A 47036-nucleotide genomic window follows, 5' to 3' on the forward strand; every position below is an offset into this window, starting at 1 on the left:
CTGATTCATATCCACAGGAATTACATGTAAATTTTGTTTTCTTTTTTGCCATGATGCCTCCGATGTTTTTTATTTTATTATAGCAAAGTTTAATCGCTACATGAAAAACACCTAATGCCTAACGCATTAAGTGCTGTTTATTTTATATATTTGGCAATTCTCTCTCCCTAGCTTCAATCAATGCTGATACTTCATCAAAATCCATTTGAAACATTGTACTATCCTTTGTAATCACATGGAAATAATAGTGAACTTTGCGCTCACCAAACTGCCGTTCTAGCTCATTCCATTGTGCTGTTGGAAGAAGTACAAAGGCTAGAGTATCTCCACCTAACGATTCTATAAACCAACGAATCTGATAGTGAGGAGCAATCATTTCCTGCATTGCTCGAATAGCACTATCTCGATCTGTCACATCATCAGCGAAAGGAATCGTGAGCTTTTTTTCTTTGAGAGATAAGGTAATATCTACCCCTCTAGGCTTGTCTATTTCGATGATTTCACAATCAATTCGATCTGACATAGGTAACTGCTCGTTAAAGTAATCAATTAAATCCTCTTCCGCCTCTCGCCAATCTATCCAAATCAGCACATTCTCTTCATCATATATATCTTCAGCTACTTGATGTGTTAAAAAATGCGCAATTTTTTGTTGCTTCATCATATCTCTCCTCACTATCAATGTTTTGATGTATGATAATGCTTCACTTGCTCTACTGCCTCAAGTAATTTTCTTGTTACGATTTCAGATTCATCGATATGATTTGTTAGTACACGATTCGTGTCATCAAATAAAGTTGTTGTCATTTTAAACTTATTCATCACATCTTCATTCGATACTTTTTGATCTTTAATATAGCCTAATAGTTCATTAATTCCTGTTTGTACATTCGTAATAATTTGTAATAGCTGATCAATTTGGGTCGATGTAGCTGCACTTTTTTCGATGCCTGCTGTTACTAATTGCATATTATTTTTATTATTCTCATAAGCTTGTGCAATTTGCTCTTCAATTTGCTTTGTTAATTTTGCGATGTCCTCAGTACTTGTTTTTGTACTTTCTGCTAAGTTGCGCACTTCCTCTGCAACGACCGAGAAGCCTTTACCATGCTCACCTGCTCTTGCTGCCTCAATGGATGCGTTCAAAGCAAGTAAATTGGTCTGGTTAGAGATTTCACCAATCACGTTAACGATTTCTGCAATTTGCTTAGAGCGTTCGCTTAAATCACTCATACTTGCAGATGTTTTTTGCGATTGCTCGCCTAAAGAATCAATTACTTGCTCAACTTCATGTACAGCCTGCTTGCTTTCAGCTGATAATGTAACCATTTGATTGGAGGAAGAAATTAATGTATTGCCCTTGCTTAAAGCATCCTCAGCAATATGGTTAGATTGAATCGTGCTATTTTCTACTTTATTAAATTCCTCTAAAATTCGGCCAACCATTTGACCTAACACAACATGCTGGTTATTTACTTTATCATGCTGCTCAATTGTTGAAATCATTTCTTTATGTAATTCATTTAAAAAAATTTGAAACTCGTGATCCTTTTTATCGAGCTGCGCATTTAATTCGTCAATCTTTGCTTTAAATTGCTCAATATCTTCTTTTTTTGATTGAAACATTGTGAACATCGTCCTATCACCCCAAGTAAAATTTTCCTTCTTTTTTATTTTACTGACTTTTGGGATTTTTATAAACCAAAATAAGCGTATCTTGAGAAAATAGTTCAAGATACGCTTATAGCTTTATTTGTTTTGAATTAAGCCTCTACAGCATTTTCCTTTGCACGTACAACAAACTCATTATCAACATAGTCGAAAATAATTGTGCCACCTGTTAATACTGTGCCCTTTAATAGCTCCTCGGATAAACGATCCTCCACATGCTTTTGCAGTGCACGACGCAATGGACGGGCGCCATATTGTGGATCGTAGCCTTCCTCTGCAATTTTCGCAAGTGCTGCCTCCGTTAGCTCTAGCTCGATGTTTTGTTCTTGTAGACGCTTCGTTAAAGAAGCAGCCATTAAGGAAATGATTTCTTTTAAGTGTTCTTTTTCTAATGAATGGAACACAATCATTTCATCAATACGGTTTAAAAACTCTGGGCGGAATGCTTTTTTCAGCTCTTCTAACATTGTGTTCTTCATATCTTTATGCTTCGATTCTGAATTGCCCATGTTGAAGCCTAAGTTCTTTTGATATTTCAATGCATCCGCACCTACGTTGGATGTCATAATGACAACTGTGTTACGGAAATCAACTAAACGACCTTTCGAGTCTGTTAAACGACCATCCTCTAATACTTGTAATAAAATATTGAATACGTCTGGATGCGCCTTTTCAATTTCATCAAGTAATACTACTGAATATGGTTTGCGTCGTACCTTCTCCGTCAACTGACCACCTTCATCAAAGCCTACATAACCTGGAGGTGCGCCTACTAAACGAGAAGTTGAGTGTTTTTCCATATATTCGGACATATCAACGCGAATCATCGCATCCTCGTCACCAAACATCACCTCTGCTAATGCGCGCGCTAGCTCTGTTTTACCTACACCTGTAGGACCTAAGAAAATAAATGAGCCGATTGGACGTTTTGGGTCTTTTAAGCCAGCACGTGCGCGACGGATTGCACGAGAAATAGCTTCAACTGCCTCACCTTGCCCAACTACTCGCTTATGCAGCTCCTCCTCTAAATTTAACAGCTTCGCAGATTCTTCCTGTGCAATTTTATTAACTGGAATTCCAGTCCACATTGACACAACTGCCGCAATATCATCGACTGTTACTTGCGATTCTGCTTTGCCTTGTGATTCCTTCCACTCTTTCGTCGTTTGCTCCACTTCTTCTTTTAGCTTTTGCTCCGAATCACGTAAAGCTGCTGCCTTTTCAAACTCTTGACTTGATACAGCCGCATTTTTCTCAGAGCGGACACTTTCTAAGCGCTCCTCAAGCTCTTTTAAATTTGGTGGAACAATAAATGAGCGTAAGCGCACTTTCGATCCAGCTTCGTCAATTAAATCAATCGCTTTATCTGGTAAGAAACGATCTGAAATATAACGGTCTGATAATTTTGCTGCTGCCTCTACTGCCTCATCCGTAATTTTCACACGGTGATGCGCCTCATAACGGTCACGTAAGCCATAAATAATTTGCACTGTTTCTTCAACAGATGGCTCATCAACTTGAATGGGTTGGAAGCGTCGCTCTAAAGCGGCATCCTTTTCAATATATTTGCGGTACTCATCTAACGTTGTTGCACCGATACATTGTAATTCACCGCGTGCTAAGGACGGTTTCAAAATATTTGAAGCATCAATTGCTCCTTCTGCTCCACCAGCACCGATTAATGTATGCAATTCATCGATGAATAAAATGATATTGCCTGCTTGGCGAATTTCATCCATTACTTTTTTCAAACGGTCTTCGAATTCACCACGATATTTCGTACCAGCTACAACTGTTCCCATATCAAGTGTCATGACGCGCTTATCACGTAAAATTTCCGGCACCTCATTGTTGACGATTTGCTGTGCTAAGCCTTCCGCAATCGCTGTTTTACCTACACCTGGCTCACCAATTAACACAGGATTGTTTTTTGTACGACGTGATAATACTTCCACCACACGTGTAATTTCTTTCGAGCGACCAATTACTGGGTCTAGCGAGCCTTCACGCGCGATAGCAGTTAAATCGCGTGCTAAGCCGTCTAATGTTGGTGTGCTTGCTGTTGGGCTTGCCGCACCACCACCTGGTTGTGCTGTGTCGTTATTACCTAACAATAACAGGACTTGCTGACGCGCCTTATTTAGGCTTACATCTGCATTGGCTAAAACGCGCGCTGCTACCCCTTCACCCTCACGAATTAATGCTAATAAAATATGCTCTGTTCCAATGTAGGAATGACCTAATTTACGTGATTCATCAACGGATAATTCAATTACTTTTTTGGCACGTGGTGTATAGCTTACTGTTAAGCCCACTTTTTCAGTGCCTTTGCCAACTAGCTCCTCAATACCTGCCTCAATCGTTTGTGGGCTGACACCGATTGCCTCTAATGCTTTTGCAGCGATGCCGCCACCTTCACGAACAAGACCTAGTAAAATATGCTCCGTCCCAATTGCATCATGATTTAAACGGATGGCTTCTTCCTGTGCTAGTTGTAAAACCTTTTGTGCGCGTTGTGTAAAACGATTAAACATCATATGTTTCCTCTCCTTTTTCACCTGTAGTTAAACGATCTTCACCCAATTTTTCTTGGACATATTTTGCCCGATATATATCGCGGTCTACCGCATCGAGCACAGTACCTGCATATTGCTGAACAAAGCCTGGCTGAATAAACATGACGCATTCATTTAAACTGCTCGGCGAGATTCCTTGAATAAGCTTCAAATCGACACCTAATCGAACATTCGATAAACATGTCGCAGCTTCCTCACTCGTTAATACACGCGCATAGCGCAGTGTTCCAAGTGCTCGATTGACACGGTCATCCAATGTGACATGTGCACGCTCTAGCAATTTTTTGCGTGCATTGCGTTCCTTCTCAATAATTTGTTCAACAACCTTTTGCAGTTCATCTAAAATTTCACGCTCAGATTTCCCTAACGTTACTTGATTTGAGATTTGATAAATATTGCCTAAATTTTCACTGCCCTCTCCATATATACCACGCACGACCATACCTAAACGTGTCATCATTTGGATAAGGACATTCATTTGCTTCGACATTGTCAGCGCTGGTAAATGCATCATAATCGATGCTCGCAACCCTGTACCGACATTTGTCGGGCAGCTCGTTAAATAGCCGAATTGCTCATCGTATGCATAGCTTACTTGCTTCCCTAAGCGATCATCTAGCTCACTTGCTCGCTCATATGTTTCCATTAGCTGTAAGCCTGCGCTTAATACTTGAATACGTACGTGATCCTCTTCGTTGACCATGACACTTGTCGATTCGTCCCCCGATAAAAAGACGGCGGCTACCTCTCTATGCTTTGCTAAATAGGGGCTAATTAAATGTTTCTCTACTAACAATTGGCGCTCCAATGGTGATAAATCAGCCATTCGGAAATAAGAAAAATTTAATTGCTCCTGCGGCATCAAGAGCGCTTTCATAAGCTTCTCTTGTACTTCGTTTGCTTCTTGCTGTGAGAAGCTGAGCGGAAAGCGTGTATTCGCCATGTTTCTAGCAAGCCGAATACGTGTTGTCATGACGATATCGGAATCTTCGCCATTTCCCATCATGCATTTAGGCGCTTTCTTTAAAAAATGCTCGATATTCATACATCTACACCTCCAGCATCAAGCTTATGCTGAATTGATTTTATTTCATCCCTCATTTTTGCGGCGTCCTCAAAGCGTTCTTCTTCAATGGCATGCTGCATTTGCTGACGGATTTCCTCTATTTTTTGTTTTAGCTGCTCCACGCTAACCGCTACAGATTTACCTGTATGCTTAGTCCCTGCCTGTAAGCGACTAAGCACTGGTGGCAATTGCTCTCGGAATGTACTGTAGCACTCTGCACAGCCGAATTTCCCTTGCTTTAAAAATTGGCGGTATGTGAAGCCGCATGATGGGCATGCGTTTTGTGTCGTCTTTTTCTCTTCCGTCTGTGCATTTTTCCACATCGGTACACCAAACCAGTTTGAAATAAGCTGGTGTAACGCTACAGGCTCTTCCTGTATTTCTGTTTGAAATGGATGGAATTTCGAGGCACAATGGTCGCAATAATGCTTTTCGACTGTTTGCCCATTTTGTACTGTTGTCACTGTGACAGAGGCGTGTCTCTGTTTACAATGCTCACAAATCATGCTAATCACCTACCTTATTTATTGTCGTATTTCAACGTAATAAACATCGCCTTTACTATATATGCACGAACTTGGTCACGTAGTGGTAACGGTAATGCTAATGTTGAACGATCAATCGCAGCTAATATAAGCTTTGCCTCTCGCTTTGTAATGATTTCCTCATCTATTAAACGATATACCATATGCTCAACAGCCTGCTGTGTCACGGCATCACCAACCTGTGCCATCATATCGTCGATCAGCGCTGCCTTCGAATGAATTTCAACACGTAAAATGCGAATATAGCCACCGCCACCACGCTTACTTTCTACTAAATAACCTCTTTCTGCTGTAAACCTTGTATTAATAACGTAATTGATTTGAGACGGAACGCATTGAAATTTATCTGCAAGCTCGCTACGTTTAATTTCAATATGCTCCTGCTCACTTAATTCGAGAACTTGTTTCAAATAACCTTCTATAATATCAGATATATTCCGCACGATTGTCTCTCACCTCAATTCCACAACTGACTTTGACTATCTTTGACTTAATTATAAAAACAGCGAAATCGAAATGCAATTAAAAGCTCTCACGTAAATCGAAATTGTGTGAGAATTGTGTGTGTGCCTGGCACTCATACAATTACAAAAAAAGCAAAACCTCATAATTGAAGTTTTGCCCTTTTTCTTCTTTTTCAAACTATACCCAGTTACCAACAATCGGATAGCTCCAAGGTGTTTCATTAATTGCTTTCACAATACCGATTATCGGCACAACAATTAGCATAATGGAGAAAATAATTACAAATGGAATACCGATTAAAATGAACGATAAAAATCCGGAAATTGTAACTAACACCCACATCACGCCTTGGAACAATAGTGCTTGTATCGATAAACGTTTTACGACCTCATCTGAACTAATTAAGAAAAACAAAATTGGCACTAATACTGGTGCAAAAAATGCGCTTGCATGAATAATTACTTTTGACCATTTATCTTCCATTATAAATCAACCTCTCTTTTATATGTGTACTTTATATACGGTAGTAGGTTCTTGAAAGATTCACTTTTCACATAAAAAATTAATAATTAGTATGGACCTCTATCGTCTGGATTATCACCAGCTTGCGAGAATAGAAAATAAGAAATAATTGCCGAAAAAACAACAGCCCCTACAATAATTAAAAACTTATGTAATGAGGGTACATCTTCATATCTATTAAACACCATCATTGTTGATGAAACACCTACAACTGCCGAGAGTGGAATAACATATTTTAAACGTCCTTTATAAAATTTCATTAGTCGCTACTCCTTCATCATTTAATCACTTTCATTCTACCTTTTCATCTCCAAAAAGACAAACTTAGGCTTTAAACAAAATATTGCAAAACTATTATCTTAAATAGTAGAATAGGAATGTTATACTTTCTATTCTTTAAGGATAGATAGACTATACCTACTATATAATGAGATGGAGAAAATAATGGCGAATTGGTTTACAAAAAAGACTACTGAACAAACAACTTTTTTTGAAACATCAAAATATGTACAACAAGTTCAACTAGATGTTCATAATTACCCTGATTTAGTGAAACAACTACAATTGCTTAATTTGACAACAGAGGACTTGGCTATTTTGAAGCAATTGCAGCCACTTGCTAAAGATTTAGTTCCTACAATGGTTGAGCAATTTTATAGTGCAATTAGCTTACAATCGAATTTAGTATCGATTATACAAGCAAATTCACAAATCGACCGTTTAAAGAAAACTTTAATAAAGCATTTAAATGATATTTTTGACAGTCAAATTAACACTGCCTATATAGAGGAGCGCAAAGTTATCGCACATATTCATGTACGAATTGGCTTGAAATCAAAATGGTATATCGCTTCATTCCAATCATTAATGTCGACTTTTATCGCATTTATTAATGACTTAAACATGTCTAAAAATGACTGCATTCGAGCTATCAATGCATTCTCCAAAATAATTAATTTTGAACAGCAGCTTGTTATCGAAGCTTATGAAAATGAGGAAGAACGCATCCGCCTAGAGCTGGAAGCATCAAAGCACGCTCTAATCAACACGCTACAAGGGACTTCCGAAGAGCTTAGTGCGACAAGTGATGAAACATCAGCATCATTACAAACTATTTCTCATCAAGCAGAAGGAATTAGCTCCGCTACTGAGCAAGGCTTAGCCTTCGTGGCAGAAACTGAGGAGAAATCAAATTTAGGAAAAAGTCATCTTGAAACGCAAACTCGTTTAATGAATACCATTTTAACAGGTGTGGAAACATTAGAGGCATCAATGGCAGCTTTACGTACATCTTCTCAAAAAATTTCAGAAATCGTTGGACTTGTAACAGCCATTGCAGATCAAACGAATTTACTAGCATTGAACGCATCCATCGAGGCAGCACGTGCAGGTGAGCATGGTAAAGGCTTTGCTGTTGTAGCAGATGAAGTAAGAAAATTGGCAGAAGAAACAAAAACAGCCGTTCAAAATGTAGCACACCTAATAAAAGAAACAGAAAACAATATTTTAACAATGGCTAGCTCAGTACAAGGCGTTGACTCGCAAGTACAGCAAACAGTGGAAACACAGCAAAATCTTGCCGCATCATTTACGTCTATTACTGAGGCGGTATCAGGCATTAAACAGCAATATATGAACACAAACAATGATATCCGCACAATTTCAAATTTAATCGCAGAGTTAACAGAGGCATCAGCAACTGTTGCTGCTTTCTCCGATGAATTATTGCAAATTGTAACGAAAATTAACGTGTTAGAAGACTAAAAAAGAGCTATATAGGAAGCAGGTTCACTGCTCCTATATAGCTCTTTAAGCTTTTTAATACTGTAATGCACGCTTGGCTTTACGATATTCTCTACGCTTCGGTGCAGTTTCGAATAGGCGTTTCTCCGCCTCCGTTTCTGGGTACACACCTACAACCTCTCTCGGCTTCCCTTCTGCATCTACCGCTACCATCGTAACGAAGGATTCCGTTGTTAAACGCTCCTCACGTGTTTTTAAATTGCGTGTCACAACGCGCACATAAATTTCCATTGATGTACGTCCTGTTGATGTGACAATGCCTTCTAGCTCTAAAACATCTCCTACATAAGCTGGGGAAACAAAATCAACTGAATCAATCGAAGCTGTAACAACATCTCCCTTTGCATGCTTCATTGATGCAATAGCAGCAATTTCATCAATATAAGCTAACACACGACCACCAAAAATGGAGCCATGATGGTTTGTATCGGGTGGTAGCACAAGTCGTGTTTGAATTGTACGTGAATAACTCATCGGTACGGCATTTCCCATATTTATCTCTCCTTCAAGAGCAATCTTCCTTTTATGTTACATGCCTGTACGTGGAAATTCAAATGTTTTGCGATGAATAAGACCGATTCACGTACGTGAATCGGTCCATCCATTATTGCTCCATATTCAATTGCTGCTGTTCCTCCTGTGTAAATACACGCGACCTTGTCAAAAAGCGTTTACCTTCCACACCTTCTAACGAAAACATCCCCCCACGTCCTTCTACCACATCAATAATGAGCTGTGTATGCTTCCAATACTCAAATTGATTTTTGTGTATATAAAACGGTGCGCCGCCAATCTCACCAAGCAATATATCTTGGTCACCTAAAAATAAATCGCCTTGCGGATAACACATCGGGGAAGAGCCATCACAGCATCCTCCTGATTGATGGAACATAATAGGGCCATGACGCTCCGTTAATAAGTGGATTAGCTCAAGTGCTAACTCTGTCGCTGTTACACGTTCAACCATTTCATCAGCACCTCCTTAGAAGAAGCCTGCTCGATTCGGGTCATAGCTCACTAATAAGTTTTTCGTTTGCTGGTAGTGACTTAACATCATTTTATGGTTTTCTCGTCCAATACCTGACATTTTATAACCACCAAATGCCGCATGTGCTGGATATTGGTGATAGCAGTTCGTCCAAACACGCCCCGCTTGGATGCCACGACCGAAACGATATGCCGTATTCATATCACGTGTCCAAATACCTGAGCCTAAACCATATAATGTGTCATTGGCTATTTCTAGCGCCTCTTCCTTCGTTTTAAATGTCGTAACAGCTACAACCGGTCCGAAAATCTCCTCTTGGAAAATGCGCATTTTGTTATCGCCTTTAAACACAGTTGGCTGAATATAATAGCCATCTGTAAAGTCAGCGTCTAACTCATTACGTTCGCCACCAATTAGACATTCCGCACCTTCTTGCTTCCCAATATCTAAGTAAGAAAGGATTTTTTCCATCTGCTCTATAGAGGCTTGTGCGCCCATCATCGTATTCGGGTCGAGCGGATTACCTGTTTTAATCGCCTCTACACGCTTCAATACACGCTCCATAAATGGCTCATAAATCGACTCCTGAATTAAGGCACGTGATGGACATGTACATACTTCGCCTTGGTTTAATGCGAACATAACAAAGCCTTCAACTGCCTTATCTAAAAATTCATCATCCTGCGCCATAATATCCTCGAAGAAAATATTCGGTGATTTTCCACCCAATTCAAGCGTTACAGGAATAATATTTTGCGATGCATATTGCATAATTAAACGTCCCGTTGTCGTTTCACCTGTAAAGGCAATTTTGCCAATGCGTGTGCTTGATGCAAGTGGCTTCCCTGCTTCTAAGCCGAAACCGTTTACAATATTCACTACGCCTGGTGGTAATAAGTCTTCAATCAATTCCATCACTACTAAAATGGATACTGGCGTTTGCTCCGCTGGCTTTAATACAACACAGTTCCCAGCTGCAAGTGCAGGCGCAAGCTTCCATGTCGCCATTAAAATTGGGAAATTCCAAGGGATAATTTGTCCTACTACACCTATTGGCTCATGGAAATGATAAGCGACTGTATTGTTATCAATTTGGCTTAATGAGCCTTCCTGTGCCCGAATAACGCCTGCAAAATAACGGAAATGGTCAATTGCTAACGGAATATCTGCATTTAACGTTTCACGTACAGCTTTCCCATTCTCCCAAGTCTCAGCTACTGCCAGCATTTCAAGATTTGCTTCCATACGGTCAGCTATTTTCAATAAAATATTGCTGCGCTCTGTTGGCGATGTGCTTCCCCATGCATCTTTTGCCGCATGTGCTGCATCAAGCGCTAGCTCAATATCCTCTTCTGTAGAACGTGCCACCTGTGTGAATACCTTGCCTGTTACAGGTGTTGGATTATCGAAATATTGCCCTTTCGTAGGTGGTGTCCATTTGCCTCCAATATAGTTGTCATAACGTTCTTTAAAATGAATTAATGCCCCTTCTGTGTTCGGAAATGCATATACCATTACATTCTCTCTCCTTCGTTATGAATATTAGAACATACCCTAAATGTTATGCTGTAGCGAGCGCTAGTAGAAAGGTAGTCTTATATTTTATTTTGTCAGAAAAACTAGAATATTTCAATTTTTATCACTTAAATAAATTTGATTTCATTCCCTACATTTCCAATAGAAAATGTTTATATTAAGCTACTCTATTCCTTATTTTCATTCGGATATTGTATACTTACATTATTCAAATTAAAGGATGAGAAACGATGCGTATTAATAAATTTTTAGCAGAAACAGGTACAGTATCGCGACGCGGTGCAGATAAATGGATTGAAGAAGGACGAATTACAATTAACGGAGAGCTTGCTACGATTGGTAGCCAAGTACAGGATGGTGATATTGTTTGCGTAGATGGCAAGCCCGTTGCCAAGGAAGAGCAGCTTGTTTACATTGCGCTCAACAAGCCCGTTGGCATTACAAGCACAACCGAAAAGCATATTAAAGGCAATGTTGTTGATTTTGTTAATCACCCATTGCGCATTTTCCATATCGGCCGTTTAGATAAAGATTCAGAAGGTTTGTTATTATTAACAAATGATGGCGATATCGTCAACGAGATTTTGCGTGCTGAACACCATCACGAAAAGGAATACGTTGTGCAAGTAGATAAACCAATTACAGATAAATTTTTGCAGCAGATGGCAGCAGGTGTCGATATTTTAGATACGACAACTTTACCTTGTCGTGTTGAAAAAATATCAAGCAATGTATTCAAAATTATTTTAGAGCAAGGCTTAAATCGCCAAATTCGCCGCATGTGCTCAGCGCTTGGCTATTCTGTTAAGCGACTACAGCGTATTCGCATTATGAATATTCACTTAGGCAACTTAAAGGTTGGACAGTGGCGTGATTTAACAGAGCAGGAGCGAAAGGAATTATTCAAGCATCTAAATTACAAAAAGTCGTAGCACAAGTCTAGGAGGGTGAGAATATGCTCACAATTCAACCAACACCATTACTAACAGGCGCTCGTATTAGCGGCGATTACTGGGATATTGACCAGCTCATAAATGCTATTTACCACATTACAGGCGATGCCAAGCGCTATTACGACTATCAAGGCGCTCGAGGTCGCATTTTAAACGTCTGCTATAAACTTCGGCAAGCGACAAAAGGTGAGCACCATATTGAATATATTGCAAACGGTATTAATCGCGGCATACAAATAAAGCAAAAAAAGATGATTCCTGAAAAAAATATTTATTTCAGTGTCGATATTTTATGGCCAGAACTACTTTTCACAGCAATCACCTTAAATGACTTTATCCGTTTACACCAGGAGCTAATTGATGATGCTCAGTGGAATCAGCATATTGCAGCAGTACGCCATTTCCAAGCGCTCGTTGCAGATAATTTGCATGAATTGATTGGTGAGGAGCATTACGCAATTTTTCTACATGTGTTAAATGACAAGACAGCATGCTATTTCCGCTATGCTACACAGTATGTAGATGTGCTCAACCTTGAATATTTAGCTTTGTCACAGGAGGAACGGGCAGCCCATCTTTCTGCCTTTGCGATTCGTTTAGTCGTGGAGGGTGAGGACTATCAAATATTGTTAGCTCAGCTTATGCAAGCCGCAAAGGAAACAAAGCTTGCGCTACATGAGCTACAGATCTCGTTGAAATATCCAGAATTTATTGATTGGTAGCTACGTCTTTCAAACATAAAAAGGGTGTCTGATCTTATCAGACACCCTCCATTCACTATAATCCACCGAGATAAGCTGCTTTTACCTCTTCGCTCTCCTGCAACTCTTTTGCCGAGCCAGATAATACGATTTTTCCTGTTTCTAATACATATGCTCGATGTGCTACAGACAATGCCATATGTGCGTTTTGCTCAACTAATAACACCGTCACACCTTCTTTATTTACCATCTCAATAATATTGAAAATGTTTTTTACCATTAAAGGTGCGAGCCCCATCGATGGCTCATCCATTAAAATAAGCTTTGGCTTTGCCATTAAGGCGCGTCCCATCGCGAGCATTTGCTGTTCGCCGCCTGACAGCGTGCCCGACAGCTGCTTATGACGCTCGAAAAGGCGTGGGAACAGCTCATATACGTGCTCCATGTCTTTTTTAATGCCATCTCGATCTTTACGTAAATAAGCGCCTAGCTCTAAGTTTTCCTCTACTGTCATATTTGCGAATACGCGTCGTCCCTCTGGAACATGCGAAATACCCGCCTTTACAATTGATTGTGCTGCTTTTCCATCAATTGCTGATCCTAAGTATTCAATAGAGCCTTTTTTTGGTTTAAGCAAGCCTGATATTGTTTTTAATAGCGTGCTTTTGCCTGCACCGTTTGCTCCAATTAACGTTACAATCTCACCTTCATTTACTTCTAAGGAGATGCCCTTTAATGCTTGAATATTACCATAGTATACGTCGATATCATTGATTTTCAGCATTATTCCGTTACCTCCTCTCCTAAATATGCCTCTATTACCTTTGGATTTGAACGAATTTCTGCTGGTGGCCCTTCCGCAATAAGCTGACCATGGTCTAGCACATAAATGCGTTCGCAAATGCCCATAACTAAGCTCATATCGTGTTCAATTAATAAAATCGTTAAATTAAATTCTTTTCGGATAAAGGCAATGAGATCCATTAATTCCTTCGTTTCTTGCGGGTTCATCCCTGCTGCTGGCTCATCCAGTAGCAAAAGTTTTGGACCCGCCGCTAATGCACGTGCAATTTCTAAGCGACGTTGCATCCCATATGGCAAGTTTTTCGATAGCTCATCCTTATATACGTCTAAGCCGAAAATCTTTAAAAAGGCTAGCGACTCCTGCTCCATTTTTGCCTCACCTGAAAAATGCTTTGGTAGACGGAAAATAGAGGACAAAATATTGTGATTTGCTAAAGAGTGGTTCGCTACTTTTACATTGTCTAATACTGAGAGCTCTTTAAATAAACGAATATTTTGGAATGTACGACTAATCCCACCGCGCGTTACTTTATATGGGTCTAGCCCTTGAATTTGCTTACCGTCAAACGTAATTGTACCTTCTGTCGGCGCATACACACCTGTTAACATATTAAATGTCGTTGTTTTTCCCGCTCCATTCGGTCCAATTAAACCAATAAGCTCACCCTGATCCATGTACATATTAACGTTCTGTACAGCCTTTAAACCACCAAATTGAATACCTAAACCATCTACTTTAAGAAGTGTACTCATACTTTCGTACCTCCTCTTTTACCAAACTTAAATAAATCTGTAATTTCCTTCGTTCCTAATAACCCTGTTGGTCGGTAAAGCATCACTAAAATTAAAACAAGTGAATAAATAATCATTCGTGTTTCAGGGAAAGCCTGTAAATATGTTGAAATGAATGTTAAGAAAATGGCTGCTATCACCGCACCTGATAGACTACCTAACCCCCCAAGTACAACTAAAATTAAAATATCAAATGACTTTAAAAAGCCAAATGCTGTTGGTTGAATAATATAAAAGTTATGTGCATAAATTGCACCTGCGATTCCTGCAAAAAATGAGCCGATAGCAAACGCTGCTACTTTGTAGTAAGTCGTATTAATACCCATCGCATCTGCCGCAATTTCGTCTTCACGAATTGAAATACACGCTCGACCATGACGGGAGTTTGTAAAGTTTGAAATGATGATAATTGTAATAGCAACACCTATAAAGGCGGAAGTCCATGTAGATAAGTGTGTCACTTGCATACCTGCTGCTCCACCGACATAATCCACATTGACAAAAATAATACGAATAATTTCCGCAAACCCTAGTGTCGCAATTGCTAAATAATCACCTCTTAAACGTAAAGACGGAATCCCAACGACTAATCCTGCTAGCATAGCAGCAAGTGCCCCTGCTAAAATTGCAACCGGGAACGGCATGCCTAGCTTCATCGTAAAAATAGCAGATATATAGGCACCGATTGCTAAAAACCCTGCGTGTCCAATCGAGAACTGTCCTGTTACACCAATGACAAGATGTAAGCTAACTGCTAACATAACGTTAATACACATCGTAATAAGCATATTTTGATAATGCATATTGACCATACCGAAAGAAATGAGTGCTTGCACGACTATATAAATCACTAGTGCGATAATCGCATAGCCCCAAAAGACTTTAGACTTTTTCATCCTCGCTCACCTACACTTTCTCACGAGCATTTTTCCCGAAAATACCCGCTGGTCTTAAAATTAAAATTAAGATTAAAATAATGAATGCTGCTGCATCGCGCCACATCGAGAAGCCTAATGCACTAACAATTGTTTCAACAACGCCAAGCACAAGACCACCAGCCATTGCACCTGGAATAATACCGATACCGCCTAACACGGCTGCCACAAAGGCCTTTAAGCCTGGTAATACACCCATTAATGGCTCAATTCGCGTATAGTAAATACCGAAAATAACACCCGCTGCACCCGCTAATGCTGAACCGATAGCAAATGTCGCCGAAATCGTATTATCTACATTAATTCCCATTAAACGTGCTGCATCAGCATCATGAGATACCGCACGCATTGCCTTCCCGATTTTTGTTCGATGCACGATAAATTGTAATAATAGCATTAAAACGATAGATACACCTAAAATAAAAATAGATTTTGTGTCAATTTGTACACCGAAAATGTTTAATGTTGACCTTTCAAAAATTGTTGGATATGCCTCTGGTGATGCACCACGGAAGAAAATAACCGTATACTCAATTAATAGCGAAACCCCTATCGCTGTAATCAATGCTGCAATTCGCGTTGCGTTACGAAGGCGCTTATAGGCTACCCTTTCGATAATAACTCCTATTACTGCGCATAAAATCATTGCCATTAACAATGCTGGAATAAAGTGCATATCCCATCTAGCAATCGCAAAGAAGCCAATAAATGCACCAAGCATGAAAACATCACCATGCGCAAAGTTAATCAGCTTAATAATGCCATAAACCATCGTATAGCCAAGCGCAATGAGCGCATAAATACTACCAAGTGAAATCCCATTGACGATTTGCTGTATCCATTCCATTTTTCTCACTCCTTCTGTCTGAATTCACTAGAATGTTTCCCACCTTATGTAGATGGCGAAATAATTGCCCCATTAGCCAATTGACACTTAACCGGAAAAAAAGGGAGGCATCAGTCGCCCCCCTCATGTCACTTAGATTTAAGGATTCACTTTAGAGTTGAACACTTGGTTGCCGTCTTTGAATTCAAGAACTGTTGCTGATTTAACTGGGTTGTGTTTTTCATCTACTGTAAATTTACCTGTCACTAAGCTTAAATCCTTTGTTTCAGCTAATGCATTTTTAATTGCTTCGCCTGTAACATTATCACCTGCACGTTCAATTGCATCTTTTAAGTAGTACACTGTATCATAGCCTAAAGCGTGGAAAGCATTTGGTGATTGGTTATACTTCCCTTTGAACGCCTCTACAAATTTTTGAATCGTTGGATCTGGATCTTCAGATGAATAGTGATTTGTAATATACGTATCATTTAATGCTTCATTTCCTGCTAGCTCCACTAATGTTGGTGAATCCCAACCATCTGCACCCATCAATGGTACTGTAATACCTAACTCACGAGCTTGCTTAACAATTAGCCCCACTTCTTCATAGTAGCCTGGAATGAAAATGAAATCTGGGTTTTTCCCTTTAATGTTTGTTAATGTTGATTTGAAATCTACATCCTTCGCTACATAGGCTTGTTCAATTACAACGTTACCTCCGTTGGCTTCAATCGTTTCTTTAAACGAAGCTGCTAGGCCCTTTGCATAGTCAGATGCATTATCAGCATAAATCGCTACATTTTTTGCACCAAGCTCATTTGTTGCAAAGTTTGCCGCTACAGTTCCTTGGAATGGGTCAATAAAGCATGTACGGAATGCATATTCATTAATTGAACCATCATCGTTCTCAGTAATATTTGGCGCTGTACCAGAAGCAGTTACAACAGGAACCTTATGCTGATTTGCTATTTGCACTGTCGCTACTGTATTTCCTGAAGTTGCTGGTCCAATCATCGCCACAACTTTTTCCTGCTCAGCTAAACGAATTGCCGCAGAAGCTGCCTCAGCATTTTCAGATTTATTATCTACTTTGATTAACTCAATTTTTTTACCATTGATGCCGCCTGCCGCATTAATTTCATCAATCGCTAATGTTGCACCATCAGCAATCGATAGACCATACGACGCTACACCACCTGATAATTCAAGGTTTGCACCAATTTTAATTGTATCGCCATCAGCGGAGTTACCACTACCACCTGATGAGCCCCCATTTGATGAGCTTCCACCTGAATCAGCCCCACACCCTGCAAGTGCTCCAGCTAACACCGATGTAGCTAAAAATATAGAAGCGAATTTCTTTAGTTTGTAATGTTTCATAATGATAAAACACCCTCTCAATAAATTTTCTAATGTTTTAGTATTTTCAGATAATTATACATAAAACTTTTCTCCTGTACAATATATTTTTAAATATTTCGAAATATCTAGTTAAATTGATTATTCAGACATTTTAAAGCTCACTATTTTACTTGATTTTTATTATTCTGTCCATACCTTTTCGGTTAGAAAAATAGCTTCTATGATAGCAATTACCATCATAGAAGTAAATTAAAATAACAGAGTATATACACATATGCGTTCATTCGCATTTGACTCACCTTTTAAGCGCACTTCTTTCAGTAAAGTAAATGGTGTTTCCTGCTCAAGGTAAAATAAATAATCAATTGCTGGATAGTATAAAATAATATGTATATTTCTTGGGTTATATTCAAAAGAGTATAATATTTTCGCTATAACTTTACGGAAAACATCAATTGAAAAAGGGTTGAAAAAGAAAAAAACATTATCCTCTTTTTTTACATCGTATTGCTCTGCCAGCATATGTAAAAACGTAATAGGTACTTGTTTTTTCTTTGCTTTCTCTAAATATGTTGCTTTATTATGCTGTGCCTCGATAAAAAACTTGTCATCCATCTCAATGCCAACAACAGGAATGTGGAAACGATAATGCATATAAATTGGCACGCGTCCTTTCCCACAGCCAATATCTACAAATACTGCACACTCAGGCAGTGTATATTCTTCAAAAAGCTGTTCCAGCCCTTTGTACGGAGTAGGCTCATAGCGATGGTATTGTGCAAGTTTAGGAAAGCCGTATTGAAAGCCCGCCGTATCAATGCGCAATAATTTTTCAAAATCCTGTTCTTTCATAACTACCTCCAAATCAATAGCTGCCTAGAATGAAATATCTCCAGACAGCTTGCTTCATTGCTTATTGACTTACTTCTTGTGCCATTGATTGCACAAGCGCTTCTACCGTTTTCGGTACAAAATTTTCAAGCACAGGGTTAATCATCGCAGCTAAAAAGCCTCCTGCTGTCATCGTTAAGCTGCCTATCAATGTATATTGTCCATCACTTGCTGGTTTCATCTCAAAATAGCCGCTACCATTAATGTTGTCAGATAGCCCAACTAAATTAAACGCTAATCTCTCTTCAGCTACGCTTGCAGTTTCATCTAATTGTAATTTAACAGCCTTTTGAATAATGCCAAAATCCCCTTGAAACACCCAAATCATTTGCTGTGCAGAGGGAAGCTCATGATGTAAATAGCCAGGGATTAATGTAGCCCAGCGCTCTTTATCTTGAGTAAAATTCCATAAGATTTCCTTCGTCACTTGAACCGTTTCTTGATGAACACTTGTTGTCATATTCCAATCCCCCAAATCCCAAAATATACTTTATATAGTAACAAATAACGCAGGCTTCAACAATGTAAGGCGAAACCTTTTCGATATTAAACCGTATGTAATAATAAATGAAATGGAGGCGTTTTAAGTGTTAGTCACAACAACAAACAGCTTAGAAGGTAAAACAATTGAAACATATCATGGTATCGTAACAGGTGAAGCAATTATGGGGGCAAACGTTGTACGTGATATTTTTGCTTCTGTTACAGATATTATTGGTGGACGTAGCGGTGCGTATGAGGAGAAATTATCAGAAGGTAGACAAATCGCTATTGATGAGATGATTTCACGTGCACAGCAATTAGGGGCAAATGCTATTGTCGGTGTCGATTTAGATTTTGAAACAATTCGCGATGGTATGATGATGGTCGTTGCTACAGGCACAGCCATCACATACCGCTAAAATGCAGATGGCTGAGAGGAATTAGGGGCATATCTCTACTTTCTTTTCAGCCATTATTTTATTTTTAAAATGTTTCCTTTGACATTTGTTGAGAAATCATGTAAATTACCAAATGGCGAACATTTTCGCTCTCAACAAAAAAAATATTCGTTTTTAGAGGTGCTTACTATGATGGATAACGTATTCGATTATGAAGATATTCAATTAATCCCAAATAAATGTATCGTAGACAGCCGTTCACAATGTGATACGTCTGTTATGCTTGGTGGACATAAATTTAAATTACCTGTTGTCCCAGCAAATATGCAAACAATCATTGATGAAAAAATTGCTTTAATGTTAGCAGAAGAGGGCTATTTCTATATTATGCACCGCTTCAACCCTGAAACGCGTATCAACTTTATTAAAGATATGCAATCTCGTGGCTTAATCGCTTCAATTAGCGTTGGCGTAAAGGAAGAGGAATACGCTTTTGTAGAGCAATTAGCAGCTGAAAACCTAGTGCCTGAATTCGTAACAATCGATATTGCACACGGTCATTCCAATGCAGTTATTCGCATGATTCAGCATTTGAAAAAGCATTTACCAGCTAGCTTCGTTATCGCTGGTAATGTCGGGACACCAGAGGCGGTACGTGAGCTTGAAAACGCTGGTGCGGATGCAACAAAGGTTGGTATCGGACCAGGTAAAGTATGTATTACAAAAATTAAAACAGGCTTCGGTACAGGTGGCTGGCAATTAGCAGCTCTACGCTGGTGTGCAAAGGCTGCATCAAAGCCAATTATCGCAGATGGCGGTATTCGCACACATGGTGATATCGCAAAATCTGTACGCTTTGGCGCAACAATGGTAATGATTGGCTCATTATTCGCAGGCCATGAGGAATCTCCAGGTGAAACAATCGAAGTCGATGGCAAAGTGGTAAAGGAATACTTCGGTTCAGCCTCTGAATTCCAAAAAGGCGAAAAGAAAAACGTTGAAGGTAAAAAAATGTACGTTGACCATAAAGGTCCTTTAAAAGATACATTAATCGAAATGGAGCAAGATTTACAATCCTCTATTTCTTATGCAGGTGGCTCAAAGCTTGACGCTATCCGCACAGTTGATTATGTTGTCGTGAAAAACTCTATTTTCAATGGGGATAAAGTATATTAATAAAAATAGAACAGGGGGAAGAGAAATTTAATTTCTCCTCCCCTGTTACGCTGTGTATAATAACATGCAAATGAGGTACTACACAAATCATGACAGTTCATGTAATATCACCAATTGATTTAAATTTTCTTTTGTTTATACGAAAGGTTTATCATCAATCATGGTATTTTGACCATATTTCATCTGAAGATTTTTGTGAAAACTTTGAAGAGGAGTTACTTCTATTATGGAATCACAGCGTCAATTCCTTAATGATGAATGGTAAATATATATTAAATGATAATATCGTAAAAGAATGCACACAAAAACTAATTCGTAATAAAGAAATTGCATACAAATTTATTAAGCATTTCGAGAATTTTTGGTATCATTTACCTCAGTTCGGTTTTGGGAGTTTAATGGAAAGAACATGTGCAAGTTTATTACCTGAACAAATCAAAGCAATTGTAGGTGCTAACTGCACACATGTTGTTGTGGTTTTTGATGTTTTCCCTGCTAAATACTGCAAGGAAGTTCCTCAACACCATTTAAGGGTCTTCCCATACACAGATTTCCTCAAATATATTTAGACAGAATGAAAATTCCAAATTCTATATATTTCAAATAAAGGAGCTGCCTGAAAAGGTATGACCTTTTTGAACAGCTCCAGCTTCTATTAAGACTTACAAGCAAGCCCTACTTCATCTCTTTAGGCTTAAAGGTTTTGCAGCATGTTTCAAAGGAATTGCGCGCTTTTTCCCGGCTAGCGAAAGCATCAAAATCTCCCGCAAACTCCTCCGTATTTTCTCGATAATTCATATCAACCAAAATTCGCTCTGCACCGCATAAATCATCCTTCGCATGGAAAACACAATTGGCAACTGTACAATTTACTTCTACCTGTGGCATCGTTCTCCTCCTTGTCCTTTTATTAAGAAATAGTGTAAGCAAGCTCTATTTCTTATGAGATATTATGCCCATTTGAAGCAATTTTCATAATAGTAATTGCGTCGGAGGCTTTATTAGGATTCAGCGAGTGTTTGGACACTCAGGGTAATCTCAGTATTCATCATATCACCTTATAAATGGCACGTTTTCTACTGAATTATAATAAAAATGGCTGCTCGAAAAAGTATTTCAAGCAGCCTTCCACCTTCTATAGCTTTAATGGAATTTCTACATATGCAACTGTTTCTAATCCATTTATAGAGTATAGCGAAATTTGCCCGCCATATTTTTCAACAATGTTTTTGACAATAAATAACCCTTGTCCATGTACTTCTCCCTTTTCTTCACACTTCGTGGAATAGCCTTGCTCAAAAACTGGAGCATCTGGCGAAAGAGCTGGTCCTGTATTGGTGATTTGGAAAATATACTTTTTAAATTCTGCTGTACAAGTAACAACTATTTTTCGTTGCGCTTCTGGTAAATGGATTGTTGCATCAATTGCATTGTCAATAAGATTTGATAATATTTTAATCAAATCCGTCGTTTTTATATATTCGAAAGTATTTTGTGAAACTGTAAAATCCATATCAATTTGATTATTTTGGGCAGCTAGCTTCTTCGTTTGTAGTAAAATTGCCAACCCTGGATGGTCAATATTTAAATTTAGCGATTCTAGCGTCTGCACCTCTTTACTTAACGCTTCAACATATTGCTTAGCTTGCTCAGGTTCTCCTAGCTGTAAAAGACCATGTAGCACTTGAATATGATTTGTAAAATCATGTCTTAAAGAAGAAACAGATGTAATCAATGCTTTAATCTCAGTTTGATAGGTATCCTCAGTATCATCAACTTCCTTTGCTAGCTCCTTTTGATACCAACGCTGAATCAGGAAAAAGGACGTGATTGTAATAATAATCAGAGCACCATTAAAAATAAACAGCAAAATATTATTTTCTATAACATCCTTCTTAATTTTATCTAAAAAGCTTGCACTTAAATCAATACCTAAATAGCCAATAACGTGCCCACCTTCATCTTTAATCGGAACACCTACAGTTAAATATGTGCCATACTTGGAATCCTCTACGAAATCCGTCACAAAGGATTGGTTATGATAGTAGGCCTCTCTCACGAACTTTTGTGGTATTAAACAAATTTCTCCTATTGGAAAGTCGTCTTTTCGTTCTGCTACAACTGGATGACCTACTACCATCGCTCTTGCGACAGTTGGATTATCAATTTTAATTGTATAAATATATAAGGCACCTGTTTTATCCTTCGCATCACTTAAGTAATTTCTTATTTCCCAGTAGTCTTTATTTTTTTCTGGATTTTTTAAAAACCTTTTATATACCTTCATATCAATAGATGCTGCGATGGATGTACCAATTGAAAGGCTTTGATTAATAATGGATTCTTCTACTGTTTTCTTGACCTTCATATAGGAAGTTGCAACATTTGCTGTTGTAGAAAAGAGCAAGAGAATAATGGAGATGGCCATTATAATTTTTATTTTTTTATTCTTCATATAAAATAATAAACCCTCTAAAATTATTTTTATTTGATAGAAAACCCAGCCCAAACAACTATATCAAAAATAATTATTGCGCTATGAAAGTCCTATTTCTTCATACTACTACAATTACACAGTAAATTCCTTGCATAATTTACCATAACTTAAATATATTTTGCCAACAATTATAATTCAACTAATTTTTAGCTAAAAACAGCAAAAGTTGCTTGAAAAGTAGCATACTAGCCTACCTCTCAAACAACTCTCGTTTTATATTATTTATTGAATTGTAATGTTTCTGCTGTTGAAGCGTGGATTTCCTCTAAAAGCGCTGGATTATCCATTAATTTTTGACCATATGATGGAATCATTTCTGTAATTTTTGGCTCCCATTTTTTCAACTCTTGTGGGAAACAACGTTTAATTACCTCTAACATAACAGGAACTGCTGTTGAAGCACCTGGAGATGCACCTAGTAATGCAGCGATAGAGCCATCTCCTGCACTGACAACTTCCGTACCGAATTGTAGTGTTCCTTTGCCGCTCTCTGTATCTTTAATAACTTGTACACGTTGACCGGCAACTGTTACTTCCCAATCCTCTGATTTTGCATTTGGAATGAAATCACGCAACTCTTCCATGCGTTGCTCTTTTGATAATAGTAGCTGTTGGATTAAATACTTTGTTAAAGACATTTCCTTCGCACCACAAGCTAGTAGCGTTAAAATATTATGTGGCTTAATCGATGCGAATAAATCCATATTTGAACCTGTTTTTAAGAACTTCGGCGAGAAGCCTGCGAACGGTCCAAACAATAATGACTTTTTACCATCAATATAGCGTGTATCTAAGTGAGGAACAGACATTGGTGGCGCACCAACTGCTGCCTTACCATATACTTTCGCATGATGCTGATTAATAATTTCTTCGTTTTTACATTGTAAAAATAGTCCGCTAATTGGGAATCCGCCAATATGCTTCCCTTCAGGAATACCTGATTTTTGCAATAGCTCTAAGCTACCACCACCAGCACCAAGGAAAACAAATTTTGCTTTATGGTACTCCATACGGCATCCATCTTTATCGTGTACTTTTACTTCCCATGAACCATCCTTCATACGATTCATGCTATGAACACTATGCTTATAGTTTACTTCTACACCTTGGTTTTCTAGGTTTTTCACAAGCATACGCGTTAAAGCACCGAAGTTTACGTCCGTACCAGTATCAATTTTTGTAGCGGCAATCGGCTCATCTGATTTGCGATCATTCATAATAAGCGGAATCCACTGCTTTAGTGTTTCTGGATCATCAGAAAACTCCATACCTTTAAACAATGGGTTTTGAATCATCGTTTCAAAGCGCTTTTTCAAAAACTTTACGTTATCTGCACCTTGTACCATACTCATATGTGGTAGTGGCATAATGAAATCTTGTGGATTTTCAATTAGCTTATTTTCTACTAAATATGACCAGAACTGCATTGATACTTGGAATTGCTCATTTACATTAATTGCTTTGCTAATGTCAATTGAGCCATCCGATTTTTCAGAAGTGTAGTTTAGCTCACATAATGCAGCATGTCCTGTTCCTGCATTATTTAATTCATGAGAGCTTTCCTCACCCGCTTTTTCAAGCTGCTCAAATACTGTAATTTTCCAATCTGGCGCTAATTCTTTTAGGATTGCTCCTAAAGTAGCACTCATTATTCCGGCACCAATTAAGATAACATCTGATTGTGTATGTCTGTTACTCATTTCGACCTTCCTCATTATATATTAAGATTTGCAGGAAAATAGACGCACTATTTCCCTGTATCAATTATTACCTTATAGCAGTGTATCACAATTTCGGCAATATTAAAATATATACTAGCAATACGAGAGTTATCCTTACTTTTCGAGCCTAGTTGCTCATTAATAAAGCAAATAACGGAACTGTTCATTTCAATATGGCACGGTAGACACAATTTCGCCCATTGCGCTTCGCATTATACAATGCTTTATCTGCCGCATTTAATAATTGATACAACGTTCCCTCTTCCTCTATCGTTATCTCCGCTAATCCTACACTAATTGTCGTAGCGACTACTAGGCCATCTGCGACTAATGGTGTACCTGCCACAGCTTGGCATATTTGATTTGCTAGCGTCTCCGCCTCTGCTATAGAAGTATTAGGTAAAGCTAACACAAATTCCTCTCCACCATAACGTGCAAATAAGGCTTTGTCTATTAGCTGAGATTTACAAACTTGCGCAACATGTGTCAACACTAAGTCACCAACCGCATGGCCGTATGTATCATTTACCTTTTTAAAGTAATCGATGTCCATTAACATCACCGTCAAGTGGCTATTTTGTTCCTTTGCCTCTATATATAAGTGCATACATTGATCAAAAAAGGCTCTACGATTATAGATTTGTGTTAGCTCATCATAATAAGCTAAACGCTCTAGCTTTAGCTGTAAATCCTTCAACTCTGTAATATCGTTAAAAATTATGACTAAACCATCTTGGTGATTTGACTGCTGCAATGCGGATAAACGAACTTGATAAGTGCGCCCCGTTTCTGCTAGCCATACCTCCTGGCTTGTAGCCGTTGCAGTCAATGTATAAGGCATCGGCGTTTCCATTAATAAATCCCAAGCATCCTGATAGCGCATTCCCAACATGAATCTTTTTAATTTAGGAAACATCTGGCTACACGCTTGATTAAACTCAATTAGCCGATGCTGGCTGTCCAACACGATAACACCATCATTAATGCTGTTAAAAATCCTATCTTTTGCAACAGGCATATTGCGGAATAAGCTGGAGGAACGAATTGCCCATAAAAAAAGAGCGGATGATATAACTAAGACGGCTGGCACTGGGTCAAATCCTCTAGGGGTTAAACCAAGTGAGTAAATTAATGCCATTGTCATTGGTATAAATTGACTGCCCATTAATGCTATTAGCTGTGGACGATATATTTTATCTGTTTCTTTCCAATGAAAAAGTAGCAGAAAAAAGGCAACTAACATACTGCCAAAGGTAAAAGCACCATGAATGGAATACCATAATCCTATTTCCTGATAAATATACGGCTTACCTAAAACAGCATCAAACTCAAATATTTTGTAATGAAAGTGATGCAAATCATTTGTTGCCACCATAACTAGCGTAATCATCGGAATTGTTAACATTACTAGAAAGGTTTTTTTAGTTATACGGAATCCTAAATATTGTGCAATGAGAAGCAAGCCTAATGGTGGCGTTGTCGCTATACCAATGTATTGGAAAAAGGTCCAAATCTTAACCTCCTCTAAAGAGGTAGCTAGTAAACCAAAGCCTGCTGCAAAGCAATAAACTGCAATCAATGCTGTATAAACCATGAACAAGTAAATAATTTTTGTATAATGATGACGCTTAATTAATACATGTAGGCTCAAATACAGATTCAGCACACCTGCTGTAATGAAAATCGTAACAATTGTTGTAATTTGTGAATGCACAATAATCTACCTCGTTTTGATATTTGATTTTCTTAACTAGCATCTATAGCTGCTTCGCAAGCTCTGTGAAATAGACTGTCGCTTCAACCATTTTTGCACCATACCAAAACATTTCACCATCTACTAAAATGATTTTTGTATTTGGTAAAAATGCCTGAAATTCAGCAATATATTTCTCGCTATATGGAAACGGCTCTGATGCGAGAAATAAAACATCGAGCTGTGCCTCCTGAAATTGCTCCTTTGATACGCTTGGATAACGCCCTTCTCTTTGTGCAAACGGATTATCAAAGCCAAGCCAGCCTAGTACATCATTGATATACGTTGTCGCTCCTACGACCATATACGGCTTGCGCCAAATAACATAGGCTGCTCGACCACGCTCCTGCTTTGTTAACGCATGAAAGCCTGCTTCACTCGCTGCTGCAAGCTCCGTTGCTTTTTCTTTTCGATTTGTTAACATTCCTAACGTAGTAATTAGGCGATAGCCATCTGCAATGGACTGTACCTCTGCCACAAAAACGGGCGCAATTTGCTCTAATTGCTTCACGATTTCCTCTGTGTTTTCCTCTTTTTCAGCAAGTATTAAATCTGGCTGTAGCTGCTGGATAATATCAATCTTAACTTCCTTCGTACCACCAACAGCCGTTAATTTCTCCACCTGCCCCTTTGGAAAAATGCAGTATTTTGTACGCCCCACAAGCTGCTCCTCTGCCTCTAACGCAAATAATGTTTCTGTAATAGCAGGGCAAATGGAAATGATTCGTTTAGGTTCAGTTGGACATGTCACTTGTCGTCCGATATGATCTGTTATTGTTCTCATCTTTTATCTCTCCCTCTCGCTGAATAACCAAGCTTCATTTTCTTTATTTATTGATACTTTATTTTGCATCTCTCCATAATGCGTGTAACCAATTATTAATAATCGGTTCCATATAATGCTCCTTAGCTATCAAAAAGACATGTTAGATTGATTCTAACACGCCTAAGCCTATTCATGTATTAAAGCGATAGCCGCTACCCCAAATTGTTTCAATTGGAAGCTCGGATAACTTTCCTTTTTTTAATTTTTCTCGAATGCGCCCTACATGGACAACGACTGTAAAGACATCTCCTTCTAAATCATCCATCTCCCACACTTGCCTGAACAGTTGCTCCTTTGTCCAAACACGGTTCGGATGCTCCATAAAAAAGATAAGCAAATCTAACTCCTTTGTTGGAAAAGTCATTTCTTTTCCTAGTATAAATGCTTTGCGAGCTGCCTTATCAACGACCACACCGTTAATCTCAAGTACATCCTGCTTCTGATCCATACCTGTCAGCATATGATAACGTTTAATATGCGCCTGCACCCTCGCCACTAATTCACTAGGGCTAAACAGCTTTGTCATATAATCATCTGCCCCTAATCCAAGGCCTCGTATTTTATCAATATCCTCTTTTCTAGCAGACACAATCATTAGCGGAATATTTTTCTTCTCTCGAATTCGCAGACGAACCTCAAATCCATCTAATGAAGGCAACATAATGTCAATAACAATTAAATCAAAAGGTTCATTTAGTGCACGATGAACACCTTCCAAGCCATCTCGTGCAATTTCTGCTTCAATTTGATTAATTTCTAAATAATCCTTTTGTAGCTCTGCAATACTGCGGTCATCTTCAATTAATAATACGCGCGACCTCCTCATCCCTATACCTCCTCTAACGTAATACTAACAATCGTACCTGTCATTTGCTCACTCTGAATCTGTACATTGCCACCATGCTTCTCAATAATTTGCTGCACAATGGCTAAACCTAAGCCACTACCCCCTGTGTCTGTCGTACGTGCTTCTTCTCCACGATAGAAGCGATCGAAAACATATGGAAGCTGCTTCTTTGGAATACCTTGTCCATTATCAACTATACGTAAAATGATAGAGGACCCATCCCTATATACATCTAATAAAATGGTTAATGGCTCATCGTCTTTTTTAAACTTCATACTATTTTCAATTAAGTTCATAATAGCTCTGTTCATTTGCATTCGATCAATTGCAACGTACAAACAATCTTCGGTTGTCTGCATACGAATCGATAGTTGCCTGTCCATTAATTGTAGCTCCTCCACAATATGTTACAAAAACTGCACAAGATTAATACGCTCATAATGGAAGGAAATTGCCTCTGCATCAAGTTTGGAATATAGAAATAGCTCTTCTATCAAATGATTTAAAGCAAGTGATTTCGTATGAATCGTTTGCAAATACTTTTCTTGCTTCTGTTGGGTATCTGCTACACCTTCTTGTAACCCTTCCACATAACCAAGAATGGATGTAATGGGCGTTTTTAAATCATGTGAAATACTTGCGATAAGTTCCTTGCGGTTATTTTCTAAATTACGCTGTTCTTTAATAGATTCAATTAAAGCATCACGCATATTTTCAAAATTCTCCGTTAGCTGCTGTATCTCTTTAGCAGTATGCTCAGCTCTTTCAATAGGCTTAGCAACAAGCTCCCCCTCTTTCAATTCCTCCATTACCTCCCCTAAGTTTTCCAGCGGGAAAATAATAGATTTTTTGAGCAGATAGTTCATAAAGACAACGCCTGCCACTGAAATACATACGATAGCTAAAATAATGACAATCCCCCATCTTGTCATGAATTCCAATAAGTTATTTTCCTTTTTTAAAATGAGAATACTACCTTTCGTTTGGTCGCTAAAATAAAAATCAAATTTAATATAGCGATAAAGCCGACCAACATTTTGGATTGTTCCCTTCGTTTCTATATTATTGGCATCAAACTGGGGAAAATGAGCAATAAGCGATTTTTCTACTAACCCTTCAGAATAATAGACAATATCCTCATTCTTACGAATCACAACACCTAATGACTTCGACTCAAAATGCTGAATATTATGTGCTAAATCCTGCTCAACATGAATAATTTTATCAGGGTCTGTTTTCGCAACATTGCGCAATTCCACATAGGCAAGCTCCTCATCTGCGCTTAAGGAACGTTGCTTTGTCATTTCTTGATATAGCGTATTAGGTGTGAGGACAGCACCTGTTGTGACATAAAATAAAATACTAATGATTGCTAACAGCGATACACTTGCAATTAAAATGCCCCCTATGTATGAAATTAAAAATCGACGTTTAATTGTCATATGGTTTCTCCTTGTGAAATAGGCTTTCGGAGTCAATAAAAAACTCTTTATTCATACTTTTCTTTAAAAGCTAGCTAAATCCTTTATATAAAACACATATAGCTGTAGAGAAAGTAGGCTAGTGCCTAACTCTCTCTACAGCGTTAAGAAATTTTTATTAGAAGCTAAAGTTCGGTTTATAGTCACCTGTGTATGGTTCATGCTCTACAAAAATAACAACATCTTGACCATTCATGTTTTTCCCTATGCGCTTATAGGTGAAGCGATTCGTATTTACTTCTGTTAATTCTAGCTTTGCACCATATTTGTTTGTACCAATCGAAACATGTGCACGGAATTTATTTTTGTTTAGTACATCAAAATAGCCATAGTCACCACGACTTTCGCCCGTTTCTATATTGAAAAATTCATACTTACTTGTTGTCTCATCAAATTTCGCAATGCTTAGGAAGTTTTGATTGTAGGCTGTTACATCATTGCCTTGCTCATCAAAAACCTTCGTTCCGTTCCACAATGTCGAGCCTAATATAGCATCACCATCTACTGAGCGTACAATAATTCCTGTAGTTGCAGTGGCTGTAGCTGCATCTACTGTAAACTCCAAGCCTTCTTTATATGGCTTGTGCTCCACGAAAACTTCAACATCATTGCCGTCTTTATCTTTCCCCATACGTTTATATGTGAAAATATCCTTTGATAACTCTGTTAAATCAACGACAGCTTGGTAATTCATTGTCTCTGAAATTAGAATGCGCTTTTTCCCGTCATTTGTAATAAAGAAAGTACCTCGGTCACCACGCGTCTCTCCTGTTTTCGCATCGAAAAATTCATAGTGCCCTGTTTTGTGATCATATTTGGCAAGGCCGATAAAGTTCATATTTTCCTCTGTTAAATCCTGACCTTTTGCATCATACACACGTGTTCCTTGCCAATGTGTACTTCCTAAAATTTTTGCTTCCATTTGGCCAAATGCTGCACGTTGCTTCTGTTTAGCGACTTGCTGAACGGGTGCTGAATCCTTAGCAGCATGTACATCTGTCACACTGTAACCTGCTGTTAATAATGCGATTGAACTCGCTACCACTACTGTCATCCTTTTAAATTTATTACTCATTGTATCCATCTCCATTTCTTTTTAACTTACTTTAAGCATACCCCCCATTTCTAAACTCCTTATATCGAAAAAATAAACAAATTATAAATTGTGAAAAGCTGTACCAAAAGCAGACGAGTGCGTCGCTTCTAGTACAGCTCTTACTTTCTACTAGTATATTGAAAACTCTGAATTCTATAATTTTAGCAGTTATTGGTTATACAACATTAAGGCTGTGGTGGTGCAATAATCGGTAATGACGATATTGCTAGATTGAATTGATATCCATCTACTGTAACAGCATGTAATAATGTCGGTAATGACGTCAATGTAATTTGAACACGTAGGATAGGTTGCCCTTCTATATGAGGCAATACTGTACCTGTAGCTATTGTTCCTTCTCCAAAATCCAAATCTAAGTTCACACCATCTAAGGCATCTAAATTAGACGTGTTTGTCAAAAGGTGTAATTCATTTGGCAACGCACTTGGTTCTATTAGATTTGGTAGCAATATAGCACCTGTCACAGTAATTTGCGTTACTTCAGGTGATTGAGCATTTATTGGTAATCCATTAAACTGATAGCCTTGTAATGTAATGGATTCTAAAGACGAACGGTCGTCGGGATGCATTTCAAATTCAAGAAAAATTTCATTATTGGATACATCAGTAATCTCAATATCTGTACGTTTTTGTCCATTGCCAAATTCCAAGTCTACTGTTTTACCATATAACATGTCGGGATTTATATCACTTGATGTATACGTAAGCGTCATCCCTGTTGTTGTATAGGTCATCCCTGTAATTTCTACTTGCGTAGCCTTAATCGTTATTTCAGCTTTCAGTGCCTCCACAAACGTTACAGATTGCTGTGTTGCTGGGTCTGTATCAGACAGTCCTTCGAATAATGGCATGAGAATTTGTGTGTCTGTTATGCGGATGGTATCTTCTGTTTTACCCATCTCGTTTAACAAAGCTCCTAGAATATGCACAAACTCTAGTGGATTTGATGACGGAACTCCTGGATTCTCTGCTATAAATGGATTTATTGCCATTAACACTCTAACTTCTTCTTTCGAAATTCCCTCGGGTATCACGATACCTGACCCAGGAATAATTTCAGTTCCAGCTGGTGGAAACATCCCGTCTGGAATATTAGCTGGAGGGATGCTCTGTCCACTAATTTCTTTCCCATTTAAAGTATCATAAAGCCATTTTTTCTCCTTCAACCCTTCAACTGCTTTTAGCGCAATCAAACTCTCCAGCTTCGCTACCATTTGTGTAATATCAGGTTGTGTTACTGCCAATTGTATTTTTGCATCAGCTAAAGAGGCTACACGTACGTTAGCTACTTTTGTTCCTTTTGCCTCCGTGAGCATTTTCTCTGCGTCTGCAATCGCCTTATCTAATGCGTCTACGACACTTTGTGGCATCCATTTTTTTGTATAAGAGATAGCATCACCGCTTTCCAAAATTGGCTCGTATTCTTGTAGCGCTTCGATTTTCACCCGTCGATCCTTCGCTTTTTGAATCATTGCTTCAAGACTGGCCACCTCAAGCTTTGGCGGTGTTGGTGTAGTACCACCTGTATTTCCTCCACCAGAGCTGCCTCCACCTGTATTGCTATTTGTTGGGGGTGTAGAATTAAACGGACTTTGTTGTCCATTTGCCAATGTCAGCGTACCAATTTGTCCTGAGCGAGCAGTTAGTCGTTGGAGTAATTGCTCTTTTGTTAAATTGGTTGTTATATTCCCTATTTTTATCCCTTCACTAAGCGTTAAGCCTGTATTAGCATCAGATGGTAGCAAAGCATTATTTATCTGAAGTGAGCCTTGTAAATTAATTTGTGAGATTTGCTGTTGCTGTTGTGCCGATTGCTGCAATAGACGTGCTTGTTCTTGTATTTGCTGCATCAATCGTTGCTGTTCTTGTATTTTCTTTTGTCTTTCTAGCTCCTGTAAACGCTGCTGTTGTTGGTGCTCTTGCACTAGCTGCCTTTGTAGCATACTACCTAGTTGTGGACCGTATATTTTATTTAACTCTTCTGATAGATTTTTGGAAAAATCAAGGGATTTTGCTGCACTTTGTTCAAGAAGAACCTTGATTTGCTCTTGTGTTAAATGATTTTTTTGCTCCGCCTCTCGCACAATAGCGGCTATTACGCTTTCTAATTGGATACGTAATTCTTGCTCTGTTGGCGCAAAGGCATTTGTTCCCGCCAACTTTTTAATAAACTCCTCATTTTCCTTTTGTATTTTTCTTAAATTATCTAACATACCGCTCACAACATCTGGAGAAGCAGCAGATAAAATATCAATTGTTGACATACCGCTTAATATTTGTTGTGGATGCATCCACGAATGCATCTCTACAAGTCCAACATTTGGTGCATTCACCTCTAATGCTGGCCCAAGTACCTGAATATATGGGATAACTACATCTGAATTAATTTGTGCTTGCCCTTGCGTTGTAATTGAAGAAACTTGACCATTACGCACATAGAGCCTTACACCATCCGTATAAAAATTAGTTGCCACTTTTGTGAGTGAGGCTGTTTTAGGTACTTCAGCTTCCTGTAAAAATATCTGTCCCACAACATCAACCTTATCTAAGGCAATATTCGATGTTTTCCCCGCAACACGAAGGTCTGCAACGATTTTCATATTTTTTAATTCAATAAAATCCGCGTTGACAATAATATTCCCTACAGATGTCCCTCCACCATCTAGTACAGCATATGCCTCAGACTGCCCAGACGTCTTTAAATCAATGGCTAGCACTTCTACAATTTTGCCATCCTCAATAATCACATCAAGCTGTGCACCTGCTAAAGCTTCAGCATTTTTAGCATTTAAAATCGCCCTTGCCTTTGCGTCAATTGACCATTGTTGCTCATCTGTGATTAGTTGATTATTTTGAACATCTTTTACCATCAAAGTAGCTCCTATAATTGTAGGGACTGCCTGCACCATGCGCTCTGCTCTAACAACAAATGTTGCCAGCTGACCACGTGTTACATACCTCTCTCCACTAAAGGTTGTAGCTGATGTTCCTGCTGTAATACCATTTGTAAATAAGGCTGCTACTGCTGCTTGATATTCTGATGCTACATCTGTAAATGGGACTGCCTTCTCAGTAGTAGGTAATTGCAATGCTTGTGCAATAATTGTTGCCATGCTATAGCGTGTCACAGGCTGATTTGGGCTTTCCGTCACACCTATCAATTGTAGAAGCTCCTCACTTGTCCCCTCTACACCAATAACACCCGCAATGATTTTCGCTACTTGTGCATATGTCACTACTTCATTCGGCTTAAATGTGCCATCGGGGTAGCCTTGAATAATACCACGCTGCGCCAAATCCATAATCGCTGGATAATGGCTACTCTTCTCCTTTACATCTGAAAATGAAGTTGTTGCTGCCTGTGTGGTAATGCCTACCCCTGAAACTGTAGTTGTAGCTACTAAACCTGCTGTCGCTACGATAAATAGCTTATTTTTTTTCATTATCTTCCCTCCAATTTATCGAGTACCCTCTAGCGTATATTTCCAATGATCGATGAACGGCTATCCTGCATTTTATTAATAAAATTCGTCATAACATCAAAAGCTTCATTGCGCTTATTTGCCATACTTTGTAGACGTAACATATCTATTTGCTGTGCATTGCCTTGCTGTGCAGCTTCTAGTTGGGCTTTTAGTTGATTGTCCAATAGCTGCACTCGTTGCTGTTGAACAGCCATTAAAGCTGTCTCGAGATCCATATTCCGCAAATCAATTGGCTGGGTTACATTGGCAGAAGATTGCCCAGTCCCACTAAATAGTAAACCTACCGCTAACGCACTACCAATAATTGCCTTCTTCATTTCCATATCCTCCTCTAAAAATCTGTTTTTTTACACTGTAAGCTATGAAGGTTAAAATTTAGTTAAAAAATGAAAAAACTTTCTGAGAAATGAACGAACGACACCGCTTGTGCATCTAATCAGTAAAGGAGGCTTAAAAATGGACGAAATTGAGCTTGCCAGACGAGCGATTCGTGGCGATATCCCCTCACAGTTACAGCTTCTTCAGCTATATAAGGAGCCTATGTACCGCATTGCTTACAGCTATATGCGCAATGCGCATGATGCCAACGATGCACTACAGGAAATGACCTTTCAATGCTTAAAAAATATTCATAAAGTGCGGGAGCCTCAGCATTTCAAGACATGGCTGGTGCGAGTTATCATTAACACCTGCCTTATGATGCAACGCCAGCAAAAGCGCGTTCTATTAACCGATATACCGATGGATCAACCTAAGCAAATGTCACAGCTTTTTGAATTGAATGAGGCAATTACTAAGCTACCTATCGAACAACAGGAGCTTATCCATTTGAAATACTTTCAAGACTTAAAAAATGAAATTAAAAAATCAAAGCACTATCCTATTAATCAGCAAGTCACAGTAGATGGACAACATTTCACAATACATGAACTTATTATTTCACCCATTCAATCACGGCTAAAAATGTCAGTTGACCCGTCAAACACGAAGAAAATCCTATCATTTGAAGATATTCGTCTCTATGATGAGAATGGAGAAGAGTGGGGGAAAATCCGCAATGGTTTCACAATGCATGGTAACATAGAGGAGCAATTTAGCATTATGCTCGAAAGCAATTATTTCCGCATACCGAAAAGCTTAACAATAAAATTTACTAAAATTGAGGCAATCGATATAAAAGATACAACAATTATCGCCGATTTTGATAAAAAGCAAATTGTCAGCCCACCAAGCTCCCTGCCTGTGGAGGTCACAATTAGAGATCACTATGCAATTGAATATAGCTTTGCAACAGCTCAAGAGGATTATGAAGAAATTTCCTATTATTTAGTTGATGCAAAAGGCGATATTTACTACTCCTCTTCCAGATGGTTAGGCCCACAACAATTTATGCAATCCTTTGAAGGTGAGCCCTTAAGCCCCGCTACTATTGTGATTTCGAGCTTTGAGCAATATTTAAATGGCGTAGAAGAGATTCATGTGGAATTAAAATAATTAAAGAGGGTGCCTGAAAGTACAGGCACCCTGTTATGAGCGAATCGGAACTTTAGAGCTACATACAATATATAAATGTCACTAGCAGCATAACGAAGAAAAATGGAATCACACTGACAACAGGGTAACTCGCTTTGCCATTATAATAATCAACACAAATTTTACCTAGTAGCAATAATGCCCCTACAATAGCAATGAATAAACCATTAAGCGTATCAAAGATATAGTAACTAAAGCCACTAATCACTGACCATAAGAAATATGCAGCAACCCCTAAGCCTCCATAAAATAGCGTGCCTCTTTCTTTCATCGGGCTACCCGTTGGACGCTTAAAATATTTCATGAGGCTGAGCCATAATACTAGCAAAAACATAACAATAATTAACTTAAGATAGATACTTAATGATTTGTTCGCTAAAATTTTCTCCTTGATACTTTGCGATTCCTCTACTGAGAGCACAACTGTCTGCTTTGTTTTCGCATCAATAAGCATCAATTGTTGCTCTGCATATGGAAATATCGCAACTTGTTTTATTTGTCCATTAGACATTTTCAACAAAAGCTGCTTCTCTGGCCAAATCGACAAGCTTTCAGTCTTTTCTGTAGAGGTAGGTAAGCTTTGAATATATGGCTCTATTATTGCTAAATTTTTTTGACTGATTTTTTTCTTTTGGAAATAATACCATTTCATCATATGAGATAAATTTGTACTATGATGTTGCACGATGTAACCTTTTTCAATTGTGCCTATATTTGTTGCCAATTTATTTGGTGCTCCATCGAAAAATGAAGCCGCTAAAATACTGATGAGCACAATGGCAGCAGCTAACACGCTATAGTATTGCTTTTTTCGGTATTTCTCGCGCTGCTTAATGCCTGATTGAATGATTTGCAAAGATTTTTGCCGACCTTCATCCGTCCGCACTGGAGCCTGTAATTGCTGTAGCTCTTTATCCATCATAACGTCCTCCCATCGCCTTTTTTAGCGCAAGCATGCCTCGCTCTGTATTATTTTTAACCTTCGCTTCATTCCAGCCTAAAGCCTCCGCAGCCTCTTTAATCGATAAGCCTTCGATTTTCCGTAATACAATCGCCATTCGATAATTTAGTTTCAAGCCAGCAATCGCTCGATACAATTCTCTTTTCTCTTCTTCGATATGCACAAGCTGCTCCGCTGAAAGCTCAATTGTCATTTCTTCCTCCACCTTTGTCAGCATGAAAAAGCGCAGTCTTTTCCCACGTTTCAAATAGTCGTAGGCAATATTGCGTGCAATCGTGCGTAGCCATGTTAAAACATTGGCATCTCCACGATAAGAATGCCTCGCCTCATATGCTCGCATAAACGTCTCCTGCATTAAATCTTCCGCTAGCTGTACATCGAATGTTATAAAATATAAAAACTGATAAATTTGCTCGCTATGTATTTCATAATGCTTTTCTAACTGAAACAACCTGCCACCTCCCTCTTTACTACTTAGACGACGAATATGTGAATTTGACTCAATATTTTTCACAATAAAAAACAAGCCGACATGGAAAAAATCGACTTGTTCAATATATTACTTCACCGAAATTTGAATAGGCGCAATTTCAAATGGCTCTTTTACCGGCACTACTTCACCCTCGATTGCCTCATTTTTTACTTTATGCACAGCAATTATCGGCGTTATCGTAATCGATGTTGCTCTTTCATCAAAAGCCGGCAATGTAATACGTGGATAATTTACATGGGATTCACCAAAATCAGTGCTATGTCCTGTCCCTCTATGATGAATAAAGTTATAATGATTTCCTAAATCATCCGTCACTCGATAATCCACAAATACAAGACGTACTTTGTCATATTCCTGTGCTAGCAGTGCCTCATCAACTAGCTCTGACATATAAAATGTTGTAGCAATCGGTGTTTTCGTGGATTTCAGCACAGCTACTTTGACACCTTCAGCCTCTGTTGTTAAGCTATCCTTCTGAAATATTTGTGATTCACTCTTTAATGCCTGTAATGTAAATTCGAAAGACCAATTTCCCGCTACTACATTATTCACATTATTTAAATCTATAATTTCATCACCTTGAAATTTCACATGCACTTCTTCTGGCTTTGTGCCTTCAATTAACTGATAAACATAGACTACAGCATATTCTGTATCACTTAACTTTTGCACAATATAATTACGATCATAACCATTGTACTTATATCTTTCCTTAAATTCATCAACGACTATTGACTCTTCTATCACAGGTCTCTCTCCTAAGCTTTTGTCACTTTTAATTGTATAGGCAATTGTAATGTTTTCGGTATCATAAACCGCGTTCGTAATCGTTACTTCAACGCCGTTACTTTCCTGACTCATGCCCATAGCTGTAGAATACTGTCCATAGTTATCAAACACATATTTTTCATTATCAACAAATAAAGAAAATACATTTCCTATAATCGGAATATTAGTAGCGAAGGCTGGGAATGTGTAACCAACTGTAATGCCTGTAGCTAGTAAAAATATCGCAGCAGCTGCCATATATTTCGTGAAATATTTCTTCTTTTTAACCTTAAATATCCTTTTTTCAATCCGCTCTTTTTCATGTGTGCTAACTTCCATTGGCTCCAATTCCATATCAATCTTTACATGATTAAATTGCTTATATAGCTTTTTCATGTCACACTTCCTCCTAAATGAATTTGTTGTAGACGCTTTTTCCCTCGATATAAGCGATTATCTATAGCAGCCTTTGTCAAACCACAATGCTTAGCAATTTCCTCGTTTTTCATATTTAAAAAGTATTTCATCGTAAAAATATCGCGGTCCAATTGCTCTAGCTGGCTCATCATGTTTAATAATTCCTCTGTCGATGCCTTTAGAAGATACTCCTCTTCTGCTGATTTTACCGTGTCACTGTTTTCATTAATTTCATAAAATAACGCTGATTTAGCTAGCTTTCGTTGCTTATTAATTGCTTGAAATTTGGCGATTGTACAAAGCCACTTTCTAAAATCCTCTTGATTGCCTTCAAATTGCCTTGCATTTTCATAGGCTCCTAAAAATGTGTCACTAATACATTCTTCAATGATTTGGGGATCATTATAAGATTTTAATGTATTGTAAATAATTGCTTTCACAATGCCGATATATTCATCAATTACATACTGTAGCGCTTCTTCTCTTTTTTTCTTCAAATGCTTAATAAAGTTGTCACTTGTAATTTTCATACAATCATCCTTCTTAAAGTATGAAGGCCTTTACTTATAACATCGTTGGAAATTCAATTTATTCTCAAAATAAAAATAAAGCCTGAGAAATCTCTCAGACTTTAAGCTTAAATTTCTTAAATATGTTTTTCAACCAATGCCGTTAAAGCGATGATTGTATCAAAGCTATCGCCTAAAAACTCGGAAGTTGCAAAGCTTACATTTAGCTCTGCCGCTAGCTTCTGGCATTGCTCATTAATTTCACTAAATGATTCCACATCGGCGCTAACACTTAATAGCTCACATGTAACAAAGCCTTGCGCACCTTCAGCTTGTAAGCTTCTCATCGCATCCTTTACATTTGGTGCTAGCCAGCCTTCCGATTTACCTGAACGATAAACTGGCTGGAATCTCTCGATATTTGCTTTTTTAGCAATCGCAGCAGCAAGGTCCTCAAATTGCTTTGCATAAAATTCACTACGCTCTGGCACAATTGGCTGACTATACGCTGTAAACAGTATATAAGCAGATTTTTGCGCCTCTGCAGGTAGCCATTCAAAAGCGCGGCGAACACGTTCTGCGTAGACACTAATAATACCTTCATCTAAATGCCAGTTATCAATCGCTATATGACGAATATCGCTCCCACTTGCAAGCTCTGCTACCTCTGCATGTACAGCTCCACCACCGCCCACAGATAAAATTGGATTAACCGAAAGTGTCACAATTGTCTTTGCGCCTGCTTGCACAGCCTCGTTATATACATCCTCTACAAATGGAGCTGTATGCTTATATGCGTTATATACGCGAATTTCTTCATTTGATTTACTGTTTAATGTTGTTTGTAACGCTTTGGCAATCCGTTCAGTGGAAGAACGAATGAAGTCTGGGAATCCTGACTGTTTAAATGCTTCCTCAATACCACTAAACATTTGTGCAGGTACTGGCTTCCCCTTTAGAATATGGCTAAAATATGCTTGTACATCATCAATTGATTTTGGTGCACCATAGGCATAATAAATGACTGCTATCATCTCAACAACTCCCTCTTCAGGCTTACGCCTCCCATTCTATAGATATTGATTATCATTATCAATTAGAGAGGGAATCCTTATATATCAAATACTAGCATGGCATTAATTAATGCCATTATCATTTAAAAAGCTGTAGAAAAAGTCTACCTTTTCTACAGCTCCGTTTAATTATTTAATTACTTCTGGCTCTGGATAATCGACACCTTTTGTATCCACTTCCACTTTCTTGATTTTTTGATCTTCCAATGGCTTGTCTGCTGCATCTCGCTCAACTGCAACAATGGCATCTGCCACTTCAATACCTTCAATTACTTTACCAAACGCTGCATACTGCTCATCAAGATGTGGCGCATCCTCTACCATAATGAAAAATTGCGAGCCTGCAGAATCTGGATCTTGTGCACGAGCCATTGAAATCACTCCACGCTCATGCTTTAAGTTATTGTCAAAGCCGTTTGCAGCAAACTCTCCTTTAATGCCATAATCTGGGCCACCTACACCTGTACCTTCTGGGTCACCGCCTTGAATCATAAAGCCTGGAATTACTCGGTGAAAAATAAGTCCATCATAAAAGCCCTGCTCTACTAAAGAAATAAAATTCGCTACAGTATTTGGCGCTACAGCAGGCTCTAATTCGATAACGATTTTCTCATCATTGTCCATTGTGATTGTCACGATTGGATTTTCCTTCACATCTGCTATATCATTTTTTTCGCTTTCTGGCTCAGCTGCTCCATCCTCTTTATCATCCTTTGTCCCACATGCTGCAAGCGCAAAAACCAATGTTAACAAAGCAAACATCAAATAAAATTTTTTGTTACGTAAAAACATTTTGCCAACTCCTTTTCTATATTTCGCACTATTCACTTTACCGTAGAATGAGCCGATTGTGAACTATCTACTCCTTCTGTAAAAAGGAGCTCGGTCGCCCTACACTATATAGCTGTAAGCAATGCATCGCTCTCGTACAAGCTGTATAAAAAAGCCGACGCACACTTTCATCTCGATACACTGATGCATTATAAATAATTACTGCCTCAAACTCAATGCCCTTCGCTAAATATGCTGGAATAACGACAACACCTTGCTCATACTTTGGTGAGCTATTTTTTAACAGGATGATATCTTCAATAGCTGTTAATGCTTCATATGCATATTTACTTTCCGCCGCCGATTGACAGATAATTGCTATGCTCTGATAGCCTAAGCCTTTCAGCTCTTCAACCTTCGCCTCGATATTGAGATGTAGCTCCTCCTCATTCGCTACTTGTGTCACAACAGGCTGCTCTCCATCACGATCAAAGGGAATAATGTGCTCACCTTGTGGAATGAGCTGACGTGTAAATTCAATAATTGGCTTTGTTGAGCGGTAACTTTGCGCCAAATTGATAACTTCCATTTCCTCTTGTCCATATAAATGCTGCAGCACATCAAAATTGACTACACCACTCGCATGTGTAAAAATCGCTTGATTAAAATCCCCTAACACCGTCATTTTAGCAATAGGGAATAAACGCTTAATAAACTCAAATTGAAACGGTGAGTAATCCTGTGCCTCATCAATAAAAATATGCTTGATGGACAGGTTCGTTTGAAAGCCTTGAATCAACTCTTTCATTAATAAAAATGGTGTCGCATCCTCATAAAATAGTTTATCTTCTTCTAATGTGTCCACTGTTATCTGACAAATTGCCTCCCACATTAGTGGCAAGCGCTCCTCTAGCAATTTTTGCATCAGTGCTGTGTCTGTAAATAATTGCTGATAAATGCCCTTCATATCAATAAAATGCAATGCAGCAATGCGCTTTTTCAATGGCTTTAATTTTTGATGGACTAAAAGCCTTGCTAGCATTTTTGGCTCCATTTCATAATCTGTTACTGAATCGCGATTAAAGCCTTTCTTTTTCGCTAAATAAACATAAGCTTTATGATATTCTTCGTTGCTCAACAGCTCGATTTCATCCTCTACCCAAGGCCTTGACCACTCTCGCTTTTCAAATTCTTTCACTTGCGTTAGCAGCCAATCCTTTGTTTTTTCAAGACGATGATGAAATTTCAATGATGTTTCATAGCTATAAAAATGTGCAGTGATTTCTTTTGCTGTCACGATAGACTTTTGTCTAAACATAATATCTTGAAACAGCATGCCCGACAGCCCAAGTGACTCCTTATAAGATTTAATCACCTCAAAAAAGCGTACAGATGCTTTAAATTGGATAGCTGCGACCCTTGTAGCTGTATCCATTGTCGTCAATAAATATTCTAATTGGTCATAAGGGTTTTCAATTTGAAACTCTTTGCTCAATCGATGATTTAAATATTCTTGAAATGTCACCTGCTGCATATTTTCTTCCCCAAGCTCTGGTAGTACATTCGATACATAGCTATTAAACATCGCATTCGGTGAAAATAAAATAATTTGCTCTGCATTCAAGCTATCGCGGTATTTATATAGTAAATAGGCAACACGCTGCATTGCAGCAGATGTTTTCCCACTACCAGCCGCACCGTGTACAACAAGCAATCTACCTTTGTCATGACGAATAATGCGATTTTGCTCCTGCTGGATTGTTGCCACAATGCTATGCATATATTTATCTGTGCCTTTACCTAAAACTTGCTGTAAAATTTCATCACCTATCGTTAGACTTGTATCAAACATAGATTGAAGCTCACCCGCACGAATTAAATATTGCCATTTCTTCTCCAGCTGACCATAGATGATGCCTTCTGGTGTTTTATATTGCGCAGGTCCTGGCTGATAATCGTAATATACGCTAGAAATAGGTGCTCGCCAATCATAAATAAGGAAATCCTCCCCACCTTCATCCATCAATGACGAGATTCCAATATAAATTTGTTCTGTAGCACGATGTCCTTGCTCTATAAAATCAATTCGCCCAAAATAAGGAATGTTCTGCATCCGCTGCAATACATCCAACCTTTTTGCAGCATGCTGATGGGTGCTTTGACTGACTGCCAATGCTTGCGCTTCCTGTCTTAATCCAATAATCGTTTCAAGAAAATCATCGAAAGTGTCCGTATTCACTTTCACTTCATCCCAAAAATGCTTACGAATATTCATCACATCACTTTGTCGCTGCGAAGCCTCCTTCTCCAGTCGATTCATTTGTGATGCAATCGTCTTCATCACACCATTTACATGCTTTTGTTGTTGTTGAAATAATAAATTCATAGCATTCACTCCTTATGGGTTGACTTGCAATAAACGATACGCTATAATTATTATAGGGATATTTTATGCTATTTCTAAAATTAGCGTATAACTATATAAATTTATCATAAAGAAGCAGTTTTTGCAATGCGTTTTTAGTATGGACTATATTTAGCATTTATATTATTTTTCAAACAAAAGGCAGAAATCAATGATGATTTCTGCCTTTTGTTGTATTGGAAGTTCTTAATAAACCAATACCCCTTTATCCAAAACAGATTTATTTTGCACTGAATTCCCTGTAATGTAGAGCTTTTTCAAATTAGCTAGCTTCACCAATGGCTCAATATCGCTAATTGCATTATTTTCCAGATGCAGTACCTCAATTTGCTGCCATTTTTCCATAAAGCTTAGCGATTGCAATGAACCTTCCTGCATTGTAAAAGAACGCAGTGCTGTCATATTGGCGAAATATGGCACCATTTTATTGTCATCATTCAACCAATCACCGCTACCTAGCTCAAATGATGATTTATTCAATGTTAAATGCTCTAACGTATTATTTTCCAATGGCTTGTCATCCGTAAAACGGAAATAGCATTCTGTACAGCTTAGCGCTTTAACATGCTGCAAAGTAAATAATTCCTTGGTTTCATTAAAGAAATACGCCTCATTTAAATCGAGTGCTTGCAAGCTAGGTAATTGATTAAGTGCACGAATATTAATTAGCTCCTCACTCTCAAAGGTCGAAAGCCGCTCTAGATTTTGGAATTTTACTAACTGCGCTACATCAAAATCATCATTAAGATAAACGGTTAATTCCTTTAAAGCAGGTGCCTGTAGCTTTGGTATAAGCGTATCCTTTACTTCTGCCCTCTGAAGATTTGGTGTAACAATTACTGACATATCTGCTTTAGAATAGCCTGTTATTTTCAATTCCGTTAAAGAAGGTAGGCTACCTATAACTTCAAGCGAATCTATTTCTGAGTTGCTTTCTAAAATTAGCTTTGTCAAAGACTGCTTATTTCTAATAGCCTCTAAGCTTGTAACATACGTATAATCCAAGTGCAGCATCTGTAAATTTGGCATACTTTGTAGAAAATCTAATGTTTTTAAGCTTTGTGCATGCTCTATAGTGAGCTCACGCAATTGGCTTAATGCATACAATGCACTAAAATCTGTCGTATCTGTATAAGCAATTTTTAAGGCTTGCAAATCCGTTAATGAGGATAGCCAAGTCAAATTGTCTACATAACGGATGGCAAAGGATTTTAGCTTTAGCTGATTGAGCACATGGAAATCTGTTACCGATTCATCCATATATGTAATTTCAAGTAACTGCAAATTTGGAAAGTCGAGTAATAATGCAAGCTCATTGTTGCTTCGAATTTGTATAGAAAGCTCTGTAATCTTTGATTTATCCCCTATAAACTCGGCAATTCTAGAAAATGATTCATTGAAGGCACCTGAATAGCTTTTTAAACCTTTCAAATGCCCAAAGCTTAATTGTTCGCTTTGTTGAATATCATATTCATCATTTAGCTGTAGCTTTGTTAAGCCTGTAAGAGCTTCAAAATCCTTCTGGTCGATCTTCTCTTTATTTAATAGCTTATCCAGTAATGTATAGCTGAATATTTCCGCCTGCTCATTCGAAAATGGGTCATCAAAGCTGTAGTCAAAATGCCATTGATCCTCCAATTTTCGAGCAAAGAAATAACGAATCGTCGCGATTTCCTCCTCAGTAGGCAGTGCCTCTCCTTTGTTGAAAACATCTTTTAGGAAAAAGAGAAGTGGTTCACTTTCAGGCATTGTTCGAGCTGCTACCTGCACTTTATCTGTATCCTTCATATCTACTGCCAAAAAATATGCCATAAATGCCACTATGATGATGATTGGTATGAATAACAGCACCTTGAAATTGGGATTTACATGTGGAGCCTGCTGAGGACGAGCCTCCCCATAATAATTGTTAATTGTTTGATTAATATAGTACACCTTATTTTCTTTCAGCAACAATTCTGTTTCACAGTAAGGGCATTTAATCGTTTGCCCCTCCTTATATTTCAGCTTACCATTGCAATTTGGGCAATTTAATTTCACAAACGCCATCAATATCCCCCCTTTTCATTTATTTGTATTAAAACAAATTTTTACATAGATAAAAATAGGATAAGATACCCTATTACACTTACTGTTCTTTACGTTAAAAAGCGAAGGAGAGTTTCATTGTAGCTTGTATTTTTCATCACTATCCATCATTATATATCTTAATGATATATATCTTTTAGATAGGTGGAGCAATATGACAAAATACAACGACACAACATATGCACTACTCGGCATACTCACGACTGAATGCAAATCAGGCTATGCGATTAAGCAGCTTATTGATCGAAGCTTGAACCATTTTTGGAAAATTAGTTATGGGCAAATTTATCCAACGCTTAAATTAATTTCACAGGAAGGATTGGCGGAAATTCGTACTTCCTCAGGCAATGGGCGACCTGATAAAAACGAATATTATTTAACGGAAAAAGGTATAGAAGTATTAAAAAATTGGTTAGAGCAGCCAATTGAGCATTTTCCAACAGAGCGTAATGAGGTTTTACTTAAATTATTTTTCGGTCACTATCAATCTTATGAAAAGCAAAAATTGCTGCTACAAAATTATAAAGAGGCACTTGCAGGACGCTACCAAACTTATGTAGCAATCGAACAAGCAATTCAACAAGATACGAGTAAGGATGCTATGTATTGGCTGTTCACATTGGATTATGGAAAAAGGACAACACAAGCTGCAATTGACTGGTGTGATTTCACACTAGAAAAGCTTAAAAAGGAGGGTTAACTATGGCTAATAAAGTTTACGCTGGGCGTTATACAGCTCATAATACAGAGGATATTGTCGTTTTTATTATTGGTATGCGCGTGAATAATCGTCTTGCTGTTCATAAATGGTTTCCTGTATTTAAAGCGATGCCCGCTATGATTAAGGAGCTTTACACACACAAAGAGGAATTAGGGTTTTTATCGATGGAAAGCTATTTTGGGCTGAAAACAACAACGATGATTCAATATTGGCGTTCTCTTGAGGATTTACTTGCTTATGCGGAAAACGAAAAGCACTTAGCTGCATGGAAGCAATTTAATCAAAGAGCAGGCAATACTGAGACAGTAGGCATTTATCATGAAACCTATCAAATCAATAAAGGCACATACGAATCCATTTATGTAAATATGCCACTTTATGGCTTAGGAAAGGTTTTACCTCATATTCCTGTTATCGCTGAAAAAAGCTCTGCTCGACAACGCTTTCATAAGCACTAGGTAGCAGTTTAAAATTAACAATCTATTCATTACCGTATTTCATATCGAATTTCGGAAAGCACTTTTGAGCTGTCTTTCCGAAATTTTTTATCTAACCTACAGTAACTGATGCGCTTTAAAATTAGTTATTAGCTCATTAATAAACCTTTCCTGTTGCTGGAGTGATGGAATATGTTCAAATATAGCTTGCTTTTCCAAGGGGGCTCCGCTTTTTACAACGAGATGAATATTTGTTGTATTTTCAATATTTATAAGTGGGTTGGCATTTAAAATAACCATATCTGCAATCGCCTGTTCTTGAATGCAGCCTAAATCCTCATGCTCCAAAGCTTTCGCAGCATTAATCGTTGCTGCTCGAATCGCTTCAATTTCCGTAAAGCCACTTTCTACAAATAACATTAATTCACGATGTAAGGCTAACCCAGGAAATGTAAAAATGCCTGCTGGTGTATCTGTCCCTGCAACGACTAATCCCCCCATTTGATGATACATATAAGCAATTTTTTTCATATAACGATGCACAAGCGTCGCATTAAAATAATTTAACACGGTAAATAATACTGAATTTTCTGTAATCTATTCTTCGAATAAAAAAA

General features: G+C 38.2%; 48 protein-coding genes (1 of these 48 cut by a window edge). 9 read left to right on the top strand and 39 right to left on the bottom strand.

The window, feature by feature from the left end; genetic code table 11:
- From radA to M3Z76_RS09350, 9 genes are all read right to left on the bottom strand, one after another.
- On the bottom strand, positions 1 to 52 hold the 5' end (the start) of the coding sequence (gene radA, locus M3Z76_RS09310; protein ID WP_293924042.1) for a DNA repair protein RadA. The gene continues 1325 nt to the left of window position 1, outside the view; the window shows 52 of its 1377 coding nt (coding positions 1–52); its start codon is at positions 50 to 52; its stop codon lies off the left edge, out of view.
- Between the two features lie 90 nt (positions 53 to 142).
- Complete coding sequence (locus M3Z76_RS09315; RefSeq protein WP_293924039.1) at positions 143 to 664, bottom strand: hypothetical protein; 522 nt, start codon at positions 662 to 664, stop codon at positions 143 to 145.
- 14 nt (positions 665 to 678) lie between these two features.
- Positions 679 to 1626: a methyl-accepting chemotaxis protein gene (locus tag M3Z76_RS09320; protein WP_293924037.1), complete on the bottom strand. Its 948-nt coding sequence runs from the start codon at positions 1624 to 1626 to the stop codon at positions 679 to 681.
- 137 nt (positions 1627 to 1763) lie between these two features.
- Positions 1764 to 4208: an ATP-dependent Clp protease ATP-binding subunit gene (locus tag M3Z76_RS09325; RefSeq protein WP_293924034.1), complete on the bottom strand. Its 2445-nt coding sequence runs from the start codon at positions 4206 to 4208 to the stop codon at positions 1764 to 1766.
- Positions 4198 to 5292 carry a protein-arginine kinase McsB gene (gene mcsB / locus M3Z76_RS09330; protein ID WP_293924032.1) on the bottom strand — a complete coding sequence of 365 codons (1095 nt, stop codon included), beginning with the start codon at positions 5290 to 5292 and terminating at the stop codon, positions 4198 to 4200. Before mcsB ends, M3Z76_RS09325 begins: the two co-directional genes overlap by 11 nt.
- Positions 5289 to 5819: a UvrB/UvrC motif-containing protein gene (locus tag M3Z76_RS09335; protein ID WP_293924030.1), complete on the bottom strand. Its 531-nt coding sequence runs from the start codon at positions 5817 to 5819 to the stop codon at positions 5289 to 5291. Before M3Z76_RS09335 ends, mcsB begins: the two co-directional genes overlap by 4 nt.
- Before the next feature lie 14 nt (positions 5820 to 5833).
- Complete coding sequence (locus M3Z76_RS09340) at positions 5834 to 6301, bottom strand: CtsR family transcriptional regulator (protein WP_293924029.1); 468 nt, start codon at positions 6299 to 6301, stop codon at positions 5834 to 5836.
- Positions 6302 to 6500: 199 nt separating this feature from the next.
- Positions 6501 to 6806, bottom strand: a complete 306-nt coding sequence (locus M3Z76_RS09345; protein WP_293924026.1) for a DUF4870 domain-containing protein — start codon at positions 6804 to 6806, stop codon at positions 6501 to 6503.
- 86 nt (positions 6807 to 6892) lie between these two features.
- Positions 6893 to 7105, bottom strand: a complete 213-nt coding sequence (locus tag M3Z76_RS09350; RefSeq protein ID WP_293924024.1) for an acyltransferase — start codon at positions 7103 to 7105, stop codon at positions 6893 to 6895.
- Between the two features lie 184 nt (positions 7106 to 7289).
- Here M3Z76_RS09350 and M3Z76_RS09355 point away from each other — a divergent pair, with 184 nt between their 5' ends.
- A complete protein-coding gene (locus M3Z76_RS09355) occupies positions 7290 to 8609 on the top strand; it encodes a globin-coupled sensor protein (protein ID WP_293924022.1) in 1320 nt (439 codons plus the stop codon).
- Between the two features lie 54 nt (positions 8610 to 8663).
- On the opposite strand, the gene M3Z76_RS09360 is transcribed toward M3Z76_RS09355, so the two are convergent.
- The 3 genes from M3Z76_RS09360 to adh form a co-directional block, all read right to left on the bottom strand.
- Positions 8664 to 9140 carry an acyl-CoA thioesterase gene (locus M3Z76_RS09360; RefSeq protein ID WP_293924019.1) on the bottom strand — a complete coding sequence of 159 codons (477 nt, stop codon included), beginning with the start codon at positions 9138 to 9140 and terminating at the stop codon, positions 8664 to 8666.
- Positions 9141 to 9252: 112 nt separating this feature from the next.
- The gene (locus tag M3Z76_RS09365; protein WP_293924017.1) at positions 9253 to 9615 is read right to left on the bottom strand and encodes a DUF779 domain-containing protein; all 363 of its coding nucleotides are present in this window, start codon (positions 9613 to 9615) and stop codon (positions 9253 to 9255) included.
- Between the two features lie 15 nt (positions 9616 to 9630).
- Positions 9631 to 11151: an aldehyde dehydrogenase gene (gene adh, locus M3Z76_RS09370; protein ID WP_293924015.1), complete on the bottom strand. Its 1521-nt coding sequence runs from the start codon at positions 11149 to 11151 to the stop codon at positions 9631 to 9633.
- Positions 11152 to 11402: 251 nt separating this feature from the next.
- Between adh and rluF the strand changes: the two genes are divergently transcribed.
- Positions 11403 to 12104, top strand: coding sequence for a 23S rRNA pseudouridine(2604) synthase RluF (gene rluF / locus M3Z76_RS09375; protein ID WP_293924014.1), 702 nt, complete (start codon positions 11403 to 11405; stop codon positions 12102 to 12104).
- A gap of 23 nt (positions 12105 to 12127) precedes the next feature.
- On the top strand, positions 12128 to 12847 hold the full coding sequence (locus M3Z76_RS09380; RefSeq protein ID WP_293924012.1) for a DUF6904 family protein: 720 nt from the start codon (positions 12128 to 12130) through the stop codon (positions 12845 to 12847).
- Positions 12848 to 12902: 55 nt separating this feature from the next.
- On the opposite strand, the gene M3Z76_RS09385 is transcribed toward M3Z76_RS09380, so the two are convergent.
- From M3Z76_RS09385 to M3Z76_RS09415, 7 genes are all read right to left on the bottom strand, one after another.
- Positions 12903 to 13610, bottom strand: coding sequence for an ABC transporter ATP-binding protein (locus tag M3Z76_RS09385; protein ID WP_293924011.1), 708 nt, complete (start codon positions 13608 to 13610; stop codon positions 12903 to 12905).
- Entirely contained in the window at positions 13610 to 14383 is a 774-nt protein-coding gene (locus tag M3Z76_RS09390; RefSeq protein ID WP_293924009.1) for an ABC transporter ATP-binding protein, read from the bottom strand. Before M3Z76_RS09390 ends, M3Z76_RS09385 begins: the two co-directional genes overlap by 1 nt.
- A complete protein-coding gene (locus M3Z76_RS09395) occupies positions 14380 to 15318 on the bottom strand; it encodes a branched-chain amino acid ABC transporter permease (RefSeq protein ID WP_293924007.1) in 939 nt (312 codons plus the stop codon). The genes M3Z76_RS09390 and M3Z76_RS09395 overlap by 4 nt, the downstream gene beginning before the upstream one ends.
- 10 nt (positions 15319 to 15328) lie before the next feature.
- Positions 15329 to 16204: a branched-chain amino acid ABC transporter permease gene (locus M3Z76_RS09400; RefSeq protein WP_293924005.1), complete on the bottom strand. Its 876-nt coding sequence runs from the start codon at positions 16202 to 16204 to the stop codon at positions 15329 to 15331.
- A 138-nt stretch (positions 16205 to 16342) separates the two neighbouring features.
- Positions 16343 to 17566, bottom strand: a complete 1224-nt coding sequence (locus tag M3Z76_RS09405; protein WP_483310158.1) for an ABC transporter substrate-binding protein — start codon at positions 17564 to 17566, stop codon at positions 16343 to 16345.
- 231 nt (positions 17567 to 17797) lie between these two features.
- Positions 17798 to 18400 carry a class I SAM-dependent methyltransferase gene (locus M3Z76_RS09410; protein WP_293924002.1) on the bottom strand — a complete coding sequence of 201 codons (603 nt, stop codon included), beginning with the start codon at positions 18398 to 18400 and terminating at the stop codon, positions 17798 to 17800.
- Positions 18401 to 18461: 61 nt separating this feature from the next.
- Positions 18462 to 18899 carry an SRPBCC family protein gene (locus tag M3Z76_RS09415; RefSeq protein ID WP_293923999.1) on the bottom strand — a complete coding sequence of 146 codons (438 nt, stop codon included), beginning with the start codon at positions 18897 to 18899 and terminating at the stop codon, positions 18462 to 18464.
- Positions 18900 to 19026: 127 nt separating this feature from the next.
- Here M3Z76_RS09415 and M3Z76_RS09420 point away from each other — a divergent pair, with 127 nt between their 5' ends.
- The 3 genes from M3Z76_RS09420 (at position 19027) to M3Z76_RS09430 (ending at position 21065) form a co-directional block, all read left to right on the top strand.
- Complete coding sequence (locus M3Z76_RS09420) at positions 19027 to 19341, top strand: YbjQ family protein (protein ID WP_293923996.1); 315 nt, start codon at positions 19027 to 19029, stop codon at positions 19339 to 19341.
- Between the two features lie 171 nt (positions 19342 to 19512).
- Positions 19513 to 20496, top strand: coding sequence for a GMP reductase (gene guaC / locus M3Z76_RS09425; protein ID WP_293925891.1), 984 nt, complete (start codon positions 19513 to 19515; stop codon positions 20494 to 20496).
- Between the two features lie 89 nt (positions 20497 to 20585).
- A complete protein-coding gene (locus M3Z76_RS09430) occupies positions 20586 to 21065 on the top strand; it encodes a hypothetical protein (RefSeq protein ID WP_293923994.1) in 480 nt (159 codons plus the stop codon).
- Between the two features lie 106 nt (positions 21066 to 21171).
- Here the strand turns inward: M3Z76_RS09430 and M3Z76_RS09435 are convergent, their stop codons facing one another.
- The 11 genes from M3Z76_RS09435 to M3Z76_RS09485 all read right to left on the bottom strand — a co-directional run bounded on the left by M3Z76_RS09435 (position 21172) and on the right by M3Z76_RS09485 (position 34540).
- Positions 21172 to 21384, bottom strand: coding sequence for a DUF1540 domain-containing protein (locus M3Z76_RS09435; protein WP_293923992.1), 213 nt, complete (start codon positions 21382 to 21384; stop codon positions 21172 to 21174).
- Positions 21385 to 21631: 247 nt separating this feature from the next.
- Entirely contained in the window at positions 21632 to 22951 is a 1320-nt protein-coding gene (locus tag M3Z76_RS09440; protein ID WP_293923989.1) for a Spo0B domain-containing protein, read from the bottom strand.
- A 260-nt stretch (positions 22952 to 23211) separates the two neighbouring features.
- Positions 23212 to 24693, bottom strand: a complete 1482-nt coding sequence (locus M3Z76_RS09445) for a malate:quinone oxidoreductase (protein ID WP_293923987.1) — start codon at positions 24691 to 24693, stop codon at positions 23212 to 23214.
- 184 nt (positions 24694 to 24877) lie between these two features.
- Entirely contained in the window at positions 24878 to 26428 is a 1551-nt protein-coding gene (locus tag M3Z76_RS09450) for a histidine kinase N-terminal 7TM domain-containing diguanylate cyclase (protein ID WP_293923985.1), read from the bottom strand.
- A gap of 43 nt (positions 26429 to 26471) precedes the next feature.
- A complete protein-coding gene (locus M3Z76_RS09455) occupies positions 26472 to 27251 on the bottom strand; it encodes an ABC transporter substrate-binding protein (RefSeq protein ID WP_293923984.1) in 780 nt (259 codons plus the stop codon).
- A gap of 172 nt (positions 27252 to 27423) precedes the next feature.
- Positions 27424 to 28119 (bottom strand): response regulator transcription factor, encoded by a 696-nt coding sequence (locus M3Z76_RS09460; protein ID WP_293923983.1) that lies wholly within the window; start codon positions 28117 to 28119, stop codon positions 27424 to 27426.
- A gap of 2 nt (positions 28120 to 28121) precedes the next feature.
- The gene (locus tag M3Z76_RS09465) at positions 28122 to 28523 is read right to left on the bottom strand and encodes a sensor histidine kinase (protein ID WP_293923980.1); all 402 of its coding nucleotides are present in this window, start codon (positions 28521 to 28523) and stop codon (positions 28122 to 28124) included.
- A 24-nt stretch (positions 28524 to 28547) separates the two neighbouring features.
- Positions 28548 to 29582: a sensor histidine kinase gene (locus M3Z76_RS09470; protein WP_293923977.1), complete on the bottom strand. Its 1035-nt coding sequence runs from the start codon at positions 29580 to 29582 to the stop codon at positions 28548 to 28550.
- Between the two features lie 157 nt (positions 29583 to 29739).
- Positions 29740 to 30696: a DUF4822 domain-containing protein gene (locus M3Z76_RS09475; protein ID WP_483310159.1), complete on the bottom strand. Its 957-nt coding sequence runs from the start codon at positions 30694 to 30696 to the stop codon at positions 29740 to 29742.
- Positions 30697 to 30902: 206 nt separating this feature from the next.
- Positions 30903 to 34181: an S-layer homology domain-containing protein gene (locus tag M3Z76_RS09480; protein WP_293923975.1), complete on the bottom strand. Its 3279-nt coding sequence runs from the start codon at positions 34179 to 34181 to the stop codon at positions 30903 to 30905.
- A 29-nt stretch (positions 34182 to 34210) separates the two neighbouring features.
- Positions 34211 to 34540: a hypothetical protein gene (locus M3Z76_RS09485; protein WP_293923973.1), complete on the bottom strand. Its 330-nt coding sequence runs from the start codon at positions 34538 to 34540 to the stop codon at positions 34211 to 34213.
- Between the two features lie 139 nt (positions 34541 to 34679).
- Between M3Z76_RS09485 and M3Z76_RS09490 the strand changes: the two genes are divergently transcribed.
- Positions 34680 to 35717 carry a sigma-70 family RNA polymerase sigma factor gene (locus M3Z76_RS09490; RefSeq protein ID WP_293923970.1) on the top strand — a complete coding sequence of 346 codons (1038 nt, stop codon included), beginning with the start codon at positions 34680 to 34682 and terminating at the stop codon, positions 35715 to 35717.
- Positions 35718 to 35775: 58 nt separating this feature from the next.
- On the opposite strand, the gene M3Z76_RS09495 is transcribed toward M3Z76_RS09490, so the two are convergent.
- The 8 genes from M3Z76_RS09495 to M3Z76_RS09530 all read right to left on the bottom strand — a co-directional run bounded on the left by M3Z76_RS09495 (position 35776) and on the right by M3Z76_RS09530 (position 45222).
- Complete coding sequence (locus M3Z76_RS09495; RefSeq protein ID WP_293923968.1) at positions 35776 to 36678, bottom strand: hypothetical protein; 903 nt, start codon at positions 36676 to 36678, stop codon at positions 35776 to 35778.
- Positions 36668 to 37168 (bottom strand): RNA polymerase sigma factor, encoded by a 501-nt coding sequence (locus tag M3Z76_RS09500; protein WP_293923967.1) that lies wholly within the window; start codon positions 37166 to 37168, stop codon positions 36668 to 36670. The genes M3Z76_RS09495 and M3Z76_RS09500 overlap by 11 nt, the downstream gene beginning before the upstream one ends.
- A gap of 108 nt (positions 37169 to 37276) precedes the next feature.
- A complete protein-coding gene (locus M3Z76_RS09505) occupies positions 37277 to 38374 on the bottom strand; it encodes a DUF4179 domain-containing protein (RefSeq protein WP_293923965.1) in 1098 nt (365 codons plus the stop codon).
- Positions 38371 to 38925, bottom strand: coding sequence for a sigma-70 family RNA polymerase sigma factor (locus M3Z76_RS09510; RefSeq protein WP_293923963.1), 555 nt, complete (start codon positions 38923 to 38925; stop codon positions 38371 to 38373). The genes M3Z76_RS09505 and M3Z76_RS09510 overlap by 4 nt, the downstream gene beginning before the upstream one ends.
- Positions 38926 to 39041: 116 nt before the next feature.
- Positions 39042 to 39938 (bottom strand): ferrochelatase, encoded by an 897-nt coding sequence (locus M3Z76_RS09515; protein ID WP_293923962.1) that lies wholly within the window; start codon positions 39936 to 39938, stop codon positions 39042 to 39044.
- 168 nt (positions 39939 to 40106) lie between these two features.
- Positions 40107 to 40769: a peptidylprolyl isomerase gene (locus M3Z76_RS09520; RefSeq protein WP_293923961.1), complete on the bottom strand. Its 663-nt coding sequence runs from the start codon at positions 40767 to 40769 to the stop codon at positions 40107 to 40109.
- Between the two features lie 67 nt (positions 40770 to 40836).
- Positions 40837 to 43134, bottom strand: coding sequence for an RNA polymerase recycling motor HelD (helD, locus tag M3Z76_RS09525; protein WP_293923959.1), 2298 nt, complete (start codon positions 43132 to 43134; stop codon positions 40837 to 40839).
- Between the two features lie 225 nt (positions 43135 to 43359).
- On the bottom strand, positions 43360 to 45222 hold the full coding sequence (locus M3Z76_RS09530) for a leucine-rich repeat domain-containing protein (protein WP_293923957.1): 1863 nt from the start codon (positions 45220 to 45222) through the stop codon (positions 43360 to 43362).
- A gap of 193 nt (positions 45223 to 45415) precedes the next feature.
- On the opposite strand from M3Z76_RS09530, the gene M3Z76_RS09535 reads away from it, so the two are divergent.
- Together M3Z76_RS09535 and M3Z76_RS09540 are read left to right on the top strand one after the other, a co-directional pair.
- Positions 45416 to 45961 carry a PadR family transcriptional regulator gene (locus M3Z76_RS09535; protein ID WP_293923956.1) on the top strand — a complete coding sequence of 182 codons (546 nt, stop codon included), beginning with the start codon at positions 45416 to 45418 and terminating at the stop codon, positions 45959 to 45961.
- Between the two features lie 2 nt (positions 45962 to 45963).
- Positions 45964 to 46440, top strand: a complete 477-nt coding sequence (locus M3Z76_RS09540) for a DUF4188 domain-containing protein (protein ID WP_293923954.1) — start codon at positions 45964 to 45966, stop codon at positions 46438 to 46440.
- 96 nt (positions 46441 to 46536) lie between these two features.
- Here the strand turns inward: M3Z76_RS09540 and M3Z76_RS09545 are convergent, their stop codons facing one another.
- Positions 46537 to 46989, bottom strand: a complete 453-nt coding sequence (locus M3Z76_RS09545) for an amidohydrolase family protein (protein WP_293923953.1) — start codon at positions 46987 to 46989, stop codon at positions 46537 to 46539.
- Positions 46990 to 47036 lie beyond the last annotated feature (47 nt).

It is taken from the genome of Metasolibacillus sp., assembly GCF_025291715.1.
GTDB lineage: Bacteria > Bacillota > Bacilli > Bacillales_A > Planococcaceae > Metasolibacillus > Metasolibacillus louembei.

Bases quoted from the DNA above. Each gene is read 5' to 3' on its own strand.
- M3Z76_RS09315 (WP_293924039.1), bottom strand. From the start codon at position 664: ATGATGAAGCAACAAAAAATTGCGCATTTTTTAACACATCAAGTAGCT.
- M3Z76_RS09320 (WP_293924037.1), bottom strand. From the start codon at position 1,626: ATGTTTCAATCAAAAAAAGAAGATATTGAGCAATTTAAAGCAAAGATT.
- M3Z76_RS09325 (WP_293924034.1), bottom strand. From the start codon at position 4,208: ATGATGTTTAATCGTTTTACACAACGCGCACAAAAGGTTTTACAACTA.
- mcsB (WP_293924032.1), bottom strand. From the start codon at position 5,292: ATGAATATCGAGCATTTTTTAAAGAAAGCGCCTAAATGCATGATGGGA.
- M3Z76_RS09335 (WP_293924030.1), bottom strand. From the start codon at position 5,819: ATGATTTGTGAGCATTGTAAACAGAGACACGCCTCTGTCACAGTGACA.
- M3Z76_RS09345 (WP_293924026.1), bottom strand. From the start codon at position 6,806: ATGGAAGATAAATGGTCAAAAGTAATTATTCATGCAAGCGCATTTTTT.
- M3Z76_RS09350 (WP_293924024.1), bottom strand. From the start codon at position 7,105: ATGAAATTTTATAAAGGACGTTTAAAATATGTTATTCCACTCTCGGCA.
- M3Z76_RS09355 (WP_293924022.1), top strand. From the start codon at position 7,290: ATGGCGAATTGGTTTACAAAAAAGACTACTGAACAAACAACTTTTTTT.
- M3Z76_RS09360 (WP_293924019.1), bottom strand. From the start codon at position 9,140: ATGGGAAATGCCGTACCGATGAGTTATTCACGTACAATTCAAACACGA.
- M3Z76_RS09365 (WP_293924017.1), bottom strand. From the start codon at position 9,615: ATGGTTGAACGTGTAACAGCGACAGAGTTAGCACTTGAGCTAATCCAC.
- adh (WP_293924015.1), bottom strand. From the start codon at position 11,151: ATGGTATATGCATTTCCGAACACAGAAGGGGCATTAATTCATTTTAAA.
- rluF (WP_293924014.1), top strand. From the start codon at position 11,403: ATGCGTATTAATAAATTTTTAGCAGAAACAGGTACAGTATCGCGACGC.
- M3Z76_RS09380 (WP_293924012.1), top strand. From the start codon at position 12,128: ATGCTCACAATTCAACCAACACCATTACTAACAGGCGCTCGTATTAGC.
- M3Z76_RS09385 (WP_293924011.1), bottom strand. From the start codon at position 13,610: ATGCTGAAAATCAATGATATCGACGTATACTATGGTAATATTCAAGCA.
- M3Z76_RS09390 (WP_293924009.1), bottom strand. From the start codon at position 14,383: ATGAGTACACTTCTTAAAGTAGATGGTTTAGGTATTCAATTTGGTGGT.
- M3Z76_RS09395 (WP_293924007.1), bottom strand. From the start codon at position 15,318: ATGAAAAAGTCTAAAGTCTTTTGGGGCTATGCGATTATCGCACTAGTG.
- M3Z76_RS09400 (WP_293924005.1), bottom strand. From the start codon at position 16,204: ATGGAATGGATACAGCAAATCGTCAATGGGATTTCACTTGGTAGTATT.
- M3Z76_RS09405 (WP_483310158.1), bottom strand. From the start codon at position 17,566: ATGAAACATTACAAACTAAAGAAATTCGCTTCTATATTTTTAGCTACA.
- M3Z76_RS09410 (WP_293924002.1), bottom strand. From the start codon at position 18,400: ATGAAAGAACAGGATTTTGAAAAATTATTGCGCATTGATACGGCGGGC.
- M3Z76_RS09415 (WP_293923999.1), bottom strand. From the start codon at position 18,899: ATGACAACAAGTGTTCATCAAGAAACGGTTCAAGTGACGAAGGAAATC.
- guaC (WP_293925891.1), top strand. From the start codon at position 19,513: ATGGATAACGTATTCGATTATGAAGATATTCAATTAATCCCAAATAAA.
- M3Z76_RS09430 (WP_293923994.1), top strand. From the start codon at position 20,586: ATGACAGTTCATGTAATATCACCAATTGATTTAAATTTTCTTTTGTTT.
- M3Z76_RS09435 (WP_293923992.1), bottom strand. From the start codon at position 21,384: ATGCCACAGGTAGAAGTAAATTGTACAGTTGCCAATTGTGTTTTCCAT.
- M3Z76_RS09440 (WP_293923989.1), bottom strand. From the start codon at position 22,951: ATGAAGAATAAAAAAATAAAAATTATAATGGCCATCTCCATTATTCTC.
- M3Z76_RS09445 (WP_293923987.1), bottom strand. From the start codon at position 24,693: ATGAGTAACAGACATACACAATCAGATGTTATCTTAATTGGTGCCGGA.
- M3Z76_RS09455 (WP_293923984.1), bottom strand. From the start codon at position 27,251: ATGAGAACAATAACAGATCATATCGGACGACAAGTGACATGTCCAACT.
- M3Z76_RS09460 (WP_293923983.1), bottom strand. From the start codon at position 28,119: ATGAGGAGGTCGCGCGTATTATTAATTGAAGATGACCGCAGTATTGCA.
- M3Z76_RS09465 (WP_293923980.1), bottom strand. From the start codon at position 28,523: ATGGACAGGCAACTATCGATTCGTATGCAGACAACCGAAGATTGTTTG.
- M3Z76_RS09470 (WP_293923977.1), bottom strand. From the start codon at position 29,582: ATGACAATTAAACGTCGATTTTTAATTTCATACATAGGGGGCATTTTA.
- M3Z76_RS09475 (WP_483310159.1), bottom strand. From the start codon at position 30,696: ATGAGTAATAAATTTAAAAGGATGACAGTAGTGGTAGCGAGTTCAATC.
- M3Z76_RS09480 (WP_293923975.1), bottom strand. From the start codon at position 34,181: ATGAAAAAAAATAAGCTATTTATCGTAGCGACAGCAGGTTTAGTAGCT.
- M3Z76_RS09485 (WP_293923973.1), bottom strand. From the start codon at position 34,540: ATGAAGAAGGCAATTATTGGTAGTGCGTTAGCGGTAGGTTTACTATTT.
- M3Z76_RS09490 (WP_293923970.1), top strand. From the start codon at position 34,680: ATGGACGAAATTGAGCTTGCCAGACGAGCGATTCGTGGCGATATCCCC.
- M3Z76_RS09495 (WP_293923968.1), bottom strand. From the start codon at position 36,678: ATGATGGATAAAGAGCTACAGCAATTACAGGCTCCAGTGCGGACGGAT.
- M3Z76_RS09505 (WP_293923965.1), bottom strand. From the start codon at position 38,374: ATGAAAAAGCTATATAAGCAATTTAATCATGTAAAGATTGATATGGAA.
- M3Z76_RS09510 (WP_293923963.1), bottom strand. From the start codon at position 38,925: ATGAAAATTACAAGTGACAACTTTATTAAGCATTTGAAGAAAAAAAGA.
- M3Z76_RS09515 (WP_293923962.1), bottom strand. From the start codon at position 39,938: ATGATAGCAGTCATTTATTATGCCTATGGTGCACCAAAATCAATTGAT.
- M3Z76_RS09520 (WP_293923961.1), bottom strand. From the start codon at position 40,769: ATGTTTTTACGTAACAAAAAATTTTATTTGATGTTTGCTTTGTTAACA.
- helD (WP_293923959.1), bottom strand. From the start codon at position 43,134: ATGAATTTATTATTTCAACAACAACAAAAGCATGTAAATGGTGTGATG.
- M3Z76_RS09530 (WP_293923957.1), bottom strand. From the start codon at position 45,222: ATGGCGTTTGTGAAATTAAATTGCCCAAATTGCAATGGTAAGCTGAAA.
- M3Z76_RS09535 (WP_293923956.1), top strand. From the start codon at position 45,416: ATGACAAAATACAACGACACAACATATGCACTACTCGGCATACTCACG.
- M3Z76_RS09540 (WP_293923954.1), top strand. From the start codon at position 45,964: ATGGCTAATAAAGTTTACGCTGGGCGTTATACAGCTCATAATACAGAG.